This window comes from Ohtaekwangia koreensis, from assembly GCF_900167975.1.
GTDB classification, from domain to species: domain Bacteria; phylum Bacteroidota; class Bacteroidia; order Cytophagales; family Cyclobacteriaceae; genus Ohtaekwangia; species Ohtaekwangia koreensis.
In genome coordinates this window covers 1,679,041-1,736,711 of sequence record NZ_FUZU01000001.1, presented here as the reverse complement: position 1 = coordinate 1,736,711, position 57,671 = coordinate 1,679,041, and the positions used below count along the sequence as shown (strand labels likewise).

Below are 57,671 nucleotides of genomic sequence, written 5' to 3'. Positions count from 1 at the left end.
CGCGCTTTTGATCCTGTCAAAAATATACTGGATAAACCGTTTCTGTTTGAAAACATATTCCGGTATTCTAACTGGATCTTCAATGCTTTACAGAAAATAGACACGTTTAATTGAAGAGTATTCCAAAATCAGTTTAGGCGTTTATATTTTTGTATATCATTTGCAACCAGTTATGAATAGTACGATCATGGATTCCGGCATGGAGCTCCTGGCAAAAACCGGGCAAGCGTTACTGTTGGCGCGTGATCTAAGCAGTGCAACCTGCATTATAAGTTCTGTCGCGCGAAAAATTACGGAGGCCGATGGTGCTACATTTATTCTGCGTGAAGGAAACTATAGTTTCTATGCAGATGAAGATGCCATGAGCCCTTTGTGGAAAGGAAGTCGCTTCCCTATAGACACTTGTCTGGGTGGCTGGTCTATGACGCATGGAAAGGTGGCTATCATTGAAGATGTTTATGCAGATGACCGGGTGTCACCGGATATATACCATCCTACATTTGTAAAAAGCATCGCGATCGTACCCATTGGTACGGACCATGCAACAGGAGCGTTAGGTGTATATTGGGCAGAACATCGTGTTATTTCACACGAAGAGATAGCACTATTACAATCACTGGCGGACCTCGCAGCAAGCGCGCTCGAAACCATCAAAGTATATACTGACCTGGAGCAACGCGCTAAAGACGCTGCAGCGCAACATGAACTGGTAAGTAAGGAGCTTGCACTGATTACGAAAGAGTTTGAGTCCTTTTCTTATTCTATATCGCACGATCTTCGTGCTCCGCTTCGTGCGATCATTGGTTTTTCGAAGATGTTAGAGGAAGACTATAGCAAGACGCTTGACATGGAGGGACAGCGTGTACTCGGTGTCATTCAGCGGAACGCAGGAAAAATGGATACGCTGATCAATGACTTACTGAAATTCTCACGCCTTGCGCGAAAGGAATTACAAAGAAATACCATTGATACCTATAAACTCCTGCAGAGCACGATCAATGAAATTAACCAATCCACTGTACATAAAAGTACGATCCAGATAGGTACGTTATTTCCATCTTATGCAGACTATTCTTTGCTTAGCCAGGTATGGGCAAATCTGATATCGAATGCAATTAAATTTTCCTCCAGGAAAGAAAGACCCTTTATTGAAATAGGCTCGTATAGGAAGGACAATGAAATTATTTACTTCATCAAAGACAACGGTGCAGGCTTTAACATGGCGTATGCGGACAAGTTGTTTGGTGTTTTCCAAAGATTACACAAGCCAACGGAATTTGAAGGAACCGGAGTAGGGCTCGCCATTGTGCACCGGATTGTTACCAAGCATGGTGGTACGGTGTGGGCTGATGCGGTGTTATCCGAAGGTGCAACGTTTTACTTTTCATTACCGGATCATGAAAATCAGGTCGTCAACAATCCTTGAACAGTATATATAGTTATTCCGTCTGTGCTCTTTCTGTTCGGGATTTTCCAGTGTATTGATCATCCTTTTTTGCAATGAGTGCTGTGATCAAGGTATAGTAATCTTCTTTCGAAGAAATTGAAGTATTCGTTTCCAGCAAATCTTTTGTTTCTTCATCCAGAAGTTTAGTGATGGTTTTAATTACATCGTCAAGCTCTGTAGCACAAACATCCATCATATTTATATGCTCTACCAGTTCATGATCGTAATTATCCTGTGACGAAACGGTTGCACGTTTCATCAGGTATACCAGCCCGAGAATACGGGCCAGCGGTCCCCTCACCTTATGCGAATTAAAGAACGCGTATTCGATTAGTTTCCTGTTCAAAATCTGGATATCCTTCGTCCGCTCCTCAACCAGCACCTCAAGCCTCTTATTATAGGTTGCAATCACTTCATTCTGGGCCGAAATTTCGATGCTGGTTTGCTCCAATTGCTCATTGACATCAAAAACCCGAACCCGCTCCCGTTCAAATTCGCATTTATAGAGGTAATTAATATATACCGTATTGCCGATGCGCGCGATTATCTCAAAGATATTCATGAGAACAGTGTCGTCTTTACCGTCATCTGTTATCCATTCGAAACGGTACAGCTGAACGAAAATCATCATCCCAAGTACCAGAAAATATATCACTACAAATACATTTCGGTCCCAGCCAGAAAAAATGATAAGGAGAACGATAATGAGCCCGAACATGTCCAGGGAGTTTATACCAAACATCCCTCCCTGAAAAAAGAATCCACCTATAATTGAAAGTATAAATATACACATCACAAACCGGGTGCTCCCACGTGAACCACGGGTATAGATGATCAATCCATAACATGCACCATATACTACTATGCTTACCGCTGCTTTTAGGGCGGCATCATAACTAGATTTGTATAAATCAAAAGTTAGATAAAGGAGAATAATGAGAATCGTACTCACTATAAAACGGAGTAAGATGTTAATCTCCAATGTTCGCTGATGCGCAGGATATCGGTTGATCATCTCATTTAGTTGTTACCTTTCACTCTGGCGTTGGAAAGTTTGCAACTCAAATACGCGGTATACTTCCTCCATATCCCGCAGAACAATTGTTTCCACCCTTGACTCGGACAGTCGTAAGAAGTATCCACCGGGCTGATCTTCAGCTTCCGGAAGTACTACATCACCGGGGGCTACGATAACACGCTTGAATCGCTGCCGTGAAATGGTTCTGACGAAATATTTCTTTACATACTCGAGCGTGGCGGCTGCTGCATAGCGTTGTGACTCTTTGCTGATGCTTTTATGATCCAGTATATTAAATATTATCCCTGCAGGATGATGCTTAATCATCAGGTCCGCGATAGTATCAATACCAGCTTTGAATATAAGTTCTGGAGTAAAACCTTGCCATATTATTTCCATAATCTCGTCATCCACCATATTGACGATCAAATATGTTCGTCCGGTAGTAGTCGTGAGCCTGAGCAATTCTATTGTATTCATAGACGTTGATTCATAAGCGGTGTTACAGTACGATGCTTGCATCATATTTGCTGTACACCGATAAACAACCTTGTTAATTGATACTATATATACTTACTGTTGTTTGATCCAGACAATGGCTGCATCCATACCTTCGAAGTAGGAAAATCGTAAAATCTCCGTTACCTGACCCATCGTTTCTTCTACAGACATCTTGGTAAAGACTTCCGTTGGTAGAACAATCGCGAGATGCGAATACCCCGCGCTAATAGCTTTTAGTGTCCATTCTGTAACAGACCACGCTTGATCATCCGGATGGATTGTGCCTAGATGCGTTGTATCCGCAATGACCTTACCAGTCTTAAAGTGTTCTATCGCAGCAAGCAATACATTCAAAGCGGCCCTGTATTCTTCTGAAGTAGAAGCGGCTTTCCAGCGCATAACCACAGCATTGGCTTCTGCACTATAATAGACTACCACATAATCTTGGTCGTAATATATTTCCATGGTTCAGTATATATAGTCTTAAATAGATAAGAATTTAATCACAACGCGCAATTGATTTTTGAAGCCATTCTTTAGCTGACGCAATACTCGATACCGCTTTCATTTCAAAAGCCGCTTCAGGTTTATTTTCTGCATGCAAGGCTTCATATTCTTCAAGTGCAAACTGTCCAAACGTATCAAAATCTATAGTTTCGCTTTCTAGTGTGTGTAATATCGTGACCATTCTATATTTCTTATTCTTAACAATGAGATATTACTAATTATAGTATATCGTATAGCGCTACTGCTTTATCATCCAATTGAAGGCATCTTCCCTGCTATCAAAATAGCAGTCTATGAAAGTTTTACTTGCATCTCCTTTAAGTGACTCGATACTCATTTGAGCAAAAATATCGGCAGGCATAATAATGGCGGAGTGAGTCAGACCTGCCTTCTCTGCTGCGGGAAACCAACTGGCTATAGCCCACTCGCTATCGTCCGGATGGAGAGCTCCAACATTTCGAATATCGAAAATAACTTTTCCCGTTCTGAATTTATCGATGGCAACAAGAAGCGTACTCAAGCCTTCCCTATATTCGTCTGACATCGGAGACATTATCCATTTCATGATCAGCATACCATTATCTTTATCGAAGTGGATGCTGGCGTACTCTTTTTCAAAATAAAGCTCCATGTCTATAATTCAATCTATTCTATATGTGTATTACTTATCCGTACGTTCGCTTTTCAAAACTTCATCACCATGAATGAAACCTTCGTTTATCCAGTCGTATGCTTCTTGTTCAGTACCAAAGTAACCTGTAGGTATTCTCTTCTTTACCATCGTTGTTGCTCCAGTTACACTGAATTGAGCAAATGTTCCTTCAGGAATTATGAAAGCAACTTTTTCATACCCTGCACTTATAGCCAGTTCATACCAATATTCAGCAATCCATAACTGGTCTTCCAGAAACAGAGCGCCAAGACCGCTGGTATCGAAAATAACCCTACCGGTTTTAAAATGTTGCATGGCACCAATGAGAACAAGCATTCCTTCGCGGAATTCCTTGGATAACGATGGTTTTATAAACGTAGTAACCAACGTACAATTCGTTTCATTGTACTGAATTGTAATATAGTCCTCCTCAAAAAAAATTCGCATATATATACTTGTTTAACTTACCTAGCGACCAATTAACCACTCCAGTGCCAAATCAATATTACTAAAGTATGCAAACGGTACTAAGTCGGCACCCTGGCTGATCGTATCTTCTACCGAGAGTTGTGTGAAAATTTCCTGCGGTATAATAAAGGCTGAATATGAGCCACCAGCGCTTTTTAACTCCAGCGCATATTCTGTAGATGCCCATTGCTGATCGTCCGGATGTATGGTACCCAGGTGTGTCGTATCCCATACAATTTTACCGGTTCCATACTCTTTAACCGCATCAATAACCTTATACGATCCTGCACGCAATTCTTCTGACGTTGGAGATACGAGCCATTGTGCAATTATGACTCTCCGCATCACATCGAAGCTGATCAACATATAGTCTACTTGAAAGTATGTTTCCATCGTATCCTTAATTTTAGATATTCTTTACTCGTTGTTCACTGACATGAGGCTACACGCTGCATTGTCATATATATACTGCAGTTACGCCATTTTTAATTTTCGGAGCTCTTCTTCGGTAGCCTTAAGCTTTTCAATGATCTTGTTGGTTGCCTGTCTGTTACTTTCAGAAGTAATTCGCGCACGCTCTGCGTCTGCTGCCTGTACACGGTCAAGCTCATGTTGTTTGCGAACCATTTCTTCTTGTGTCGCCTGCAGCTCTTCAAGATTTTGCCGCATCTCTTCTTCTGTCGAGCGCATCTCCTCTGCCTGGCGCTGTGATGACTCTAACAAGCTTTGCATTTTCTCCGTAGTTCGTACGCTTTGCAGCGCAGACGCAACAAACTCTCCAGCTTTCTCGAGGAAGGCTACTTGATAATCTTCAAATTCCTCAAGGCTTGCGAGTTCAATGATCGCTTCCGTTTTATCATTGTATTTCATTGGCACGATCACAACAGAGCGGGGTGTAGCTTCACCCATTCCGGAAGTTATATAGGTATATCCTTGTGGTACCCTTGTAAGAAATGTAGTTTGACCTTCCAGGTATGCCTGGCCAATCAGCCCTACACCAATTTCAATTCTCCGTTCAACAAATTTCTTTCTATCGAAAGCGTAACATGCGGTAAGTTCAAGGTAAGGTTCTGTTTCGTCTTCTTTTAATACGAAAAGTCCGCCCTGCTGAGCGCCCATATATTTCGTTAGGAATCGTACGACTTCATTCGACAAATCCAAAAAATTATTTTGATAATTGCGAACCGTCTCTGAAAATTTGGTCAATCCTTCATTGGTCCACAACCTGCGCTCTTCTTCTTTTTTCATTTGCTTCAGCTGATCGCGCATGTTGACAAGTCTTCCCGCCAGGTTAACTTCGTTGAGGCTTCTGTTTGCATCGTTCAGCGAAGTCCATTCGGTATCATATTTACCGACAGAGATATCTTCAATAAATCCACTTGCCTGCTGAAGGTTACTGATGGATCGCTCGATCATTTCTTTAGGATTATCGAAATATACTTCCGCCCCAGGATTGAATACATATTTACGATTGTTCTCTTCCAACGAAGCCAACAGAGAGAGACGTGAACGATCATCGCTCTTAATTTTATACACTATAAAACCTAACGTAGGAAGGCTTACGACCAGAATAAAAATCTGCAAGTATATATTACCATCGATCGCAGCCTGGTAGCTATCCTCTGCCTTCCACAGCATCGTATCTTCAAAAATCTGAGCTTTTACCCCTACATCATTCCAATGCATGAATACCTTTAATCCACGATCTTCTTCCAACATCTTTTGAAATGTATGCATACTGTCCATATCTACCATATGTTCCATCTGCGTTACAAATTCACCATACTCTACAAATGTTTTTTTAAGATCTTTCAGCCCAGATATATCATAGGATTGCGCCACAAGTCTTGTTTCAAGCTCGCTAAACATTGCATCAACGCCTTTGATCGCTGACGTTGTAGGACCTAGCATCTCTCTATTCTTTGTAACGCCATACGCCCGTATACCAAGATCCATGTTATGGAGTGTATAGCTTATCAATTGTTCAACTTTAAAGCTAATGGCCTTTGCCTCCTGCTTAATGTTATTATTCTTTACGATGGTTTTCTTATATTGAAAAATAAGAGCAACATTCATGATCAGGAGTCCTGCGATCAGTACAACAGCCATGAGAATTATATTCCTTGCAAAAAAATTCTTAATCCGTTTTTTCATTCTGGTGTATTCGATGAAGAGTTAAGTATATAATTGAATACTCCTGGTGTCTTAAATCGATTCTGCCCGCTTATATTCAGTATTCATCCAGTCATGCGCTGCCTGGTGATTATCGAAAGTGGCAAAGAGGAGAATACCAACTTCTTTGCTGACTACATCTTCTGCTGGTAGTTTTGAAAAATCGTCTGCAGATACAATGGTAGCTTGATGAGAATAACCTGATCGCACTGCCATGTTAGTCCAGGTCGTGGCAGACCATTGCCGGTCTTCAGATGTAACTTCACCCAGCTGTACTGTGTCTATAATAACTCTACCGGTTTTAAATTGCTGCATTGCAAAAAGCAAAGTATTAAGTCCCAATCTATATTCCTCCGATGTGGGATTACTCTTCCATTTCATCACAACGATTGCATTACGCTTGTCATGCTCGATACTCACAAATTCCTTTTCAAAGTAGGGCTGCATACTTAATTATCTGTTATATAGGTATATACTTTTCAATGTCATCGTCACCGCTCCGTCACACATGGACCGTCTATACATGAAGTGTATTCAAATTCTATACTTACAGAATCTATACGCTCTTCTGTATCCCCTTTACTTCTTGGCTTCGGGTGACGTTCCCAATTCTTCCATCATTTGTCGAAGCACTTGTTCCTGTGCAAGAAGCTGTTCTTCTTTTTGTTTGATCTGTTCTGATTGAGCACGCGTTTCATTTTCCTTTTCCTTCAATTTCTCAATCGTCTTTAACATCATTTGCTTTTGTGCCTCCATTTGTGAAGCACTGCGTTCGAGTTCCTTGTTACGCCTGGATTCCGATTCCATGGTAGCTTGCAATTCTTCCATTGCCTGGCGTAGCTCTTCCTCCTGTGCGAGTGATTCCTTTTCTTTTTCCTTTAGCTTCTCGATTGTGCGGAACATCATCTGTTTCTGAGCATCGAGTTGCCCGGAAGTTCGTTCGAGTTCTCTTGCACGTTTCGCTTCGCTCTCCGATGTTGCTTGCAACTCTTCCATAGTCTGACGCAACTCTTCTTCTTGTGCCTGACTCTCAGCAAGCAATCGATCAACTTCGAGTTTGGCTTTTTTTATAATAGTTATGTCCTTCGCAAAAATGGCAACGGCAAATACTTCACCGCGGTCATTGCGCATAGGCACGTGCTGAATCGAGTAGTGCATCCCGCTATATTCAGTTTCCAGATGAACAATTTCCCCGGCCAATGCACGATCATATATAGGCTTAATCTCTCTGCCTGCGGAGGAAGCCAACTTTAGCAAGTCTGCGTTAACCTCCAGTTTACTACCGCCAGCCTGAAAAGATTTTTGCGCTACAGTATTATAGTTTAATACTTTATATTCAGTATTGAATGTCAGAATGGAATCTGTTGAAGCATTCATCATGTCACGGAGATAACGTTCTTTATTCTGCGTTTCTACCAACACGCGCTGCATCTCTTCCTGTGTAGCCGCCAGTTCTTCCATATTCTGACGCATCTCTTCCTCCTGTGCGTGCAGATTTTCCGTCTGTTGTCTGCTCAATGATAACAACCGATTAGTTTGCTCAGAGTTTCGTGCAGAAGATATAGCGGATGCTATATTTTCACAGACTTTAACTATAAACTCCATTTTATACTTTTGATATGGCTCAAAAGATGCAAGCTCTAATACTCCGTAAACTGAATCATTTACTTTCAGTGGAACGATGAAAATTGAACGTGGTGTAGCATATCCCAAGCCCGAAGTTATATTCACATAGTTATCGGGAACTTGCTTCATAAAAATCGGCTCGCGTTCTTCCCAACACTGACCAATCAGACCCTGACCTCTATATATAATCTTCTCTTCAAACTTCTTTTTATCCCATGCATAGCAGGCCTGAAGCTTCAGGTATACTTCACTTTCCTCACCATCATCACTGATAATAAAAAGGCTTCCCTGATTGGAACTGGTATATTTTACGATGTTGCGGATAATCGCATCGCCCAACATTTGAAGATCGTTCTGGTTCCGAATAATATCAGCAAATTCGGCAAGACCTGTAACGGCCCAGTTTCGTTGACGCTCTATTTCTGTGTTATGTTTTAGATTGTCGCGCATCTCCAGCAACGCCTTTCCCATAGCATCACGCTCGCTCAGCAATTGAAAATCAGCAGTGTACTCACCTTTACCAATTTGTTCTGCAAAAATCAATTTTCCGTTTATACCATCCATCAGGTTGGTAAGCGCTTGCGTGATTTGACCGATCTCGTCTTTTCGCTTCTCAAAAGTCGCTTTCACCATACTTCCCTCTCCGATCTCACGAATCACATCTTTCAATTGTATAATGGGCTTTACTAAACGAGTGACCGATAGAAAATAAGCTATAGCGGAAGTGCCTATAAATAGTACCAACATAATCACCAGCACAAACGTTATGACGTTGTTCGAATGCTGCTTTTCACTTCGCGCGGTTTCAATTTTAGTATATAACAGTTTTACCTGCGCATCCAATTTGATTTTAAAATCTTTGGCTTGGGGCACCACGACACGATCCCATCTCCGAATCGCATTGTTGAGCAATTCACTGTCTGCATAAGACGAATCATTCTTCAACGTATTCATCAACTTTGCTTCTTCCATCAGAATTAACTGAAACTCCTCCAGCATATTCAGTAAACTCTTCTTTTCGTCTTGCTGAGGCAAATTATCCAGTACCTCAGTCAGCTCCTGCTTTAGTTCCTGATAGCGCGTCCTATAGATCACTTCCTGATCTTTTTTCTCTTGCCGCTCCGTTGGATTGTGTATCCAACGATTTGTTAACCGTATAGAATTATTCTGTAGCGTACTCAGCTCCTTTAATGAAGAAAAGAGTGGCATATATACCTGATCGATCTGATTATCCAGCTCTGCATTTTTCTTCAGCGTCAGAAAACAAGAGAGTACAGCAGCTATAGCTACCACCAGTATAACCAGGTATCCAATGGATATCTGATGCGAAAGATTAAATTTCAATTTCATAAAAAATGCGCTTTTCTTCGTTTAAATGATACATGAACTGGCTTGGGGCGGATGTATTAAATTGTATTTACTTTGAATTTTCGTTTCGATAAGGCAAAAAACTATAGATGGCAAAAACCATTTCAACTTCAATGCAAACATGAAATTTTATAGCCGTTATACTTACCATATACTTATGCAGGAGTAAGCCCCCTGCCTGGTAACAAAAGTATATTCTTCGCAAAGGAATTGATGTCTGTTTTAATGCTTACCAAACGATCTTTATTTACTGAAAATGACCTCAGTATTTTTACTGACATAACTATAGATCTTGCGTATCAATCGATCGCTGCTCATTCAGTTTTTCCGGAAAGAAACTTCCTGAGGATTTTCTCTATCGGATATACCAGTAGGGCAATGACAGCCTGAACAAAAAAGTTAATAACAGGCGATGTATTGGTGGTCCAATAGCTTTCTGCCAGATTCTGTATTAGTTCAATGATCAAAATCAATGTTAAAAATGTGAGTATACGGGTCACAAATTCATAGCGGCTTTCCTTCCGGTTGAGCCTGAATGTTATACCTAGCAATGCGCCGAAGAAGATGATCTCAAGCAAATAAAACCATGAAGTTTTCCAATACGGAGGCACGACATTAAAATGAATAAGCTGTTCTTCGGAGACTGATCCCAAAGCATCGCGAATGCGGACGTGAAGATCATACGAGCCTGCGGGAAGAAGTTGATACGAGAGCGAGGCATTGGGAGTCCATGCTGTCCATTGATCGGAGAGACCATTTAGTTTATACTGATATTGTGTTCCCAACAACCCGCGATAATCAGGGTGTACAAATTCAAAGGCAAGCGAACTATTATCCTGGTCAACTTGTAAATCACGCACAGGCAAAAGCTCTCCGCCTTTACTCCGTACTTCTTTCAAAAGTACTTTATGCGATACAGGTGCTTCGCTATACTTCGAAGAGGATATTCGATAGAGTTCATTCGTGCCGGTTGTCACCCAGAACTCTCCTGCATGTTGCACATATAGCGACTGAATCTGTTTGAAAAACCCAAGTACATTCAGGCCTTCATGCTGTACTGCATCATCGGAAAGGCACATCCAATGGTCACCATTAAAGACCCAGATATTTTCATTGCTTAGTATAACACGTTCAATTTTACCAAGCTGTTTTACAATCTCACGGTCGTGCAAAAGCACTTTACGTCCAGCATCATAGTAAAAACAGTCATGCGAGGCTATAAAATATACTTTACCATTGCGAACGAACGAATAGACCTCATCATTAAAAGGGTTTTCGATACGCAATGTCTGAGTTATACTATACTGATTATCAGAACCGCACTTCAATTGATAGACTGCGCTTCTCCCGGTGAGCCATACTTCCTTCTCATTTGTGCGATTGATATGTACTATATCATCTTCAATCTTTAGCGAAGACGTTATTCCCCACTGCCCTTTAGCACCTTGCCGGGAGAACACTTTCAATACATGACCATCTGTAAATGAAAATATAGTAGCTGACGAAACATCACATGTGAATACAAGTGTATTATCGCCATCAAGTTGAGAAGCCTTACCTTCCTTTATTTCAAACAGGCCTCCGGTTCCACCGGAAAGCAAACTACCTTTAAGTTGTTTGATGCTTATGCTCTTTCCTGAAAAACCGACAACAGGTTTATAGGTATAGCGAATCGACTTCAGTTCACGGTGACGCTCAAATACCTTTTTGGGCTTCCTTAAAAAAATCCTTCGTAGAAATCCTTCCTTTTGTTTTTTTTCTTCAATCGGCTTCTTCACTTCAACAGGTTCCTTAACTTCTGTAGACTGTTGTAATGCTTCTTCTTTTTTCTTTCTTGATCGCAGAAAAGAAAAAGGCTTCCGTTTACTCTTCGCATTCTTGTCTTCTACCGATTGGTTCACAGCTGCGGTTGTAGCTGACTTTTTTTCTTTAACCGCTGGTTTATTTACTTTCGGATATCCCTTAATCACTACCTGCTTCAATGTAGTTTGATAGTCCTTTACCTCGTTGAGAAAATACATTCCTGTACTCGTGCCTACATATAGTGTATTTTCAAAAGGCATCACCGCCAGAAGATTTCCTTCCATACCAGGGAAGTTAGAATAACAGCGAAACGGCAGATCGGGTGCAATGCGTGTGAAACCATATGCATGCGCTACCCACACACCCAAGTCGCGATCATTTCCCAGCGCATATACTTCATTATCGGGTAAGCCCGTACGATAATTGACAATTTTATCAATTGCCCCTGTGGTGGCGTTCAGAAAAACAACGCCTCCACGAAGCGTCCCTATAGCAATCAGGTTATTGCTGATCCAGCGGCATGATGTTAATTCGGACTGTTCTATATAGCCATCATCTTTTGTATTTACTTTCGTGGCCTTTCCGTTGCGCATCCAGTACAATTCATTCTGGTCTGTTCCAATCAGCGAGACGGATTTATTCGTGGGATGCCTGGCTGTAAAAAGAATCCAGGTGTCTTTGGGAATACCTGCATGAACAGGCCTTAACTTTCCTTTGCGATAGGTATATATAGTTTTGTCTTGTGTTTGAAGTAGTAGCGAACCCGACAAAAAAAACATATTGGTAAACTCATTGCTCTCCGGTGCACGTATAGACCGAATAGTTTTGGTCGACTCCAGGTATAGGTATAGTGTTTGATTGCTTATAAAAAAAATACTATCGTTACGTTGTTCTGCCTTCAGAATACCATCGGGACCAACTTTACTGAACAATGGAATATAGGAGGCATTGGCCAGGCCGGTTGTATACTGCAAATATCCAAAGCCCATTTTACCGGCAACATATACCTGGTTCTTTGGTGTGATCAGGACATCATAAACGGAACCTGGGCATCGAACGAGATCCCAGCTTCTTCCGTCATAGCGCAGTACGCCCCCCTTGTTAGCTATATAGATCAGTCCATTGCTATCTTGCTCTACATCGAAATTTTCGGGATCATACCGGTTATCATCGTATGCATGATGTGTTAAAAAATAATCGCCTTCCTGCGCAGAGCACATGAAAGTATAAATCATTAATACGAAAAATGCGCTAGCGTACTTCATTTCAGTCTCTTTTCTCTCCGTATGGTTTTTTACCGAATCACGTTATACCACTACCAATACTTATCGACTAATAGGTGGTGGATGTCAGCAAAATGCCATGAAGTCAAAAGTAGTGTTTGTCGAAAAAAGAGCTTGCCCGAAAACTTCGCTAGGAATGTGCACATTTAATGCTGAATTCAGCGTCCGTATTTATACTTACCCTCTGTCTGTTGCAAATCGGTTTATATTGTTCGTTACGCCATAAAGAATCTGTAATTACAGCTTCTTAACATTTGGATTAGTTAACGCAGACTGTTAATTTAATTGTAGATTCCCCCTCCCTCCTGATCTCGTTTGATCACAACGCCCATCGGGAATCAAATAGTTGCTTTTAATTATCTGCACTGTGCAGCTGGAATTTTCCTGATACTAATCGCTTGTTCTAATAATGAACCCGTTCGCTACCAAACAACCCGAAGATTACGAAGCATTGTTGGCTTCTATTGTTGACTGTACAGATGATGCCATTTATAGCAGTTCACTTGACGGAACAATTACAAGTTGGAACAGAGGAGCTGAGAAACTCTTCGGCTTCACAAAGCAAGAAACTTTAGGAAAACATACTTCGCTATTTCTTCCTCCGGATCGACACAATGAAGAATCTCAATTATTCGAGCGATTGAAAAAAGGAGAATATATAGAGCACTTCGAAACTGAAAGACTACGAAAAGACCACAAGCTTATCTATATATCATTAACCATATCGCCTCTTAAAAATCCACAAGGTAGTATTGTAGGCTACGCTAAAATTGCTCGCGACTATAGCAAACAACGCAAATCGCGCGAAACGTTTAAAGCGTTACTGGAATCTGCTCCGGACGCTATGGTGATTGTGCGCAACGATGGAAAAATCCATATGGTAAACGCGCAAACTGAAAGACTCTTCCTCTATAATCGAGAAGAAATTCTGGATCAGAGTGTCGAGATGCTCATACCACAACGGTATCATGGACATCATCCGCATCATCGCTCAAACTTTTTTGCTGACCCGCGCGTGCGCAGCATGGGTATAGGCCTCGAGTTGTATGGCAAACGTAAAGATGAAACGGAGTTTCCGCTAGAGATCAGTCTGAGTCCTTTGGAAACAGAAGAAGGAACACTGGCACTCGCAGCTATACGCGATATAACAGAACGAAAAAAATCTGAAGAAAAATTCAAGGGCTTATTGGAATCCGCTCCCGATGCGATGGTAATTGTAGGACAAGACGGAAAAATTCAAATGGTGAATGCGCAGATCCATAACATTTTTCAGTTTGAAAGAAATGAGATTGAAGGTATGCCCATCGAAAAACTTATACCGGAACGTTTTCATCATGCACATCCGAAACATCGGCAGAATTTTTTCCAGGATCCGCGTGTACGCGGTATGGGTATAGGACTCGAGTTGTTCGGCAAACGAAAAGACGGAACCGAATTTCCGATAGAAATAAGTTTAAGTCCCCTCGAAACAGAAGGAGGCACACTGGCACTTGCGGCCATCCGCGATATCACTGCGCGCAAAAAATCAGAGCAGCAGATTCAGCAACTGAACCGCGAACTGGAAGAACATATAGTTGAGCTCGAATCATTTTCATATTCAGTATCACATGATCTGCGCGCACCGTTGCGGGCGGTAGATGGATTTATAGCGATCTTCCTGGATAAATATCACACCACTGTTGATGCCGAAGGGAAACGCTTACTCGACAACATCCGGAGAAATGTTATCAAGATGGGCAACCTCATCGACGATCTTCTTATGCTCTCACGCATTGGCATGAAAGATATAGAGCTCACTCCTATTGACATGAATGCACTTGTGAATTCTGTACTGGAAGAACTCAAGGAAGCCAAGACGACTGCCCAGGTACATGTGCAGGTTGGCATGCTGCCCGAAACGAACGGAGATCTTGCACTTATAAAGCAAGTATTTCTCAATCTTATTTCTAATGCTGTTAAATACTCTGCAAAAAAAGAACAACCGGTCATTGAAATCGGAGCAACAAAACAAGATTCTGAAATTCATTATTTCGTTAAAGATAATGGTGTGGGCTTCGACATGGAATACTATAACAAATTGTTTGGAGTTTTTCAACGACTGCACAATCCACATGAATATAGCGGCACCGGTGTGGGGTTAGCTATAGTCAAGCGAATTATAGCACGGCACGGTGGTCGTGTATGGGCTGAAGGAGAAGAAAACATAGGTGCCGTTTTTTATTTTTCATTAACTATAAATTCACAAACGAATGGAACAAGCTGATCGTGTAGAGATATTGCTAGTAGAAGACAATCCGGATGATGCGGAGTTGACGATACACGCCTTAAAGCAAGGCAACAGCAACGTAAACTTCCTGCATATAAACGATGGCGTAGAGGCGCTCAACTTTGTATTCGAGAAGAAGAGTTACGAGAACAAGCGAATACAAAAAGATCTGAGACTTGTGTTGCTGGATTTAAAGCTTCCTAAAATCGATGGGCTCGAAATCCTTAAAAAGATTCGTGAAAATGATAGCACCAAATCTTTACCTGTTGTTATCCTTACATCTTCGAGAGAAAAGAAAGATATCATTACAGCGTATGGCCTTGGCGTGAATAGTTATGTAGTGAAGCCGGTAGAGTTCGAGTTTTATGTTCATGTAGTAAAGACGATAACATTGTATTGGAATACAATAAATGAAAAGCCTGTATAGGCAGATCTGAAAATGAATACTACACCCAGCCGGGATACTGACATTATTCTTGTAGAGAACAATGATCAGGATTCAGAATTGATTACCAGGACACTTGCTAAAAATAGTATCCTGAACAATACCATACGTCTCAAAAATGCTGGGGAACTACTGGATTTTCTTTTTGAAAAAGGGAGTTACGAAACGATAACATTGAAACACCTTCCCAAAGTAATTTTAATGGATGTAAGTCTTCCGGATAATATCAGTGGGTTGGAAGCACTAAAACAACTGCGAAGTAACAAGGCGACCCGAAATATACCGGTGATGATCTTTACCTCCGGTGAAGGTGACCATAAACTCTTTGAGCAATACAAACTTGGTGTCACCACCTATATTCATAAGAAACTTGATTTCGAAAAATTCGAAGAAGCACTGCTACAGGTACAGCTATATTTAAAAACGTATCGCATTTTGATACTGGAAGACAACCCTGACGATGCTGAATTACTCCTCTACGAAATCGCATCCTTTAATATTCAGCTCGTTTCTAAAATTGCCAGTAACAAAGAAGAATATATACTGGCGCTGGAGAGCTTTGACCCCGATGTTGTTATCGCAGATTTCAATATACCTCCCAACTTCGATGCCATACAAGCCATTCGACTTCTCCGCAAGAAAAATCCCCGTGTTCCATTCATTTTGATCTCAGGAGGACTAACGGAAGAATTTGCAGCCGGCTGCCTGAGTGAAGGTATAGATGATTACCTTTTAAAGTCAAACCTGAAACGCTTTCCGATCAGCTTGACGAACATGCTTCGCAAAAAGAAAACTGAGGATGAAAAGGACCTTGCGTTACAAATGCTGAAGGAAAGCGAAGAACGTTATCGTAAGATCATTGAAACCGCCCAGGAAGGTATATGGGTACTGGATGCACAAAACCAGACTATATTTGTTAACAAGCGGTTGGCCGAGATGCTTGAGTTTACAGAAGAAGAAATGATGACGAGGTCTTTTTTCGCGTTTATGGATGAAGAAGACCGCGCGCGTTCGATCGAGCATTTCAAAAAACTTGAGAAGGGGAAAAAAATATCCCTCGGAATAAAATTAAATTCAAAGACAGGCAAAAAGGTATGGACGTCTATATCCGGAAATCCTTTATATAACAAAGAAGGGCACTATACCGGAGCCTTTGGTATGATTACCGATATTACTGCGTTGAAAACCGTGCAGTTCAACCTGGAGTCGAAGATTACCGAACTGAATGCTTTTCTATATCACACTTCGCATGTACTGCGTGGACCGGTATCTTCCTCCCGCGGGTTGATCAATGTGTTAAAAATGGTTTCACAAGACAGCGAGGAGCAGGATTTTTTAAAAATGCTGGATGATTGCAATGTGGAAATGATAACGATGCTGGAAGAGCTCACGCGAATTTCTACTCTATACTATAAACCTTTCATTCACGACCGGATTGATTTTGAAGAACTCGTTCGCGATGTGATTCATGATCTGCGTGAATATCCGAAAAGCGAAAAGGCAACGTTTACCATATACGCTGACAAGGATATATCTTTTTACAGCGATCCTTTCATAATCAAGCCTATATTTCTATGTCTCTTCAAGAATTCCATTACCTACTCAGATGACTCCAGGGAATGTGAAATCACTGTAAACGTGCAGCAAGAAAACAAAACGGTTAAAATAGAAGTGATCGACAATGGTGATGGTATTCCCCTGGAATTTCAATCACGTGTATTTGATATGTTTTACCGCGCACATAAAAAAGCCCGCGGTCCCGGGTTAGGTCTATATATAGTACGACATATCATTGAAAGGCTGAATGGCAAAATAAGTCTTCAGAGCGAAAAAGACATTGGAACTACAATAACGCTAATGATTCCTATTCCCACAGTGCTGCCAGCCATAGTGAGACACGATTGATTCCGTATGCCGTATACTATATTTAAGCACTCAGTTTCACGGAAGTAAATTTGGCAACTTTCAGACGGAGTTCTTCCGGATCGAATGGTTTACTGATGAAGTCGTTCATGCCCATCTCCATTACTTTATCACGCATGCCACTCATGGCAGCAGCCGTAAGCGCAATGATGGGTATATCTTTGAAGTAAGGGTCTTCCATTGAGCGGATCTTGCGCGAAGCCTCATAGCCATCCATACCTGGCATCTGAAGATCCATGAATACCATATTATAGGATTTACTGCCAATCATGGTTAACGCTTCAAGACCGTCATTGGCTATATCTACAGCCACGCCCCATTGCTCCATAAAGTTAGACGCCACCAACTGGTTGATACGATTATCTTCTACGAGCAGCACACTAATCGTTTTATCATTTACAAACTTACCGGACGCAACACGTTTTTCTAAAACACGCACACCTTTACTTTTCTCCATGAGCAACACAAACGAGAATGTAGAGCCATATCCGGGAACACTTTCTAATTCAATCTTGCTACCCATTAAGTGAAGTAATCCCTTTGTGATGGTCAAGCCAAGCCCTGTACCACCAAACCTGCGGGTGATATCATTATCAGCTTGTGAAAAGTGATCAAATATAGTATCGAGCTTGTCGGCATCTATACCGATGCCGGTATCTTTCACCGCGAAAAGCACTTTGCATTTACCGTTCTCTTCACCCAGCGATGTAACCGAAAATTCAACATAGCCGCGCTCGGTAAATTTGATAGCGTTACTCAACAGGTTTGTAACAACCTGAGAAATACGCACCGTGTCGCCCTTTACAAATTCAGGCAAATGCCCATCGTATTTCATATATAGGGCGATGTTTTTTTCTTTCGCACGCTGCTCCAGCATTTGCTTCGTGTCTGATAACAGCGAATTCAAATTGATATCAATGGATTCGAGTACGATCTTACCGGCTTCAATTTTACTGAAATCAAGGATGTCGTTAATGATGGTTAACAGGTTGTGGCCTGAGAACTTTAATAAATGAAGACGCTCGCGTTGATCTTCACGCGGATCATTCTGCAACATTAGATTGGTAAGCCCTATAATAGCGTTCATCGGTGTACGTATCTCGTGACTCATCATCGAGAGGAACAAACTCTTGGCACGCGTGGCTTCTTCTGCTTTCTCTTTTGCAATTTGAAGAGATGCCTCAAACTCTTTCCGCTTGGATATATCGCGGGCAGAAGTCTGAAAGCCGATCATATCACCTTTATCATCGAAAAACGGATGAGCATTCGATTCGAACCAAATATAGGAGCCATCTTTCCTGCGCATCCTGTATTCGATGGTAGCTGATTTTCCTTCGAAGATTACAGACTGCATGATCTCCCGCACATACGCTTCATCGTCTGCATGTATATTGTCGTACGGAGAACTGCCTATAAGTTCATCAGGAGTATATCCCAAGATCTCTTCCACCGAAGGTGATACAAAGGTGCGAGTAGTGTTCGCATCGGTCTTATATAACGTAATAAGATCTTTCGAATTGCTGGACAGAAGTCTATAGAGTTCTTCACTATCCCTTAATTTTTGATGAACTTCTTTTACTTCGGTGATATCGTGTGTAGTACCTATGTACCCGGTAACTTCTCCATTGGCATTCATCATCCGCGTGCCTTCGCTGACAATCCATCGAACACCACGGGCTGCATTCATAAAACGGAATGCCAGTTTAAGTTCACGTTTACTTTCAACTGCTTTATACCATTCTCTTAATACACGATGGCGATCTTCTATATAGATTGCGTGTAACCATCCTTCATGGAGTGCCTGCTCCTCGGTTAAGCCGGCAATTTCGCACCAGCGCTTATTCACATAGGTACATGCACCAGTTGCATCAGTTTGAAAAATACCAACCGGCGCATTTCCGGCAAGCAACCGAAATCGCTGCTCGCTTTCGGTACGTTCGATCTCTATATTCTTTAATGCAGTTATATCGCGTGATATAACACTTACCTTCAATACTTGACCGTCATTTGAAAATTGCATATTCACGCTTTGGCCAAGCCAACGCTCTTCGCCACTCTTGGTAAGCATGACGAGCTGAAAGTATGTATTACTTTCCTTTGACTTTCGTTGCGCTTTGTAGAACTCGACTACCTCCCGTTGATAATCCGGGTGTACAAGTTCCCAATACTGTTTGGATAATAATTCCTCACGGGTATATCCACAGGCACATTCCATTACCGGATTCACAAAACAGAAGTAACCATTAATATCCAGTTCATAGATCAGGTCGGTTGCGTTCTCCACCATTTCTCTATACTGGCGTTCGCGAGCTTCAAGTTGATCTTGCAGCGTTTGAATCTGCTCGATATTACTGCGTATTTCCTCTTCTGAAGCTTGTAATTCATTATTGAGTACGCTGAGCTGTAGATTAGAATCATGCAAGGTCTTTGCCTTGTCATTCATCTGGCTTGCTATATATTTTAGCTCGATCTGCTTAACAACATTGTTTGCCAGTGTACGCAAACTTGAATATTGAATTTCGGTTAGTGCTTTTGGTGAAGTATCCATTACACACAGCGTACCGATCTTATATCCATCGGATGTAATCAACGGCATGCCTGCATAAAACTGAATTCCCAGTTCACCTGTAACCAAAGGACTGTTTGCAAAACGATTGTCCTTTCGTGCATCTGGCACGATCATCATATCATCTTGTTGAATGGCATGTGCGCAAAACGCATGCTCACGGGGAGTCTCCTGTATATCTAGTCCTACCTTTGCCTTGAACCATTGCCTGCGTGCATCTACTAAACTGATCACGGATATCGAGGCATCACAAATAGCAGCAGTAAGCTTTACGATATCGTTCAGGTCCTCTTCATCTTTTGTATCAAGAACCTGAAGTTTACGAAGCGTTTCCAGTCGGTCTTCTTCTGAAGCGTTCGGAAGGGGGCAGTTCATAGGTTAGGATATCTAGAAATATAAGTGCACTTAAGATGAAAGGATTTTTTGCATAGCTCTTGCTTCGTCCATCAATACCTCATGTGAAGCAATGAGCTTAACGATCCGGTCTTTATACTCGGAACCATGTATAGTATTAGAAGTTTCTTCCAAATGAATAATCTCAGCATATAGCACGTTGGTACACAACAGCGATGTAGAAGATTTTAATTTATGCAGTATGCGTGCAGCATCACTGGCATTGTTCGAAGACACTATATATTTGAGTTCTTCCAATAACACGGGTGTAAATTCCAGGAAAGCACCGAGTAGTTCTTCTTGTATTTTATCATAGCCCCCGGTGAGCTTATTAAATTTATCAACATCAAAAAAACGCTCAGCAGGTTTATTCTTAGCCGCTACATCACGTTCCTGAACAGATACTTCCACAAAGGTCTGGTTCTTCAAAAGAATTTGATTCATTGATCTGTTCGTATTCATACTTTTAAAATTTAAGATTTCAGCCTGAGAATTCATGTACAAAAATGCATTGAAAAGCCACTTTAAAAATCAGCATAAGGCTGATTTTTAGTAAAATCAGGAAGTGTAGAATGATCTAAGTTTTTCACTTAAACAATCCGTAAAATGCGCACAAGAGAGGATGATTTTTAAGCCTTTAAGTTCGGAATCCACACAAAGAAGCTGGACCCGCAACCTTCCTCCGAATTAACCGTTATACTGCCACTCATTTTGCGCAACACTTCATTTACAATATAGAGGCCGATACCCGCACCTTGCGACTGCTGTGAACCTCTATAAAAAAGCTGGAATATATTCTTTTGAATATCGGCAGATATACCGATACCGTTGTCCAATACTTTGATGTGACAACCATTACTGTTTACGCGCACGAATATATCTACATAGCGATCCTCTTTAGAGGAATCATTAAAAACAAGAGCGTTTAATATCAACTGCGAGAATACCATCACAAGTCGCTCCTGATCAGTATAGAATGGAACCGTCTGCACTACATTTTTGGACAGCCTGATGTTCTTATCTTCTGCTTCCTTTTTATGGTCTTCCAATATAGTGTCCAGAACTTCATTCATGGAAACTGATTCGATCACCAGTTCCTTTCTGGAGTTCGCGAGAAATTGCTCAAGCTCGCTCAGAATGGTTTCCATTTTATTTACCGTCTTTTGAATCAGTTCAAGGTGTTGTGGCAACTGAATAGTATCAGCCGGTTGATTTTTTAATATCGTCACCAATCCTGTAATGGATTTAAGTGGACCACGCATTGAGTGAGAACAATTATATAGGAACTTGTCGATAACGTTCTTCGCTTTTGCAAGTTCTTTACCAATAGATTGTTCTTCCCGCTCTTTTTCTTCCATTACAATAACTTTACTGGATAGCATACTAACTGTGAATTGATGATAACAAAATTGGTAAATAGAGATCTATATCGAATGCGCCACCCACTGATTTTGAAAAAATCAGGGCGCAGAAATCATCAGGAAATCACCTGAGTAAAACACTTAACTCAAAATTATTTACTCATTTCCAGGTGCGTGGAAATGATTCGGCTAAGAATGCCTAATGATTGAATTTGTTCGCCCGAAAATTTACGAGGCTTGTTGTCTGCCAATCCTATAGTACCCAGCACAATGCCATCCGCTGTAACAATTGGCATACCGGCAAGGAAACGAATAACAGGTTGATCAAACACACGTGAATCGAATTTAAATATAGCTTCCTTTAGCGTGTCTTCTATTTCGGTATAATGATGATCACGTATGATAGACTCCCACAACTGAACACGCTCATCTGTAACAGCATTTCCTGCTGAAGCAAAAGCTTGTAACGTATTATCGACAAAAAAACAGATGGACACGGAAGTGGTTCTGCTGATGATGATGGCGAGTTGTGCGAGTTCTTTCCAAAAACGTTCATTGGCCACGTTGTCAACAAAATCCGGCAACAAGCTTTTCAGCTTTTCTTCTGGAATTTGTTCAGCATCCGCCTTTGTTGTCATGTCCTTTCGTTAGTAGCACAAAGATGTTGCTACCCCGGCTATATTTAGACAGGGAGAAAATGATTTTGTAAAATCAGGGTATGACTTAGGAGCTCTAAGTAAAACACTTAGGACCGCGGTATTTTCCTTTCCAACGCATATCGTACAAGCTGTGCTGTACCCGAAAGACCGAGCTTATCCTGTATATGTAGCTTATGCGTCTCTACCGTTTTTACGCTGATGAATAACTCTTCTCCAATTTGCTTCAGGCTTTTACCCTCCGCTATGAGCATGAGTACTTCTTCTTCGCGTTTTGAAAGGATGCTACTCTTCAGTTGATCGCCTTTATTTGAATCACGTTGTCCGGATTTCACAGGCGATGAAAAATCATCGAGCACCAGGGACGTAACGTCAGCACTAAAATACTTCTCTCCTTTTACAACGCTTCGTATAGCTTTGACCAAAACCTCAGGTGTACTGTTCTTATTCAGGTATCCATCCATTCCGCTGCGAAGTCCGGCCCGTATAAAATCTTTATTCACTTCACTGGATACAAGTATAACTTTCGTTTGAGGATTTTGCTCTTTGATCCAGCGCGTAGCTTCTATACCCGTCATACCTTTCATGACTATATCCATGATCACAACATCCGGAGCAAGCTCGGTTGCACTATTCACGGCTTCCTCACCGCTTTCAAGACTCCTTAGAATTTCAACTTCGCCTGTTTCGCGCAGTAACGAAACTATACCTTGGCGTACCAATCCATGATCATCAACAACTATAACTTTTACTGTATCCATACGGTCTTTTTATTTATCCAGTATACTTTTTATCACTTCGTGCAAATCATCCAGCGAGCAAGGTTTTTTTATAAATGCCTTTACATTCAAGCTTAATGCTCTTGCCTCATTTTCATGCGGTGGCTTGGCCGAAAAAATAGCAATCGGTATATTCCGCATCATTTTGTCTTGTGCGATCTTTTCGATCAAAGCAAATCCATCGAGCTTCGGCATTAGCAGATCCGTAATAATCAGGTCAGGTATACTATAGACAAGTCTTTTATACGCTTCATGGCCGTTGGCACAAGGCTCAACATCATACCCCTCCATCGTTAGGAAGTCCGTTACATGCTGAAGTAAATCAGGTGTATCTTCTACTACCATTATCTTTTTAGTCATGCGCTAACGGAATTACAATGGTGATCTCTGTACCCTTTCCAAGGGTACTCTTTATATCAATATAGCCTCTCAGCAAATCAAGTGCTTTGCGTATAATCGATAAGCCTAACCCGGTGCCCTCTACATCATTCGCATTGCTCGCCCTATAAAAAGGTTCAAAGAGATTTTTGATATCTTCTTCAGGTATACCAATGCCATTGTCCTTTACACGAATGGTTAGCTTATTGGGCGCAGCGGCAACGAACAGATCAACGTACCCGCTACCGGGCGAAAACTTGATTGCATTCGTCAACACATTTATCACCATGGTTCTGATCAGTTTCTCATCCGTACTGATTGTACCTGTAACTCCACTGACATGAAGTTTTACAGTGTGTGTATTGCCTGTACTCTGCTCGATCTCATTTTTTAATTTCTCAAATGTTTCAAAAACATCAACCTGGGATACATGCACCACCAGTTTACCAGCTTCTGTTTTGCCGATCAGCAACACATCATCCAGCAAGTGCGTCATGTGCCCTACTTGCTTTTCTATATTGTCCAATCGCTTGTCTACCTCTTCAGGCGTTATCTTCTGTTTATACTTCTTTATAAAACCGGACGCCAGTGAAATGGATGACAACGGTGTCCTGAATTCATGCGAGGCTATAGATACAAACCTGCTCTTCATCTCCACCAATTCTTTTTCCTTTTGCAACGCCTCGTTCAATTCGCGCGTGCGATCATATACCATGCGCTCGAGGTTCTGCTTATATTCGATCAACTCCGTTATGTTCTGACCAACGATGGTTGCTCCCACGATTTTATTTTCGGCATCTCTGCGAGGAGAAATGCTGAGCAGTAAGGATAGCTTCTGTTTTTTCTTGGAGAGCAATGGCAATTCAAAGTTGCTTACGGGGACACCATTCAGTGCATCCTTCATAATTGCCGTAACCACTTCGTGATACTCTGGTTCCAGCAGATTGCTTACCCAATTTCTGCCGATCATTTCGGTTCTCGAAAAACCGGTGAGTTCAAATGAAACTCTGTTCCATTCGTTGATCTTGCCATGCTGATCAATACCAAATATAGGTACATTTGCATTTTCGATTAAGCTTGACAACTCCCGGGCTATTGCTGTTAACGTACCTTCAAATTCTTTTTGCTCGGTTATATCATGTGCCTCGATGCAATACCCTATAAACTTACCTTCCTCTGATTTAACAGAGCTGATCGTTGTCTTGAACCACGCAGCTTCCAACCCTCCGTTTTGAAGATTGGCATCGTACGAAATCATTTCTCCATTCTCCACACGTTCCAGTAAATTGACAAACGCACTTTTTCGATCATCACTTATATAGTCCAATAAGTTTACACCTGTTTTAAGTTCTTGGTTGGTTCGCAGCAATACATTTCTATAGTTGGACTTGTTGAAGGCTATAATTTTATAATCCGGTGATACCAGGGTAAAGGAGTCACGTGTATTGTCGAAAATAGCCTTCAGGTTAGCTTCCGATTCACGAACTATATATTCCTGTTCTTTTTGTTGTGTGATATCAAATGCGACAATAGCCACATGGGTAGTTTTTCCTTCAGACAATACAGGTTCGTAGCGCAATGAATGATATACCGTTCCTGACTTTACATGAAAAGCCGCTGTGGTTTTAATGAACTTACCTTCGAGGGCCTCCTGGAACAATCGCTGTGAAGTTTCCTGGCGCTCTTTTACAGTAATATCCCATATATACTTCCCGATAGCAGGTTTTACACCCGATGCATCCTCCATGAAGTTTTCAAAGGCCTTGTTAAAGAGCAGTACCTTTCCATCGACATCGAGCAAAGCGATCATCTCCTGGGTATTTGAAAATATAATATCAAGTTGCTGTTGATACCGTAGTATTATTTCTTCTGCTTTTTTCTGATTGGTAATATCAACGATCAAACCCTCCTGCCGGAGAGGCCGCTCCTGCTCATCGTATATAATCCTGATTTTTTCAAAGAGCCAGTGATAATTTTCACCACTTGTTTTAATGCGATAAGTACATTCCGCATAGCCCTCCCGTAGTACGGTGTGCAACGCTTCATCTTTCAAAGCCCAATCATCTTCAGGTATATGCTCGCGCCAGTAATGCGCATCGTTCATCATTTCGCTTTTTACCTGTCCACCTAACAACCGCATAGCAGAACGACTGAGGTAGTTCTTTCCGGTACCTGAAAGATCAACGGACCAGATTATATCATTGGAAGAATCGAGCACCCGATTCAGTTGCTCATCTTTTTGCCGGAGGATTGTTTGTGTCTGCTCGGAAATCTTTCGATGAGCGTCTTCCAATTTATTGTTGGTGGATTTTAGCTGTTCATTGATGGTAAGAATCTCTTCATTGCGAACGGCAAGCGCCTGATACGCATCACGTTTCTTTCGCCAGGATATAATGGCAATCACACTTGTCCACAACATTACCGCAAGGCTTGCCAGCAAAATATAGATATATAATTGCTGTTGATCAAAACGCTGCCCTTGTGAATTTACATTCTGCTGAAGGCGCACAATATCATTTCGCTGCGCCTCCATTTTCATTTGCTGCAATTGCATTACTTTTACATTCCGGCTGTCAATGGGAGTTGTTTCAAGTATATTATCTTTTATATAGGGTTGGCCGTGTAAAATATCGCTGGCTGTGCGGATAGCCTCTTCGCCTCCTGTAGGATATAAGAATGTTGCTGTCAGTATTCTATCTTTCACCAACTGCAGGCCACCACCGGGACCGGAAAGCCCATCAACCCCAATAAATTTAATGCTATCGGCACGCCCTTGTTTCTGGCACAAGGTATATACGGAGTACGCCATCACATCATTGTGTGCATATACTATATTAAAAGAAGGAAGAATACTTGCGCTTTCGCGGAACCTGTGTGCTGCAGTGTCCTGCTCCCATTGCCCATCTAACGAAGCAACAATTTTCAAATTCGGATACGGTGCAATGGCATCGCTAAAACCACGATGTCTTTCAAGGGCTGGCGAGGATTCGCGTAAGCCCCATACTTCGAGTATAGCTCCATTGCCTTTGGATATCTCTGCAGCGAGCGCTCCTGCCAGCTTCCCGATCTCATAATTATCAGCTCCAATATATGCAGTATATTTTTCAGAATTGATCTTTCGATCTACCATTACTACCGGTATACCTTTATTATAGGCAAGCTCTACGGATGGTGTGATGGCATCAGCTTCGTTCGGTGTAACGATAAGCAAATCGATCTTATCATCGATAAAGTTCTCTATGTCTCTTCGTTGTTTTTCAGTATTGTTTTGTGCATCGCGATACTCTAATTCGATGTCGGGGTGGAATAACAGTTCTGCATACATCGAAGCCAGCATCTGCTTCCTCCATAGGTCGCTGCCTGTACATTGCGCAAATCCAATCCTGAATTTTTTACTGCTGTTCTTCGGAGCGCAGGAAATCAGAAGTCCAAAACATACTACTAATAAATAAATCCAATGGTGTATCCGCATCTTATATAAATTCAGATCAACATCAACGTATTTCCTATAACTGATCAAAACATTAATAGAATTATATAATCAGGATTGAATAGTGGATAGCTACTACTCATTTTCGTTCGATCAAATTATTCTAGAAAGTAGTGATTTATCAGAGATAAAAAAAATTATATCAGCAGACACTCTATCAAAAGGTATAAAAAAACTGTAGCCAAGTGGTTGGGAGTATAAAAGCGTACCAGACGCGTTCGATAAGTGTCACGTTATCACTTGTAAATTGCTGATCAATGTTTAACCTCTCATTTGAAAATAGGAGGTCGCGCTCAAAGATTTGCATAGTGCATGCGCAACAAAAATGTATAACGCTTGCCAGTGCTTGAGTCAATATATACTTGGACATGAGTTGAATCGATACTTCTGGCGTAATGTGGTTCTACTTCTCTCCTCTTACACGGAGTTCGTCTTCTTCTTCCATTCTATCGATCTTCTCTTCGTGAAGTTCTTCCGCTTCTTCTATGGAATGCGTCTGTTGCATATTTATTTCCTGTTTACTCATAGTCGCGAGCTTTGCATAAAATTTCTGTAATACCTTTAACTCTTCTTCGGTAAGATCTTCCACGGACACAAGCCTGTTACTGGCTTTACTATGTGCCGCTACGAGTTCATTTAGTTTTAAATGAATGGCTATCGATTCTTTATTCTGACTTCGCTGAATGAGAAAGACCATCAGAAAAGTTATTATCGTTGTGCCCGTGTTAATAACCAGTTGCCATGTATCAGAATAGTGAAATATGGGGCCGGTAATCAGCCACACCATTATCAATGAGACTGCTACAAGAAAAGCTGTGGAACTTCCTGCCGCATACGTTACTACAGAGGAAAATCTTTCGAGTGGGGTAATTTTTTTACATGTTGTGTTCATGGCGGTTCTGTTTACTTCATTTTTCTGTGATAAGAAGTACTTAAAATTCTGTTCCCATTTTTATATACACTTCCACAAGCAACCGCGGCACCATTTTTTTATTTGTTTCATTCAGATAACTGAACATCCATATGAAACAGCAAACAAAATCGGATTCTCAGAATGCGAAGAAATCCACCGATAAAAAAGATCAGCCAAATGCAAAAGGAACGGGAGCTGAAATCTCTACGAACTCTTCCAAAGAAGACAAGAACAAACCAAAGCGTTTGGGCGAATCGGAAACCGAAATTACGGACGAGACAACGATCTAAGAACTCGTAATCTAATATATATAGTACCTAAAAATACTATACAACTATATTCATGACATCGAAGAAGAAAAAAATTATTTGGTTTTTTATTATTGTCCTCGGACTACTGGTGATTGTTCGCGTAATATTGCCGTATGTGGTGCTGCACTATTTAAATAAGACGCTGGCAACCATGGAAGGCTATTACGGTCATGCCGATGATATTGATATAGCTTTAATACGGGGTGCCTATACCATTGATAGTATATACCTGAATAAACTCGACAGCACTACCGATAAGCAGACACCATTTTTTGGAGCTTCGGAGATTGACCTTTCGGTAGAATGGAAAGCGTTGTTCCATGGTTCAATTGTCGGAGAGCTTGTTTTCGAAGATGCAATGTTGCGTTTTACGAAATATAAAGTTGAGCCAAAAGAAGTACGAAGTGATTCGAGTAGTTTCAAGAACTTGCTGGATGATTTTATGCCGCTTCAGGTAAACCGTGTTGAAATAAACAACGGCAGCATTCAGTATAAAGATGAAACATCAAAACCTCCGGTAGATATTCAACTTAGCAATGCATACTTGTTGGCGCAAAATCTCAGGAACAGTTATGACTCTTCGGTTGTGTTGCCTGCATCACTAACGGCTCATGCAAATATATATGAAGGTGAACTTGCGTTGAACGTAAAGTTAAATCCGCTGGCGGACGATCCTACATTTGATATGAATGCGGAAGTAAAAAATACAAACCTGGTAAAGCTTAATGACTTTTTTAAAGCTTATGCTAAAATAGATGTAAACAAAGGAAGGTTTGGTCTCTATACAGAAGTAGCGGCAAAAGAGGGAAAATTTGCGGGGTATGTTAAACCGTTGATACAAGATCTTGATGTGTTAGGTAAAGAAGATCGAAAGGATAATATTCTTCGAAAAATGTGGGAAGGATTGGCGGGTACGGTCGGAGAAGTTTTTGAAAATCAGCGCAAAGATCAAGTAGCAACCAAAGTTCCCTTCGAGGGTAATCTGAAAAATCCCGATACAAATGTATGGTATGCACTGAGCAGCATTCTTCAAAATGCATTTATACGTGCTATTCAACCCTCCATTGACCAGGAGATAAACATCGCTACGGTAGACACTCAGAAAGAGGAAAAGAAAAATATCCTGCAAAAAATCTTCGGCAAGAAGGACGATAAGGATAAGGATAAGGACAAGAACAAGGAAGAAGAAAAAGAGAAAGAAAAGAAAAAAGATAGTGACAAAAAAGACGATGATAAAGACAAGAAAAACTAACCCTTGCTTTTACTCTACTCCCACTCCCACCAGATAAATATGCATAGTCTTCTATATATTAATCTATATCGTTTTATATACCAGAACCTGTAAGGATTCTACTTGCATATTTTGACCAGCATTGATCTGCGCTGCGGACGTAGCATTTGAACTCCCATCAACACTCCACTCCGCTTCTCTTGAATCAAGTATTCTTTCCCAACGCTCACCATATGCTGGCATAGTATATAAAAAACCTTGTTCTGAAAAATTAAACAAGCATAGTATATTCTCATGTTCACGCTTTCGATGAAGTGCTATCGCTTTCTCTCCCACAACGTGCGCCAGCGTATCTTTCTTATCCATGTTCTGCAATGCTTCATAGCTGGTTCGCATAGAAATCAGTTTTTTATGCCAACGCAGAATGACACCATGCTTCCCTTCGTTTCGTTTTTGCCATTTTAACTTGGAATCATAAAACGTCTCTGGCGCATAGGCATCGGGTGGTTCCCCTTCTGATTTAAAGGGAGCAAACTCTTTCTTTCTGCCTTCGCGTACAGCCTCGATCAACTTGGAATCCTCATGACTGATAAAATAAAAAAAAGGAGACTCATCTGCATACTCCTCTCCCATAAACAACATCGGTATATAGGGAGAAAAAAGGAATGCTGCTGCCGCTAATTTCAATCTTTCAAAATCCAGTAAAGAACACAATCGTTCGCCACGCACGCGGTTTCCTACCTGATCGTGATTCATTGTAAAAACTACAAACCGATTGCCAGATACTCCCACGGAAGATGACCCGTATCTTCTCTTTCTGAATTTTACAAATTCACCGCTCAATACGAAACCTTCATTGTAAGCTTTTTGTAATTGTTCGATCGAACCAAAATCTTCATATCGCTTCTTACCGTTTTTATCCAGCAATACATATAGGGCATGGTGAAAATCATCCAGCCATTGGGCATCGAATCCATACCCTCCGTCTTCCGGTGACTTGATTACTTTCGTACTATTCAAATCGCTTTCGGCAATCATATATATCGGTCGTGCTATCTTTTTCTCAAGAGACTTCACTTTAGTATTTACCTGTTCCCAGAAATGCACAGCACTCGTATCAAATACAGTATGGATGGCATCGACACGCAGTGCATCAAAATGGAATTGTGAAAACCAGTATATAGGATTGCTGGAAAAATAATCGCGAACTCCATCCGACCATTCACCATCATAGTTTATAGCCTGACCCCACGGAGTTCTATAGGTGTCTGTAAAGTAATTTGCGTACTCACTGAAGCAGTTTCCTTCGGGGCCTATATGGTTATATACAACATCCAGTATCACGGCCATGCCTTTTTTATGACATGCGTTTACGAGCTTCTTTAATCCATCCGGTCCACCGTATGAATTCTGTACGGCATACGGGAACACGCCATCATATCCCCAATTACGCTCCCCGGAAAATTGCGACACGGGCATGATCTGTATAGCATTGACTCCAATATCCAGAAGATCATCGAGTTGTTGTATAGCGGCTTCAAACGTACCGGCCTGGGTAAATGTACCGATATGCATTTCGTAAATAATATAGTCTTGCAACGGTATACCGCGCCACGCCTGGTCTTCCCACTCAAACGCATAGTGATCCACTATTTCAGAAGGGCCTTTAACACCCAGGGGTTGATAATGTGAAGCAGGATCCGGAACATCTTTTTTTCCATCTGGCATAAAAAAATAGCGTGTGCCAGGATCTATATTTTTCAACGTAGTATAAAAATATCCAGAGGCATCCTTCTCCATTTCAACGGTACGCTCCTCCGGTGAAACGATGTGCAACAACATGGTTTTCTTTTCCGGAGCCCAAACCGAAAAAGCACATTTATGAGCCGAAAACTCAGAACCGAAAATTCTCATATTCTAAATATATACCAAGACCGTTCAAACGCGTGTATATTAATTATCAAGTTTAACCACTATGCCTTCGTCTCCACTGAGACTGATTGTATTTTCAACGACTATATTTTCCAGTTCCGGAGAGGTTGACACAACGATGACGCCCTTCATAGGTTCGCTACTCTGTCTGAAGTAGCATGGACGGTGGCTGAGGTTTAACAGTATGAGCAATCGCGGTGATCCCTCACGATGGCGAATATAGGCGATCATCTGGTGATCGGAATATACCGGTATGTAGCTTCCATCGATAAGCGATGGTTCTTCATCGCGCAGGCGAATCAATTTCCGATACAATGAAAGCATAGAGTATATATCCTCGCGTTGCGACTGAACATTTACTGTCAGGAAATTCCGATCGAGTCGCAACCAGGGTTTGCCGGTGGTAAACCCACCCTGCTCACTGTTGTTCCACTGCATCGGTGTTCGGGCAGGATCACGACTTAAATTTTTATCGGGCATGTTCAATCCCTGTGGATCTTGTATTTCATCAACCGGAATGGGCACATCCCGCATCCCGATTTCATCGCCATAGTATATAGTGGGTGTACCGCGCAAGGTCAATAATAACATCGCGGCTACACGTGCCTGTTGCGAGCCTATACGGCTTGCAATACGTGGTTGATCGTGATTACCCAATACCCAGTTTGGCCAACCTTGTGAAGGTAAGGCTCCTTCATATTCGCCTATAGCAGCAGAAATTTTTCGTGCTTCCCACGGGAGTGTTAACAATTGAAAATTGAACGGCAGATGTGCACCCTGATTATCTTTACCATAATACGTTACCAGTTTATGTATAGGCAAGTATATTTCACCAATCAACATACGCTCATGATACTTGTCGAGCAACGCACGCATGTCCCGCACAATGTCATGTACTTCCGGTTGATCGGTTGAATATACCGGCAACAACTGATCATACGTTGCCATATAGGGCTGGTAATCCTGATTAACAGGATTGTCGCGTAACTTTTCATCTTTGATCATGTGCCACATGACATCCACCCGAAAGCCATCCACTCCCTTGTCGAGCCAGAAGCGCATCGCATCAAGCATTGCTTTTTGTACTTCCGGATTACGCCAGTTCAAATCGGGTTGTTCTTTGAGAAAAGCATGATAGTAATATTGTTGAGTCGATTCATCCCACTCCCATGCTGTGCCACCAAAAGCGGCAAGCCAGTTATTAGGAGGGCCTCCATCGGCACGAGCATCTTTCCATATATACCAGTCTCGCTTGGGATTATTGCGTGAAGAGCGTGATTCTATAAACCACGGATGCTGATCGGAAGTATGATTGGGCACGAAGTCTAAAATAAGTTTCATGCCACGTGCATGAATTTCTTTTAGCAATTGGTCGAAATCCTGAAGCGTGCCAAAGAGCGGATGTATATTCGTGTAATCGGAAATATCATATCCGAAGTCTGCCATCGGTGACGGGTATATTGGGGAAATCCACACAGCGCGTATTCCCAGCCACTTGAGATAGTCAAGCCGGGCAATTATACCTTGCAGATCGCCAACACCATCGCCATTACCGTCCTGAAATGAACGCGGATATATCTGGTAAACTACGCCGCTCTGCCACCATAACTTTTTAGACTGATCATTTTCCATTGTCATCCGATCATTCAGCAAAAAGCTGTGCCGTGTCAGATTGATTAATTTCTGTGGAGTTTTATAAACGGAAAAAAATTGGAGCGGAAAAAATTGTGTCTGCAGTAGCGCTGGTATAAGAAGTCAATAAAAAATGTGAGTCAATAAAAAAGCTTTGACGAGTTGCCACGCCAAAGCTTTCAAATAATCATAGTGACGGATTTGACTAGGACATAGGAGATATATTGTTCAACTCTTGTATATCCTGATCCGTGAGATCAATAGAGATTGCTTTCATGTTTTCTTCGAGATGGCTTACGCGCGATGTACCGGGTATTAACAGAATGTTATCAGCGTGATGCAGTAACCAACTCAATGCTACTTGATGTACAGTTGCTTTGTGCAAGTCTGCAATAGTTTTCAAAGTTTCTTGTGCCGCTACATTTCCGGCATTCAGCGGATACCAGGGTATAAATGCAATATTATGCTGACGGGTATATTCCAACACAGGTTCCCATTTACGATTGTCAACACTATACATGTTTTGCACGGAGACAACCTTAAAGAATTCCTGCGCATGTTTTATATTCTCAACACTTACTTCCGATAAACCTATATGCTTGATCTTTCCTTCCTCCTGCGCTTTGCTTAAAAACTCAAATGTTTTTTCAGCAGGAACTTTGGGGTCAATTCTGTGCAACTGGTAAAGATCAATACGATCCAACTTCAAACGTTTCAGACTTCCTTCAAGCGCTTTTTTTAAGTGATCCGGGTGTGCATCTACCGGCCAGGCATTCGGTCCTGTTCTCAATAATCCACCTTTCGTGCCGATCACGAGATCTTTTGGATATGGATATAGCGCTTCAGCAATTAGCTCTTCCGATATATTCGGGCCATAGCTATCGGCAGTGTCAATAAAATTTACACCGAGCTCGATGGCACGTTTCAACACATGTAACGCTTCTGCCTTATTTGCAGGAGGTCCCCAGATTCCATCACCCGTAATACGCATGGCTCCATAGCCTAATCGTTTAACAATCAATTCATCACCTATGGGAAAAGTCTCGCTAATAGTTTTAGTACTCATAATATTTTTGGTTAATCTTTATTTTGTGGATTTCGGTACAACACTACAGAAACCAAAAACATTTCAACGCCTGTCCGTTTTTTTATACTAATCATCTAAAATTGCATTATTCCCTCAGGGATTTTTGCAGAAGTATACCGATGATGTACAATAAACGATACTATACCTATGGGATACGCCGCAAAAATAACAAACGCGCTAAATGCATTTATACGCGGAATACTATTGGTCAATAAAGGTGAGAATCTATTGATCCACTATCTCCCCAGCCATCAAGGATGAAACCAGATTCTTCCGCCTCCGTAGTATATATAGTTTTGACAGTCTTATTCGTCACGAAGGCACTTTGCAGGATTAACATAGGCTGCTTTGATAGCCTGTACTCCTACGGTTAACCACGAGATCAACAAGGCTATACATCCGCCACTCACAAAATACCACCATGACAATGGAATTTTGTATGCAAAGTTATTTAGCCAGAAAGTCGAGAGAATATAGCTTGTTGGTAAGGCTATAACAATGGCAATGAGCACAATCTTGGTAAAGTCAACAGACAAGAGATATACTATATTCAGTGCGCTGGATCCTAAAACTTTACGGATGCCAATTTCTTTGATTCTACGCTCTGCGGTGAAGGCAGCCAGACCAAACAATCCAAGACACGATATGAGGATGGCGAGCACTGCAAAGTAGCGGGATAGTGTACCGACACGTTCTTCGGATGCATATTGTGCATGGTAGTCTTCATCTATAAATCTATAGTCGAGGTCAAACCCGGGATTATAGGCCTTATAGAATTTCTGAAGCTTCGCGATTGTTTCACGTTCCGTGCCGGAAGCAAGTTTGGCAATCACTCTCTGCGTATGGACGGGAGCTAATATAAAAAACATAGGGCTAACCGAAGTATGAAGGGACTCAAAATGAAAATCTTTTGCTATACCAACAATTTCAGCTTCAAACTTTCCATCCCCTAGTTTTACGATTTTACCAATGGGGTCTTCCAGTCCCATAACATCAATGGCCTTTTCATTAAATATAGCTTTGAAACCGGTTACATCGTTATGCGAGAAAGAGCGCCCAGCTTTGATGTCTATATTTAGCATTTCGATGACATCATAATTCACCGGACGTATGGCAAATGGGACAACCGTGCCTTCAGGTTTTCCCTCCCATTCCAGGTTCGTCGTGTTTCCACCGCCTACCATACTTTGTCCGATGCTGGAAGCATTTACAATTCCGGGGATCCGTTTCATCTCCGTTAGAAAAGTCTCCAGGTTCTCCTTTACTCGCCCCTCCATTGGGAAGTATATAACATTCTCTTTGTTATAGCCAACGTTTCGCGATTGCAGAAAATCAATTTGCTTGTAGATTATAAGAACCGTTACTATAAATACAACTGACAGCGTAAATTGAAATATAACTAATCCCTTACGTGCCCAAAGTTCACCTATAGATGTATTCAGTTTACCTTTTAGAACGGTAGCCGGACTAAAACCGGAAAGATATAGGGCTGGATAACTTCCTGCAATCACACCGGTAACAATTGTAATGACGAACGATGTCAACAGTATATTTGCATCAAACGTAAGGGTGATCTGTTTTCCCGTTATGATATTGAATGTTGGCAGAAAAATATCGACAATAAGAATGGAAAGAAATAACGAAAGGAAGCTCATGAACATCGACTCACCCAGGTATTGTACGATCAACGCTTTGCGTCCTGCTCCAACCGCTTTCTTTATCCCAACTTCTTTTATGCGCCTTGAAGCTTTCGCAGTGGAGAGGTTCATAAAGTTTATGCAGGCAATCATCAGTATGAAAAGTGCAATCACAGAAAACAGGATCACATACTCAATTCTTCCGCCTGCCTGAACACCATTTTCATAGCGACCGTGAAGATAGCACTGTGAATATTGCTGAAGAATCAATGTGCGATGCGTGTCATCTGTTTTTGTCTTAATGATACCAGCAATCTTCCTTTCAAAAAGTGAAGCATCGGTTCCGTCTTTCAAGACTATAAATGTCATCGGACCGGAATTGCTCCAATTCAAAACACCTTCATTTATATCCTTCATTATATCGAAGGATAACACGAAATCGAAATGCTCTGATGAATGGGAAGGTATATCTTTAAAGATACCGCTGATAAAATATTGTTGCTGGTGTTGAAACTCAATAGGCTTTCCGATCAGGTTATCGGTTGTATTAAACAAGTTTTTCGCTATGCTCTCCGAAATCACAATGGAGTTTTTATCGGTGAGCACACGGCTCGCATCACCTTGCAGGAGATCATAAGAGAATACATTGAAATAATCTTTGCCTGCATATATACCGGACGCTTTGATATTTTTTTCCTTTATTGAAAGCGTAAATTTATCATACCAATGAGAAGGCGTTGCCACTACAGCATACTCCACTTCCGCCATTTCCTCCGCAAGCGTTTCGGCCAGTAGCCCAGGCGTTGATTCTGTAACACCAATGTTCGCGGAGCGCTGCTGTTTCTCCAGCACCCTGAAAAGACGTTCATCTTTTATGTGGAATGCATCTATTTGCAATTCGTCATTTACCCAGAGGTAAATCAAAAGTGTACACGCAAGGCCGGCTGACAGACCAACCAGGTTGATCAGGAAAGAGCTCTTGAATCGCCTGATGTTTCTGTAGAGGAGTATAAAATTATGTCTAAGCATACTACATGTTCTTTGACTTTGCTTTTGCCAATGGAATGCCACAAACAATATGTTTGTTTTTTCGCAAAATACAGCACCTCGGCTGTCACTAAAATATCGAGTGACCATCCATAGAAATAAAACTGTCCATTATTGGGCACTTTTCATTGATTTCAATTCAGTGATCTATACCTTTAACCATCTATACAATCTCTTACACCTCTATAGATAATGACAAAGGCTCCCGGAAATATACTACTCGTTGATGATGACGAATTCGTTCTCCTATCTATCAAGCTCCTGTTGGAGCCACATTTTGCATCTGTAAAAACAATCAATAACCCGGAGCGGATACAGGCGCTGCTTGATCGGGAGCAATTCGATGTAATTGTGCTCGACATGAACTTCAGGCATGGCGATACAACTGGCAACCAGGGACGCTTTTGGTTGAAGAAGATCAAAAGTATTTCACCGGATACGCAAGTTATACTGGTGACTGCGTATGGAGATATACAGGTCGCTGTAGAATCGATGAAGGAAGGTGCACTTGATTTTATTGTGAAACCCTGGCAGAATGAAAAACTATTGGCCACGGTAAAAACTGCAAACCTGTTAAGTCTTGAAAAAAGGAAAGTAAAGCAGTTGAAGTCGCAGCAAAAATCTATTGTGTCTTCATTGCATCGGTATGAACTACTGATCGGAATATCCGAAGGTATATCTTCCATTCGCAAGACGATCGAGAAGGTGGCTCCTACAGAAGCAGAGGTCCTGATCCTCGGACAAAACGGAACGGGCAAAGAAGTTATCGCACGCGAAATTCACAGGCTTTCAAAACGTGCTGAAGATATATTCATGACCGTGGATGTAGGAGCACTGAGTGAAAACTTATTTGAGAGTGAATTATTCGGACATCGTAAGGGTGCATTTACGGATGCGAAAGAAGATCGCATCGGAAGATTTGAAGCTGCTGCCGGGGGTACACTGTTTTTAGATGAGATCGCAAACCTGTCGCTTCCTTTACAGGCAAAACTGCTCACTGTATTGCAGCATAAAAAAGTGGTGCGCCTGGGTACTAACGAACCCATTGATCTTGACGTACGCATTGTCTGCGCTACTAACGGCAACCTCAGGGCTATGGTACAGGAAGGAAAATTCAGGGAAGATTTATTTTACCGTATCAATACGGTAGAGATCACCGTAGCGCCTTTGCACGACAGGCCTGAAGATATACCTTTGCTTGCAGATCATTTTCTCAGCCGATTCAGTCATAAATATCAAAAGTCATATTTGAAATTGTCAGACACGGTAATGACGCATCTTCAGAAATATAGATGGCCTGGCAACATCCGTGAATTGCAGCATGCCATAGAGAGAGCTGTGATTATGTGCGAAGGACAGGAAATTCAAATGCAGGATCTCGGGGCTTTGCAAAAACAATTATCCAGTGAATTCTCCTTTGACTCTTTTAACCTCGAAAAGTTGGAGGCATGGGCGATTCGTAAAGCTATAGCAAAGCACCAGGGGAATATCAGTCATGCAGCAGACGAGCTGGGTTTATCGCGAGGCGCTTTATACAGGAGAATGCAATTGTATGGTATTTAAAAATTTCAGACTGCAGGTTATCCTTCGGATAATCATACTTACGGCCAGTATAGCTTTGTTAGCATGGTGTCTGCTGCACGGTTTTTACTTGCGAAGTGTATACCTTGGCGCAGGACTCATTATTTTATTAATTGAACTGATCTGGTATATAGATCGGTTTAACCGGGATTTGAAAACGTTGATGATCAGTTTGCTGCAAAGTGATTTTACGACACACTTCAATACTTCCGGCAATGGTAAGCATATCGATGAACTCTACGCAGTTCTCAACCGGATCTCGGCAGCTTTCCGGGAAATAAGCGTTCAGAAAGAAGTTCAATACCGGTACCTGGAAATGCTCTTCGAACATGTACGCGTAGGAATACTAAGCATAGATGCTACTGGAAAAGTACAGCATGCAAACCAGGCATTGAAAGATATGTTCCATAGAAATATACTCTCTGACCTAAATTCTTTCAAGGCTATAGATGCCTCGCTGGTTACAGCGATTAGCGAAATTCGTACAGGAGAAACGCGACTTGTAAAGCTCCGGGTTAACAACGACCTACTGCAACTGTCCATTCATGCCTCTGAGTTTAAGCTCGAGAATATGTACTATAAATTGATCTCCATGCAAAACATACGACAGGAGCTTGATATACACGAAATGGACGCTTGGCAGAAACTGATACACGTGATGAGCCATGAGATCATGAATTCCGTTGCTCCGATTATTTCTTTGAGTGGTACGTTGCACGGATTGGTAGCACAGGAAAACAAGACAGCGCAACCTTCTGAAAATAGTATATATGATCCGCTGGAAAGAGGCTTGGATGCTATTCGCATCAGAAGCGAAGGATTGTATAATTTCACCAAAACATATCGCAAACTGGCTACGATTCCGAATCATACACCTATCCAAACCAATCTCAAAGATATAATCAGCCGTGTAGAGATTTTGATGGCAACAAAACTAGCGGAGCAAAATATAGCATTACAGATCTCCAACGTTGATCAGAATATTATAGTTGACCCTGCGCTGATCGAACATGTCATCATTAATATACTACTGAATGCGATCGATGCCCTGGCAGGGAAAGAGCAGCCGGTCATTCAGATTCATGCGCAAAGAATCCAGAAAGGAAATGTAAGTATTCATATCCGAGACAATGGCGAAGGGATGGATGAGAGTACGCTTGAAAAAATCTTTATTCCGTTTTATACAACTAAAAAGAATGGATCCGGTATTGGCCTGGCAATTACCAAACAGATTCTTCAACTTCATCACGCTGATATCCAGGTGATCAGTGCACCGCAGCAGGGCGCTGAATTTGTTATTACATTATAGCGTGTAGTCAGAGGTACCCTATACATGCTGCTTTATATAAAGCTTAATCGATCACCGCTAACCTTGAAAGCTTCACGAGGTTAAAATAAAAAGTGAGTTTCCCAAATGAGAAACTCACTTCCTCTATACTATATTCTTGGGCAAGTATTAATCTGGAAACTACTCATGTTTCAGTGAATCAACCGGGTTTGTTCTGGCTGTTCGCAGGGAGTGAAAGGCCACGGTCATGAATGTAAAGAGCAACGCTACCAATGCTACCAGTGCAAACAGCATATAATTAATATTGGCTTTGTAAGCAAAGTTACCCAGCCATTGTGTAATACTATAGTATGCCACAGGAACGATAATGATCGCGGCAATGATCACCAGGTACATTACATCTTTATAGAGCAGGTAAATGATGCTCGGAATTGAAGCACCGTGTACTTTACGAATTCCGATTTCCTTGGTGCGCTGTGCTGCTGTGAAAGCAGAGAGTCCTAATAAACCAAGTAATGAAATAAAGATACAGATATAGGAGAGTCCTGAAAGAAGCTTGTATTGAATTTCATCGGCACGATATTGTTCATTAAAGCGTTGATCGAGGAAGAAGTATTCATAAGGATGATTCGGATCAAGGGATGTCCATTTTTCCTGTATATATTTCATCGTCTCGGGCAATCGGTCGCCCTTTATTTTGAGATGTAAAAATCCTCCCTCATTACCAGCGCGCACCATGAGCAACGGTTCTACTTTATTATGCAGCGAGTTGAAATTAAAATCTTTCACAACGCCTAATATTTGTTTATCATCTTTATCATGAAAGAATTTTACTTTCTTACCGATAGGATCTTTGTCCCATCCCATCAACTTTACCGCTGCTTCATTTGCAATAAAGCCTTTTTGTGCATCGCCATTGCCTGCCACAAAATCGCGACCGGCAATAAGTTTCATGCCCATCGATTCAATATAGTCATCACCCACAAACATCAATGAGAAGGCTTGCTGCTTCATGCCGGTTTCGCTTTCAACCATCATCACGGTGCTGCCACCAACATTCATTCCCAAAACGTTATACGATGTTGTAGCCTCCAGTATATTTGGGTTCTGCAAAAAATCACTTTTTATACTTCCGATCTGTTTTTCAATAATAGTGTCCTGGATCGGTAACAATAACATGTTCTCCTTATTAAACCCCAGTTCAGTGCTTCGTACATAATCAATCTGGTGCTGCATAAAAAGTGTACAGACCACCACGAATATAGATATAGCGAATTGTGTCGTGATCAATACTTTGCGTAATACCAGACTTGACTTTTGATTTTTAAAAGCACCTTTCAATGCCTGGATTGTAGGAATGCCCGGCAGGTAAAAGGCAGGGTATAAACCCGACACTATGCCGATGCCCAACGTAAGGCCTATAGCACCAAACAGCAATAACGGATTGTGCACAAAGTCGAGCGTAAGCTTCTTATCGATGAGGCTATTGAAAGAAGTAGCTTCCAGAACAGTATATACCATACCTACAGCGAGGACCAACGCTATACAGGAGAGGAATATAGATTCTCCGAGGAATGAAAAGACAAGATCGCGCTTGCTGGAGCCCAAAGTTTTCTTCATGGCAATCTCCGCTGCACGGTTTACTGATTTAGCGGTGGAGAGATTCATATAGTTAATGCATGCCAGCAGAATGATAAAGAAGCCTATACCTGTAAATGCATAGAGGTATGAAAGATTACCATGTGGTTCATCGGCTTCCAAAGTAGAATGCAAATGAATTTTATCGAGACGTTCCAGTACTGGTTCATACTTCCCTCCTACCTGGTCGCCAAATGATTTAAAATATTTAGTAAAGATTGAAGTGAACTTGGCGTTAAAATCCTCGGGATTATAATTTTCCGGCATCAACAGGTAGGTATATACATCGGGGTTCCAGAAGGCCTCTGATTTCAGTTGTCCATTTTCGATTACCCATTCGCGATCGACTAGTTGCGACAGAAGAATATCAAATTTGAGATGCGTATTCTCCGGTACATCCTTAATAACACCTGTTACTTTATACTGCTGGTCGCCTACGATAACACTTTTATCGAGGGCATTTTCATTTCCGAAATATCGTTTCGCGGTTGACTCCGACATTACCATTGTATTCAAATCCACAAGACAAGTCTTTGGATTACCCGCTATAAATTCGTGTGTAAAAATCTGGAAATAATTAGAGTCCGTGCGGACTATATTCTCTTCGTAGAAAGCCTTCTCTTCGCCCCCTGCTTCATACTTCACCAAGGTCCTGTCCCAACTGTTCGCCCTGACACACGATTCTACTTCCGGTAACTCATCCTGTAAAATCTTACCAAGCTCACGCGCAGAACGTGCTACCCGTATATCTATACCCGTTGCTGAAAGATGTCCACCCAAGCGATAAATGCGTGCATGCTTTTCATGATACTGATCGTAGGTAAGATCATTTTGCAAGATGAGCAACAAAATTATACTCACCGCTATACCCAATGCAAGGCCAAGAATATTGAGGGTAGAAAAAAACTTGTCCTTGAGAAAGACGCGTGTGGAAAACTTTAAATGAGTTTTTAACATAGCTGGTTTGGGATTTGATAACCTTGCCAACCATTCAAGAACAATGCCGTTGTTATGAAATCACTCGTCCTGAACAAGAGACACGTTTTTCATCATGCCCGTTGCCAGCAAAGTGAGCGGATGTGAACAGTAGTTGTACATATATGCCCACCAGATACCTATCCATTAACAGTTCGTTAACATAAAAAAGCCTCCCTGCATGAGCAAGGAGGCTTTCGGAACTATATATACCTATAGCATTATAGCGTTGCCATATCGATCACGAAACGATATCGCACATCGCCTTTCACCATACGGTCGAAGGCTTGCTTGATGTTCTTTATATCGATCATTTCAATATCCGATACTATATTATGTTCAGCACAGAAATCCAGCATCTCCTGTGTTTCCGGTAAACCACCAATCATGGATCCTGCCAGACTCTTACGTCCTCCGAGGAGACTAAAGGCATGCACGGCCGAAGCCTCTGGCGGAACGCCGACACAAATGTGTGTGCCATTCGTTCTCAGCAGCGACAAGTATTGATTGAAATCATGTGGTGCAGACACTGTGTCGAGTATGAAATCGAAATAGCCCGTTACACTTTTGAATTGCTTCTCGTCTGATGTTACAACAAATTTATGTGCACCCAATTTCTTAGCGTCTGCTTCTTTAGAAGCTGATGTGCTTAACACGGTAACTTCAGCACCCAGAGCAACTCCGAATTTAACACCCATGTGTCCTAATCCGCCAAGACCCAGCACAGCAAGTTTATGTCCTTTTCCTACTTTCCAGTATTTCAGTGGAGAGTATGTTGTAATACCAGCACACAGTAACGGAGCAACAGCAGCAAGTGAAAGTTTTTCAGAAATTTGCAATACAAAATCTTCATGTACTACAATCGTGTTTGAGTAACCTCCGTATGTCGGTGTCTTCTTATCTTGCTCATAGCCGTTGTAGGTATATGAGCTTCCTGTGAGACAATACTGCTCCAGTCCCTCTTTACAGTTGTCGCATGTTCTACAAGAGTCTACAAGACAACCTACACCAGCCAGATCGCCTACTTTAAACTTCTTTACGTGCGCGCCTACCTTTACTACTTTACCAACAATCTCATGACCGGGTACCATGGGGTAAATCGCACCGCCCCACTCATCTTTAATCTGGTGTAAATCAGAATGGCAAATACCACAATATAAAATATCAAATTGTACATCGTGTGGTCCTACTTCACGTCTCTCAAAATTCCAGGGTGCTAAATCTGTTTTAGCATTTTGTGCTGCATATCCTTTAACTTGTATCATAGATCCTTTAAATTTAAAAATCAAAAGTCGGAAGAAACCGTTTACCTCAATAGCAATATTCAAACATATAATTATAAAATTCAAAGAATTTTATTGACTCCATTGTTCATATTGATTTAAAGTAAGGTATAGTTTTTTAACACACACTAAAAATAATCCCCCATGACAACTCAAGAGATCGCTAATCGTCTTGCCGCCTTATGTCGCGAAGAGAAATACGAACAAGCACAAAAAGAACTTTTTGCCGATGATGCCATCAGCATAGAACCCGAGGCTTCAAACGGATTTGAAAAAGAAACAAAAGGTCTTCCTGCTATAATCGAAAAAGGAAAGAAGTTCGAATCCATGGTTGAAAAGTCACACCAAATAACTATATCAGAGCCGATCGTAGTCGGCAATGCAATCGCATTCATCCTTACCATGGATATAACCATGAAAGGGCAGAAACGCATGACAATGAGTGAGCTCTGTGTATACCAGGTAAAGAATGGAAAAATCGTCTCCGAACAATTCTTCATGTAGTATAGTATATTTTCCGGAGTGACATGCTCTCCGGAAAATCCCACTACTGTTTACAATTTATTATTATATATATCCAGGGCATGTGTGATTTATTTCAGAGTAAGCTCCATCTGAATGTTGCATCGTTCATAAGGTGTAGCGTGCCCCACTACCTTCTGAAAACCAAGCTTGTGATACAGGTTGATTGCGGGCACCAGGATTGTATTGCTTTCCAGATAAAGTTTGGAAGCTCCCAGCGACTTTGCTTTTTTGATAACGGCTTGACCTAGCAGGTAGCCTATATTTTTGCCCTGTGCCCGTGGAGACACGGCCATCTTAGCCAATTCGAAATCATATACCGGGTCATCCATTTTAATCAATGCACACACGCCTACCGGAACATCATCGTATAGCGCCACATAAATATGACCGCCATTCTTTAATATATATCCTTTCGGATTATCAAGTGCTTTGTAATCCGCTTCCTCCATTTTAAAATATTTGGAGATCCACTCTTCATTCAAGTCACGGAAAGCTTTTTGATATTTAGGTTGATAGTCAACAATCTTCACCTTGCGACTTTCCCGTTTCTTCTTTTGCTCGTGTACTCTGCGTAACAAGTTTTTCTGCTCAAGCAAAAATTCCCATTCTTCAATAGCCTGCCAGAGATCATGCCGGGTCTGTGCCAGAATTTCTTCAATAGCGTTATTCACATCGGTATACTGAACTGCTATCTTTTCGGTTATCGTTTTACCTTTCGGTGATAGCGACACTATATTTGTCCGTCCATCTGCTTTATCCTTCCGTTCGGTTACGTACCCTTTATCCGACATTTCTGTAATGATCTTGCTAACAGAAGGATGTGAGTGACCGATCTCTTTAGCGATAGCGGTAATCGTTTTATTCTCTCCCTGTGATAGTACATAGAACACGGGGAACCACTTGGGCTGCAACTCTATATTATATAGCTTATAGATCTGTGCGGCATCATCTGTGATTCGCTCCGTAAGCATTCGAAGCCGGCTTCCCAACGCCAGCTTGCCAACGCGATTGAAAAATTCCATACGTCATTAATTATGTAACTAATTACGTAAATAGTTAATAAAAACACAAAACCAGAATTAAATTAATTTTATAAGTATTGATTATGCTGTGATTCCCCTATGAAACCCCTGATCACAGATCAGTCTTCATTTTCAAGATAACGTTTTGCCTGCATGGTAAACAGCGCTTCATATTGGCCGCGCAAAAGCATCAGTTCTTTATGTGATCCTTGTTCGATGATCCTGCCGTGTTCCAGCATCAGAATCTTGTCCGCATTTTTTACGGTACTGAAACGGTGCGTTATAAGTATAACCGTTTTACCCTCCATGTGCTTTTCAAGAGAGTTAAAAATCTTTTCTTCCGTTACAGCATCTATAGAGGCTGTGGGTTCATCGAGAATTGTGACCAGTGCATTTCTATAGAACATGCGCGCTACTGCGAGTCGCTGATGCTGTCCCTTGGAAAGATCAACGCCATCTTTGAATTCTTTCCAGATGAGTTGATCATAGCTAGTGATAAATTCATCGGCTCCTGAAAAATGTGCTGCCTGACGAAGCCGTTCTTCTTGTGTAGCATCTGGAGTTTCGCTAATCCGCCCCACTCCAATCGATTCACGGACGGTGAGGTTATAAACAGGAAAATCCTGAAATAGAATACCGATAGCACTCTGCCAGTCTTCAAGGTATATATCACGCAGATCGGTTCCGTTAATGTATATATTGCCTTCGGTAGGATCATATATTCTGCAGAGCAATTTTATCAACGTAGTCTTTCCGGAACCGTTAATACCAACGATGGCGATCTTTTCGCCAGGCCGTATAGTGAAAGAAAGACTTTGCAATACCAGCGGAGTTTCGCCTTCTTCATTGGGATATCGAAATGAAACATTCTTAAATTCAATGAGTGGCGCTGTGGTAAACGAGATGCGTACAGCATCCTTGCGAGAACGAATCTTCGGCTCGGTTTCGAATAGTTCAAACCAACGGGCGGCATACCGGGCAGCCTCTTCCGTAAATGAAATCGATTCTATATACCCGTTGATTGTTTGATAAAACCGTGTGTATGTATTGAACGCTAACAGCAATCCACCAACAGCAATACTTCCGGCAAGTGCCTCTTTCGTCATCAGTGCGATCGCTGCAAAAAGAAAAAGTAAATACCACAAACTCAACACAGCATAGGAAAGTGATTTCTTTTGTTCGGCCGCTATAATTTTCTCATTGAAAGAAACTTTACGATCTCTGATCTGTTCTTTGAACCAGTCCTTTAATTTCAGAAGTATAACATCGACTGCCTTTTGAAGTTCTTCAAAATGTGAAATGCGATTACCAATGACCCGGTGGTCATCCAGGGAGAGATAGCGAATTCTAAAAACTTCCATACTATATTTCTTGTAAAAGAAATATACCGGTGCCGCTGCCAGTGCAGCAAATAAAACCAACCAGCGATTGAGTGCCCAGAGAATACCAATGGATGTTATAATACCAGCAAAACTTGTAGCGGATGTAAAGATGAAATCCTGGAGGTTCAATACACTTCCACTCCCCCACTCTTTTGCACCGCGCAATAAATTCTGATACGAACTGCTTTCAATTGTGCCTATATCCAGGGCACTTTGCTTTTCAATCTTATAAAGCTCAAGTTGTACACCTTGCTGAAGACGAAATTTATTTCTGTAAAACGATACAATGTTCCCTACAATGGTTGGAACAAGAAAAGATAATCCTAATATAACTGCCGACTGGATCAATTCACGTGTACTGCTGACTCCCTGCTTGATGCGGATGATTTCATCTACAATCGCAGAGAAGCTGGTAAATTGGAGATATACTACCGATCCCTGAAAAAGGTTAAGAAAGATCAACAGTAATAATATTTTCCGGTTTGTTTGCCAGGCGAAAGCAATGGATCTGATTGAAACTGTAAATATATTCCGATTGCTTTTCATATAGTCCGCCCCACAAAAAAATATATAGAATTTAGAAGTTGCAATACACTTCTTTAAATCTATAAAATTTTACACATACTAGCAGGGAGACTATGAATCAAAGGAACACAATCGTAAAAATCTCTCAGCTTTATATTTTACGCCAAGGACACGGCTATGGCTATAATCCCTGTTTACCTTCAACCCAATACGCTTGTGCGCGTATCTTATCGGGTGCCACCCCTTTTGTGAGTAAAACCTTACGAACTTTTTTTATAGCATTGGCATTACCCGTCAGGTAAAATGTACCCTTCCTCCATACGTCCCATAACTTACCCTGAAGGCCGTCTAAATATAGTACGGAATTATCATACGGCTCAGCGGAGTCTGTCGACACGACATCCAACATCAGGTCTAGCTTGTCGGGCAGCGCAGGGAGTTCTTCATTGAACGCTAATAATCCAAGATACTCCTGCTGGCGGGTATGGATAATTTCCCTGAGACTATTGAACACTCCGATGGAGGTTTCATCACCATAAAAAAAGTGATACTTACTTTCCGGTTCATATAGGCTTTTGCCTCGCGGGCCAATCATCTTGAGTTTGTCTCCGATCTGCAACCGTGAAGCAAAACGACTTCCTGGGCCGTTGCCGTGCAAATAAAAATATATAGTACAGAGGCCTTGATCACCATCAAAAAAAGCGGGCGTATAGTTTCGATAATGTACATCATCCACACGAAAAGCAACGGCCTGGGTAAGCCTGAATGATACATCTGTAAAGTCTCCGTGAAAGGTTATCTTTTTTAAATTCGGGTGGATATAGTCTACTTCTGTTACTATCACGTCATGAATAAATCTTTTGAAGACTGTCTCGACAGCGTTTCCGATCCATTTTGGCATGTGTGGCATAAATTAAATATTATGTTATTAGTTTAGTCGCAAAGATCCCGGTGTACGTTAAGGGTCTTGTACGATAAAGGGATTTTGTTTTACGCTTAAAGGATTATTGACCATGGTTTTTCGAATAACGGACTCAGACCTTAACGAGATTATCTGCGAACGGAATCTTCCTCCTGATTTCAAGTGTGATCATGGGATTGTTGAAAGCACCTCCGAGATCAATCACCGGTTTGGGAAAGCTACATTAAATGAAGTCTGGTTCGAAGGTATACATCTGAACTATGGCGCAGGAATACTCCACAATGGAGTCTCCCTCAAGCTTGAAAGCGATACCCCGGTCATTGAAATGCATTTTAATCTTGTCGGCAGTCAGGAAGCATATTTAAAGGGAAGTAGTCAAAGATTTTCCTTTGATAGTCGTCAGCATAATCTTTTTTACATGCCTGAGTTTGAAGGCTACTTTGAGGCAACACCACAGGAGCAAATCTCCCAAATGATAGAAGTACATTTCACAGAAACATACTTTCAACGGCTTGCGGGTGCAGAATCAACCTCTCTTGATACGTTCATGAAAAAGATACAACGTAAAGAGCTTTCGGCTATGAGCAAGCATAACATGTCCATTACACCCTATATGGAAATATTGATTCAGCAAATTACAAATTGTAACAAACAAGGTGTACTCAAGCGGCTTTTCCTGGAATCTAAGGTCATGGAATTATTCATGCTGCAGATGGAACAGTTTGAAAGCGTTACAACGGAACAAGCTACATCACTGAAAGCAAATGATATTGAAAAGATCCATCATGCACGGTTTCTCCTGGAGCAGAATATAAGCAGTCCTTATTCACTCGTAGAACTGGCGCGGGCCGTGGGTATAAATGACTTCAAACTAAAGAAAGGATTCAAGGAAGTCTTCGGCAATACTGTATTCGGCTACCTTCACGAGATCCGAATGCAGGAAGCAAAAAAACTTCTATTGAACGATCACAAATCCATTCACGAAGTAGCAGAGTATTGTGGCTATCAATATGTGCAGCATTTCTCTACTGCGTTTAAGAAAAAATTTGGTATCACCCCCGGAGGTATGAGAACCGTCTAGGCCATACAGATATACTGTACGGCCTAGACGGTATATACATGACTGATATTACTTGCCTGACTTTTGGTCAACCTGCAGAATGACACTCGTTCTGCGATTATTTACCTGGGGATTAAACCCAACTTTCATCAGAAAATCGCCTGAGTATACTTTCGCAGCATCAATGCGACTTTCCGCTCCCGGATATATATTAAGTTCTTTCACCGTATATAGTTTGGATGGATCCAATCCCTTGAGTTTCACCGGAAATTTACTGCCCTCACCATACCGGTTGTTCACCAGGTAATTAAAGATGATGGCGGAAGCCTGATCCTTTCCCACATACATCAGCGATGCTATACTTTCTTTCTTCGGATCGGCAAGTCTATAGAGTTCTCCCTGCCATACAATGGGTTTTATGCGGTTATAGTTTTCAATAGCGAGTTTACAAAATGCAAGATCTTTCTCTGCCAGATCATGAACAACGATATCGAACCCAAGCTTTCCCATCATCGCTACATCTACCCGAAACTTTAAAGGTTGTTTGCCCCACTCCGTAACATGGTTCGAAACACTGATCGCAGGATAGAAGTGAGAATACTCCCATTGCATATATATCCTTTCCAGCGGATCAGTATTATCGCTTGGCCAGAATTCTGTAAAGTATGCGAGCGCGGCATAGTCTACACGTCCACCACCACCGGAGCATAACATCATCGGCACTTTCGGATAACGTGCGCGAATTCTTTGAAGCACTGAATAAAGTCCCTTTACATAGTCAATATAAAAATGTGATTGATCTTTCAAGTACGAGGAGTGTGCATTATAGATTACTGCATTACAATCCCACTTTATATAGGCCAGCGATGGATTCTCCTTGAATAAATCATCGACTACCTTAAAAACAAAATCCTGTACACTCGGATTCGTAAGATCAAGTACGAGTTGATTTCTGAAATAATGTTCATCTCGCTTCGGTTGTTTTACAACCCATTCCGGATGTTTTTCATACAGTTCACTCTTTGGATTTACCATTTCAGGTTCAATCCAGATTCCAAACTTCACATTATTTTTATCAGCTTCTTTTACCAGCGAAGATATACCGTTGGGAAGCTTCGTTCGATTCACTTCCCAATCTCCTAAACCAGCAGTGTCACCGTTGCGCGGATACTTATTGGCAAACCATCCATCGTCCAGCAAAAACAAATCTACACCCAGGTTCTTTGTATCCTTCAATAATTGAAACAGTTTACTTTCATTGAAGTCAAAATAGGTAGCCTCCCAGTTGTTGAGCAACGTTAACCTGTTTCCGTTACCATCGAGTATCTTATAGTTGCGAGCCCATTGGTGCATTTTTCTGCTGGCATCACCTTTACCATGCTGCGACAACAGGAATACAAATGCAGGGGTAACAAATTCTTCTTTCGGTTTGAGCGTATAGGCCGATGCATAATTATTCATGCCTGCCAGAATGCGCAGATTGTCCTGGTAATCGAGCTCGAGGTCAATTCTAAAATTTCCACTCCACTCCATTGCACCGTATAGCACTGTACCCGCTTCCTCTTCTGCAGGCTTATCCAGCGACACCATGAATACAGAAGGTTGAAAAAGATTGGCACGCGTTCCTAATTTTGAATCCAGTGTTTTAATACCGTGTGTGATCCGCGATTCTTCCGGCTGCATTTCCTTTGCCCAGTCTCCATGATATTGTGTTAACCAGAATGCTTTTGACTTCAAGTGTAAATTTGCAGAAGCAAACTTATGCAGCGTTACATTCCCTTTCTCCTGGTGACTGATCACGCTCCATTGCTCGATCACATCTTCCTGTTGATATACTTTGTAAAACAACTGCACCGTAAAGGGATATACCGGGTCTTTTAACAGAACGGTATATAGCACTATATTTTCTTGCAACGTCTTCACGGTATGGCTCACATAGCGCAAGTCCAGCGAATTATTCCCATCTGCATGCGTTACAGCAATGGCAGGCTCAACCAGATTTTGTGAACCGGAAGAAGTATAGGCTGCATTCAGTACTTCCGTATAGTCTTCCGTTTGGCGGTATATACCAGGCACGGCTTCATATTCTCTTCTATCCGCAAGTTTCTCCCCTGCATAAATAATATTAACACTCTTCTCTGCATTGACTTCCAACACAAAGGCATTGCTTGCTGTCTCAATCGGGATAATGGTATTCTGAGCATATACCGATGATACAAACAACATTAAAATAAAAGCAAACCGTATACGTGAGTGTGACTTCATTGTTAAATCAGTTTTTGTGACATTTATAAAAGTAGCATGTATCCTGAATGGATGGCTATATTTTTTCATTTTTTATTCCGAACAACTACAATACCCCGAATGGTGATAGGTTGTACTCCATACTATTTCTTTTTTAAAGGTTGTGTTTTCAAGTCCATAGAACTTACTACACTATTATAGATGATTTTTTAATAATTTCTACGGCCGAAAACAGGAGGTTGTGCAAATGAAAAAGAGGACATAATTACCCACTTTACCTGTTCATCACCACTTAACGAAAAAACGAGATTGGTCTGCTGTTAAAGAACCAATTATCATGGTTAATAGATTTATTCCAACAGCAATAGTTTGTATATTAGGAACAGTATAGGGTATTGGGTAGCGATGCCAAAATACTTCATACGGGCATGAGAAAAAAGATTCATCATGCCTGACAACTCAGGGTTGCTCAGTGTTTTAAATATTCTTCCGCTAAACAAGCGTGTTTATGAGTTATCGTTATTTTGTATGGATATGTCTTTTGTTGATTTACAAAGTTGGATTCTCTCAAAACCAGAAACTCACGTTTACACACCTGAATACATCGCATGGTCTCTCACAAGATCACGTCAACGCAATCCTGAAAGATCATAAGGGATTTATGTGGTTTGCTACCGATGAAGGTATTAACAAATATGATGGTTATACTTTTTCAACCTATCGGCATGATCCTTCGATTGCTACTACGATCAGCAATAATTATGTATTTGATATCATCGAAGATGAAAATAATACAATGTGGGTCGCCACAGGAAGCGGGCTTGACAAATTTGATCGCAGCAAAGATATATTTACGCGCTTTAGTCCTTCTACTGCAACGCTCTCGGTGCGGGATATACTATTGGATAAAAATAAAATCATTTGGCTTGGTACAACGGAAGGGCTATATCGTTTTGACAAAAGCAACGGAAATTTCAAACTCTATCAGCATGATGAGCAGGATCCGCACAGCCTGAGCAACAACTATATCTACCGCATCACGCAAGACTTAAAAGGTAACCTTTGGATCGCCACAAAAGAAGGACTTAACCGGTTTGATCCCGATCAGGCAAAATTCGAACGCTATATGCATAATCCAAAGGATATGAACAGTATTGGCGCAAACTGGATAAAAAGTGTATACACGGACTCGAAGGGAGATGTATGGGCAGGATCACAAGGGGGTGGTATATCTTTGTTTAATCCGGGGTTTAATTACTTCACAAACTTCAAGCATGACCCTGCAGACGCTACTACCATCGGCTATAATGATATACTCTCCTTTGCCGAAGACAACTCGGGGAGGTTATGGATCGGCACCGAAAATGGTGGCATCAGTATTTTAGATAAAAAAAACTTTACGTTTACAACGTACCGCTATGATCTTTTCGATGAAACCAGCCTGAGTAACAATTCGATCTATAGCTTGTATAAAGATGACATCGGAAACATGTGGGTGGGTACATGGTCCGGTGGTATAAATTTCATTGCACGATATGGAAAGAAGTTTGATCTGTACAAACAACTACCGAACCAAAAGAACAGTCTCAGCAATAACATTGTATTATCTGTTACGTGTGACATCAAAGGCAACCTGTGGATTGGCACCGATGGTGGCGGACTTAATCGTATAAACCGGAAAACAAAGGCCGTTTCACATTATCGTCATGATCCACAGAATACCAATAGTCCGGCCAGCGATTATATACTATCAGTGGTTGAAGCCATGCCCGGTATATTAGCCCTCAGCTATCACCGGGGAGGCTTCGATCTCTTCAATACTCACACCGGAAAATTTACACATCATATGCCCGAAGAAGGCAATCCCAATAGTCTTTCGGCAACTTCTAACACCATCGTATATAAAGACCGTGATTCAACCTTATGGATTGGCAGTTGGGGTGGCGGTGTTGGTATATATCATCCGGATAAAAAAGAGTTTACATGGTATCAGCAAAAGGCGCATAACCAGGACGGTCTCACGGATAATTTTATTCATTGTATCGGGGAAGACAAGGATGGCAATTTGTGGGTTGGCACAAACTCTGGATTGAACCGGCTTAACAAGGCAACCAGAAAGATCACACATTTTACGAATAACAAATCGGACTCCACGAGTCTGGCGCATGATGTTGTAGAGACAATCCTAAAAGATCATTCAGGAAATTTATGGTTCGGCACTGCAGGAGGTTTAAGCCTATATCATCCGGAGACACAAAGTTTCACATCCTATACGGAACGCGATGGTCTCCCGAATGATATGATACGAAGTCTGCTGGAAGATCAGCATGGAAATCTATGGATCAGTTCTAACAAAGGAATTTCCAAATTCGACCCCAAGACCAGATATATACGAAACTATAGCAGTGCTGATGGCCTGCAAGGAAGCGAGTTCAAATCACATGCATGCTATAAAGCAAGCGATGGAGAAATGTTCTTCGGTGGACCGAATGGCCTTAACGCATTTTATCCCGACAGTCTCAAAGACAATACCTTTGTTCCGCCTATATACTTTACAGGTTTTCAAATCTTTAACAAGTCGATTTCCATTCACAATAATGACTCTATTCTTCACGAGCATATCCATGTGGCAAAGGAGATTACACTGTCGCACGATCAATCCGTTTTCACCCTGGAATTTGCCGCACTCAATTATACATTACCGGAAAAAAATCAATACGCTTATAAGCTCGATGGCTTCGATAAAGAATGGAACTACGTTGGCAATAAACGAACTGCCACCTATACTAACCTCGATCCGGGTAGGTATATATTTCATGTAAAGGGATCAAACAATGATGGGCTTTGGAATGAACAAGGTACGAGCATTGCAATCATTATTACACCACCATTCTGGCTTACGTGGTGGTTCAAGCTATTGGGTGTACTTCTTATTGCTGGTGCTATATTTCTTTTTATCAGAATCCGAATCCGCGCTATTGACAATAAAAAGATAGAGCTTGAAAGATTAGTAAAATGGCACACGGCTGAAGCGATCGAACAAAAAGAAGCGTTGGAAGCGCAAGCTGAAAATATGCAGACACTGAACGAGCAGCTTCAGTCACAAACGGATTTTCTACAATCCATCAATGATGAAATCCAGCAGCAACGTGAAGAAGCCGAAGCCGCGCGTCTCGAAGCAGAGCGTGCGAACCAGGCGAAGAGTATATTTTTGGCTACGATGAGCCATGAGATCCGAACGCCTATGAACGGTGTAATTGGTATGGCTTCTTTATTGGGAGAAACTCCGCTTACGCCCGAGCAACGGGAGTATATTGAAATCATCCGGACTTCTGGAGAAAGTTTGTTAGGTGTGATCAATGATATACTTGATTTCTCAAAGATCGAATCCGGAAAGATGGAGCTGGAAGAAAAAGATTTTAACCTGCGAAGCTGCGTTGAAGATGTACTTGACCTGTTTGCCGGTAAAGCTGCAGACCTTGGCCTGGACTTGATCTATCAATTGGACAATGATGTTCCGAATCAGATTGTTGGTGATAGCTTGCGCCTGCGACAAATATTATTAAACCTTGTGGGTAATGCTATCAAGTTTACACAACACGGAGAAATATTTGTAAGCGTTCACTTGCTGAACAAGGTAGACGACAAATATGAATTGCAAATAGACGTGCGCGACAGTGGTATTGGTATACCCGAAGATAAATTGAATCGTCTCTTTAAAGCATTCTCACAAGTAGATGCTTCCACTACCCGTAAATATGGAGGTACCGGGCTGGGTCTTGCTATATCTGAGAAACTTGTTGAATTAATGGGAGGCCGTATCTGGATCGAGAGCACCGTGGGAAAAGGCACCACTTTTTTCTTTACCATTAAAACAAGGTTAAGCGACAAACCGGAAGAGACCTATATACATTATGATATAGCCTCGCTTGGCCAGAAAAAAATATTGGTCATAGATGATAACGCTACCAATCGTCTCATTCTTAAAAATCAACTGGAGCTGTGGAAGGCAGAACCTTCACTTGCTCATTCTGCTAAACATGCATTGGAAATATTATCACGGAATCCGCGATTCGACCTGGTGGTAACGGATATGCAAATGCAAGAGATGGACGGCTTGCAACTGGGCAGACTGATCCATCAACATTACCCGGATATACCGATCATGTTACTGAGCTCGATCGGCGTTGATCGTAATGAAGAATTCTCGTCTATATTTTCGTCAATACTAACAAAGCCAGTAAAGCAAGCTATGCTCTGCAAACATATACTCATGGATCTTCGTAAGCATTCAGCATCATCTGTTCGCGAAGAGCCCGTGAAACAAAAGCTTAGTGAAGACTTTGCAGTATTGCACCCGCTTCATATCCTGATCGCGGAAGATAATCCTGTCAATCAAAAATTGGCCACACGCGTATTGAACAAGCTGGGATATAAACCCGATGTAGCTGCGAACGGACGCGAAGCATTACATGCTTTCATCAACGCGCAGCACACGCTGATCCTGATGGATGTACAGATGCCGGAAATGGATGGTTTGGAAACTACACAGAAAATTCGCTCACTTTCCGGAAAGCAACCTATTATTATTGCCATGACGGCTAATGCTATGCAGGGCGACCGCGAACAGTGTATACAAGCCGGCATGAATGACTATATCAGTAAACCTGTAAACCTGGACGAACTTATGAAGACTATTGAAAAATGGGCTTCTATTATGGAAGAAACGAAACGAGTATAGATCCTGCTAAAGCTTGTCGGGTATATATCGATATTCCTTGCCTTAGCATCAGTTTAAATATATATCACTCGATCATTACCGTCTGCTGAAATGTAGCCTGCCCATTGACCGCACGGAGCAAATATACTCCTGTGGTTGGATTCGCAGATAAATTCACTTCATGTTTGCTTACTCCAGGTTGCACGATGTGTGAATAAATTATCTTGCCGGTACGATCATAAAGCGAAATAAAGGTTAGGCTTTCAAGCCGCGTGTGAAAGTCAAGTGTAAAGGCATTATCTGTAACGGGATTAGGAGATGCAATCAACTTCAACTTTCCATCAACCTCTACTGTTCGGATATCCGAGAGTTTATAAACACCATCAAAATCAGTTTGCTTCAGTCTATAGTATGAACGGCCTACTAACGGATCTGTATCGACATGTCTATATTTCACTATACTTTGACTGTTACCGGCTCCATCAATTCTTGCAATCTCAGAGAATGTATTTCCATCCTCGCTTCGGAGTATAGCAAAATAATCGTTGTTAATTTCCGATGCCGTTTCCCAGTAAAGGTCAACATTATCATCCTCGTTAACCTTTGCTGTGAAGGTTAGCAACTCCACGGGCAACGGAGCGTTGTTGCCTGATAAGGTCCAGGGAGAAAATGAAGTAACACCAGATACTGTTGCACTTGTTGCTGTACTGGTTTGTCCTGCAATTGGCGCCTCCCATACATTCGTCGCAGAGTTCCACCGCTGCGCCCGCAATTGTGTTATTGTACCCGCCTCAGCAGCCGATACCTCGAAGCGTACAGTGGCGGTTCCACTAACACCGTCTTTATCAATTTGCCAGAAGCGGTCCACCACGTTGGCACTATTATCAGCTCCATTACGATTCATATCTGTAACAGCAACGGGTGTTGTAGGATACGGTGTATTATTTGCCGCTGTAGTATAAGTGGAAATGGTTACGTTGCCTATGTCCCCTGCCGTATTTGTTAAGGTAAGTGGTATATATACTCCTGATGCTGTACCGAAAGGAAAAACATGTGCACTGGTATTGGCGCCTATATTCCATCTTAATTTACTGGAGTTATTCACCTGTTCACTCACTATATATCCGGAGGTTCGGGATACTGCAGTCGATGCACTATTGCTTATGGTAAGCGTAGTCGAGCTTAGATGTAAAGGACCACTGGTAAGAATCAGCGCATTCTCCACGATAGCATTTTGCTGCATGGTTACGCCGGCTGCATTATTTCCGGTAAGGTTATAAAATGTTGTAATAGATGTTCCGGATATAGCCTGGCTGGCTGAGCCTTTAAAGGTGACGCCTCCATCATCGGTAAAGACTCCGTTATTAACAAAGTTACCAAAAAATGTTATCGAGGAAGTTGAGAACACATGTATACTACCGGAGTTGGTAAATTGATCTTGTGCGTGCACAAAGAAAAAATTCAAAAGCAACACACTATATACTGCTAACTTTTTCATGATGCTATAGGGTTTATATCGCTCAATTTTCGCTAAGGGTAATTCGTTACGAAAACATTACTTTGTTTCTGTAAACCACTGTAGATCGCGAAATGTTGTCGTTTCACCGCTGTTTG

At 41.5% G+C, this 57,671-nt stretch carries 42 protein-coding genes (1 of these 42 running past the window's edge); 11 read left to right on the top strand and 31 right to left on the bottom strand.

The features are described 5' to 3' along the window. Positions 1–172: 172 nt before the first annotated feature. Positions 173–1,426 (top strand): sensor histidine kinase, encoded by a 1,254-nt coding sequence (locus B5Y40_RS07320; RefSeq protein WP_079686023.1) that lies wholly within the window; start codon positions 173–175, stop codon positions 1,424–1,426. A gap of 13 nt (positions 1,427–1,439) precedes the next feature. Here the strand turns inward: B5Y40_RS07320 and B5Y40_RS07315 are convergent, their stop codons facing one another. The 11 genes from B5Y40_RS07315 to B5Y40_RS07265 all read right to left on the bottom strand — a co-directional run bounded on the left by B5Y40_RS07315 (position 1,440) and on the right by B5Y40_RS07265 (position 12,827). Continuing rightward, positions 1,440–2,462, bottom strand: a complete 1,023-nt coding sequence (locus B5Y40_RS07315; protein ID WP_079686022.1) for a hypothetical protein — start codon at positions 2,460–2,462, stop codon at positions 1,440–1,442. 12 nt (positions 2,463–2,474) lie between these two features. Next, positions 2,475–2,945, bottom strand: coding sequence for a hypothetical protein (locus B5Y40_RS07310; RefSeq protein ID WP_143785647.1), 471 nt, complete (start codon positions 2,943–2,945; stop codon positions 2,475–2,477). A 93-nt stretch (positions 2,946–3,038) separates the two neighbouring features. Continuing rightward, positions 3,039–3,431: a hypothetical protein gene (locus tag B5Y40_RS07305; protein WP_079686020.1), complete on the bottom strand. Its 393-nt coding sequence runs from the start codon at positions 3,429–3,431 to the stop codon at positions 3,039–3,041. Positions 3,432–3,465: 34 nt separating this feature from the next. Beyond that, entirely contained in the window at positions 3,466–3,654 is a 189-nt protein-coding gene (locus B5Y40_RS07300) for a hypothetical protein (protein ID WP_079686019.1), read from the bottom strand. A 57-nt stretch (positions 3,655–3,711) separates the two neighbouring features. Beyond that, complete coding sequence (locus B5Y40_RS07295; protein ID WP_079686018.1) at positions 3,712–4,104, bottom strand: hypothetical protein; 393 nt, start codon at positions 4,102–4,104, stop codon at positions 3,712–3,714. 30 nt (positions 4,105–4,134) lie between these two features. Then, complete coding sequence (locus tag B5Y40_RS07290; RefSeq protein ID WP_079686017.1) at positions 4,135–4,572, bottom strand: hypothetical protein; 438 nt, start codon at positions 4,570–4,572, stop codon at positions 4,135–4,137. Positions 4,573–4,593: 21 nt separating this feature from the next. Then, the gene (locus tag B5Y40_RS07285) at positions 4,594–4,986 is read right to left on the bottom strand and encodes a hypothetical protein (protein ID WP_079686016.1); all 393 of its coding nucleotides are present in this window, start codon (positions 4,984–4,986) and stop codon (positions 4,594–4,596) included. An 81-nt stretch (positions 4,987–5,067) separates the two neighbouring features. Further along, positions 5,068–6,747 (bottom strand): GAF domain-containing protein, encoded by a 1,680-nt coding sequence (locus tag B5Y40_RS07280; protein WP_079686015.1) that lies wholly within the window; start codon positions 6,745–6,747, stop codon positions 5,068–5,070. Positions 6,748–6,798: 51 nt separating this feature from the next. Next, positions 6,799–7,212 carry a hypothetical protein gene (locus B5Y40_RS07275; RefSeq protein WP_079686014.1) on the bottom strand — a complete coding sequence of 138 codons (414 nt, stop codon included), beginning with the start codon at positions 7,210–7,212 and terminating at the stop codon, positions 6,799–6,801. Positions 7,213–7,344: 132 nt separating this feature from the next. Then, positions 7,345–9,741 carry a GAF domain-containing protein gene (locus B5Y40_RS07270; protein ID WP_079686013.1) on the bottom strand — a complete coding sequence of 799 codons (2,397 nt, stop codon included), beginning with the start codon at positions 9,739–9,741 and terminating at the stop codon, positions 7,345–7,347. 332 nt (positions 9,742–10,073) lie between these two features. Continuing rightward, positions 10,074–12,827, bottom strand: a complete 2,754-nt coding sequence (locus B5Y40_RS07265) for a triple tyrosine motif-containing protein (RefSeq protein ID WP_079686012.1) — start codon at positions 12,825–12,827, stop codon at positions 10,074–10,076. A gap of 427 nt (positions 12,828–13,254) precedes the next feature. Here B5Y40_RS07265 and B5Y40_RS07260 point away from each other — a divergent pair, with 427 nt between their 5' ends. From B5Y40_RS07260 to B5Y40_RS07250, 3 genes are read left to right on the top strand one after another with little or no spacing between them, the layout of a single operon-like run. Further along, complete coding sequence (locus B5Y40_RS07260) at positions 13,255–15,108, top strand: PAS domain-containing sensor histidine kinase (RefSeq protein WP_079686011.1); 1,854 nt, start codon at positions 13,255–13,257, stop codon at positions 15,106–15,108. Next, positions 15,095–15,538: a response regulator gene (locus B5Y40_RS07255; RefSeq protein ID WP_079686010.1), complete on the top strand. Its 444-nt coding sequence runs from the start codon at positions 15,095–15,097 to the stop codon at positions 15,536–15,538. The genes B5Y40_RS07260 and B5Y40_RS07255 overlap by 14 nt, the downstream gene beginning before the upstream one ends. A gap of 12 nt (positions 15,539–15,550) precedes the next feature. After that, the gene (locus B5Y40_RS07250; RefSeq protein WP_079686009.1) at positions 15,551–17,461 is read left to right on the top strand and encodes a hybrid sensor histidine kinase/response regulator; all 1,911 of its coding nucleotides are present in this window, start codon (positions 15,551–15,553) and stop codon (positions 17,459–17,461) included. 22 nt (positions 17,462–17,483) lie between these two features. Here the strand turns inward: B5Y40_RS07250 and B5Y40_RS07245 are convergent, their stop codons facing one another. The 8 genes from B5Y40_RS07245 to B5Y40_RS07210 form a co-directional block, all read right to left on the bottom strand. After that, positions 17,484–20,420: a PAS domain S-box protein gene (locus B5Y40_RS07245; RefSeq protein WP_079686008.1), complete on the bottom strand. Its 2,937-nt coding sequence runs from the start codon at positions 20,418–20,420 to the stop codon at positions 17,484–17,486. Positions 20,421–20,450: 30 nt separating this feature from the next. After that, positions 20,451–20,900, bottom strand: a complete 450-nt coding sequence (locus tag B5Y40_RS07240) for a hypothetical protein (protein WP_143785646.1) — start codon at positions 20,898–20,900, stop codon at positions 20,451–20,453. Positions 20,901–21,067: 167 nt separating this feature from the next. Further along, positions 21,068–21,820: a sensor histidine kinase gene (locus tag B5Y40_RS07235; RefSeq protein ID WP_079686006.1), complete on the bottom strand. Its 753-nt coding sequence runs from the start codon at positions 21,818–21,820 to the stop codon at positions 21,068–21,070. 131 nt (positions 21,821–21,951) lie between these two features. Further along, positions 21,952–22,437, bottom strand: a complete 486-nt coding sequence (locus tag B5Y40_RS07230) for a GAF domain-containing protein (RefSeq protein ID WP_079686005.1) — start codon at positions 22,435–22,437, stop codon at positions 21,952–21,954. Between the two features lie 107 nt (positions 22,438–22,544). Next, a complete protein-coding gene (locus B5Y40_RS07225; protein ID WP_079686004.1) occupies positions 22,545–23,216 on the bottom strand; it encodes a response regulator transcription factor in 672 nt (223 codons plus the stop codon). A gap of 9 nt (positions 23,217–23,225) precedes the next feature. Further along, on the bottom strand, positions 23,226–23,594 hold the full coding sequence (locus B5Y40_RS07220) for a response regulator (RefSeq protein WP_079686003.1): 369 nt from the start codon (positions 23,592–23,594) through the stop codon (positions 23,226–23,228). Then, the gene (locus tag B5Y40_RS07215) at positions 23,587–27,084 is read right to left on the bottom strand and encodes a PAS domain S-box protein (RefSeq protein WP_079686002.1); all 3,498 of its coding nucleotides are present in this window, start codon (positions 27,082–27,084) and stop codon (positions 23,587–23,589) included. The genes B5Y40_RS07220 and B5Y40_RS07215 overlap by 8 nt, the downstream gene beginning before the upstream one ends. Positions 27,085–27,505: 421 nt before the next feature. After that, complete coding sequence (locus B5Y40_RS07210) at positions 27,506–27,994, bottom strand: low affinity iron permease family protein (RefSeq protein ID WP_079686001.1); 489 nt, start codon at positions 27,992–27,994, stop codon at positions 27,506–27,508. 131 nt (positions 27,995–28,125) lie between these two features. Between B5Y40_RS07210 and B5Y40_RS07205 the strand changes: the two genes are divergently transcribed. Together B5Y40_RS07205 and B5Y40_RS07200 are read left to right on the top strand one after the other, a co-directional pair. Then, the gene (locus B5Y40_RS07205) at positions 28,126–28,305 is read left to right on the top strand and encodes a hypothetical protein (protein WP_079686000.1); all 180 of its coding nucleotides are present in this window, start codon (positions 28,126–28,128) and stop codon (positions 28,303–28,305) included. A 52-nt stretch (positions 28,306–28,357) separates the two neighbouring features. Beyond that, positions 28,358–29,578: a DUF748 domain-containing protein gene (locus B5Y40_RS07200; protein WP_079685999.1), complete on the top strand. Its 1,221-nt coding sequence runs from the start codon at positions 28,358–28,360 to the stop codon at positions 29,576–29,578. A 63-nt stretch (positions 29,579–29,641) separates the two neighbouring features. Here the strand turns inward: B5Y40_RS07200 and treZ are convergent, their stop codons facing one another. From treZ to B5Y40_RS07180, 4 genes are all read right to left on the bottom strand, one after another. Next, positions 29,642–31,471, bottom strand: coding sequence for a malto-oligosyltrehalose trehalohydrolase (gene treZ, locus B5Y40_RS07195; RefSeq protein ID WP_079685998.1), 1,830 nt, complete (start codon positions 31,469–31,471; stop codon positions 29,642–29,644). A 39-nt stretch (positions 31,472–31,510) separates the two neighbouring features. Further along, a complete protein-coding gene (locus B5Y40_RS07190; RefSeq protein ID WP_079685997.1) occupies positions 31,511–33,121 on the bottom strand; it encodes an alpha-amylase family glycosyl hydrolase in 1,611 nt (536 codons plus the stop codon). Between the two features lie 205 nt (positions 33,122–33,326). After that, the gene (locus B5Y40_RS07185; protein ID WP_079685996.1) at positions 33,327–34,187 is read right to left on the bottom strand and encodes an aldo/keto reductase; all 861 of its coding nucleotides are present in this window, start codon (positions 34,185–34,187) and stop codon (positions 33,327–33,329) included. A gap of 326 nt (positions 34,188–34,513) precedes the next feature. Further along, the gene (locus tag B5Y40_RS07180) at positions 34,514–36,874 is read right to left on the bottom strand and encodes an ABC transporter permease (RefSeq protein WP_079687112.1); all 2,361 of its coding nucleotides are present in this window, start codon (positions 36,872–36,874) and stop codon (positions 34,514–34,516) included. Positions 36,875–37,084: 210 nt separating this feature from the next. On the opposite strand from B5Y40_RS07180, the gene B5Y40_RS07175 reads away from it, so the two are divergent. Both B5Y40_RS07175 and B5Y40_RS07170 read left to right on the top strand, forming a co-directional pair. Beyond that, entirely contained in the window at positions 37,085–38,455 is a 1,371-nt protein-coding gene (locus B5Y40_RS07175; RefSeq protein ID WP_079685995.1) for a sigma-54-dependent transcriptional regulator, read from the top strand. Then, positions 38,445–39,782 carry a sensor histidine kinase gene (locus B5Y40_RS07170; RefSeq protein ID WP_159453624.1) on the top strand — a complete coding sequence of 446 codons (1,338 nt, stop codon included), beginning with the start codon at positions 38,445–38,447 and terminating at the stop codon, positions 39,780–39,782. The genes B5Y40_RS07175 and B5Y40_RS07170 overlap by 11 nt, the downstream gene beginning before the upstream one ends. Before the next feature lie 159 nt (positions 39,783–39,941). Here B5Y40_RS07170 and B5Y40_RS07165 read toward each other — a convergent pair whose 3' ends face one another. Next, on the bottom strand, positions 39,942–42,356 hold the full coding sequence (locus B5Y40_RS07165; RefSeq protein ID WP_079685993.1) for an ABC transporter permease: 2,415 nt from the start codon (positions 42,354–42,356) through the stop codon (positions 39,942–39,944). 239 nt (positions 42,357–42,595) lie between these two features. Beyond that, positions 42,596–43,639, bottom strand: coding sequence for an NAD(P)-dependent alcohol dehydrogenase (locus tag B5Y40_RS07160; protein WP_079687111.1), 1,044 nt, complete (start codon positions 43,637–43,639; stop codon positions 42,596–42,598). Positions 43,640–43,801: 162 nt separating this feature from the next. On the opposite strand from B5Y40_RS07160, the gene B5Y40_RS07155 reads away from it, so the two are divergent. After that, on the top strand, positions 43,802–44,161 hold the full coding sequence (locus tag B5Y40_RS07155; RefSeq protein ID WP_079685992.1) for a nuclear transport factor 2 family protein: 360 nt from the start codon (positions 43,802–43,804) through the stop codon (positions 44,159–44,161). 89 nt (positions 44,162–44,250) lie between these two features. On the opposite strand, the gene B5Y40_RS07150 is transcribed toward B5Y40_RS07155, so the two are convergent. The 3 genes from B5Y40_RS07150 to B5Y40_RS07140 form a co-directional block, all read right to left on the bottom strand. Continuing rightward, on the bottom strand, positions 44,251–45,204 hold the full coding sequence (locus tag B5Y40_RS07150) for a bifunctional helix-turn-helix transcriptional regulator/GNAT family N-acetyltransferase (protein WP_079685991.1): 954 nt from the start codon (positions 45,202–45,204) through the stop codon (positions 44,251–44,253). Between the two features lie 119 nt (positions 45,205–45,323). Next, a complete protein-coding gene (locus B5Y40_RS07145) occupies positions 45,324–47,132 on the bottom strand; it encodes an ABC transporter ATP-binding protein (RefSeq protein ID WP_079685990.1) in 1,809 nt (602 codons plus the stop codon). Between the two features lie 160 nt (positions 47,133–47,292). Further along, the gene (locus B5Y40_RS07140) at positions 47,293–48,012 is read right to left on the bottom strand and encodes a siderophore-interacting protein (protein WP_159453623.1); all 720 of its coding nucleotides are present in this window, start codon (positions 48,010–48,012) and stop codon (positions 47,293–47,295) included. 112 nt (positions 48,013–48,124) lie between these two features. On the opposite strand from B5Y40_RS07140, the gene B5Y40_RS07135 reads away from it, so the two are divergent. Further along, positions 48,125–49,114 carry a helix-turn-helix transcriptional regulator gene (locus B5Y40_RS07135; protein WP_079685988.1) on the top strand — a complete coding sequence of 330 codons (990 nt, stop codon included), beginning with the start codon at positions 48,125–48,127 and terminating at the stop codon, positions 49,112–49,114. A 48-nt stretch (positions 49,115–49,162) separates the two neighbouring features. Here the strand turns inward: B5Y40_RS07135 and B5Y40_RS07130 are convergent, their stop codons facing one another. Beyond that, entirely contained in the window at positions 49,163–51,358 is a 2,196-nt protein-coding gene (locus B5Y40_RS07130; protein ID WP_079685987.1) for an alpha-galactosidase, read from the bottom strand. A 487-nt stretch (positions 51,359–51,845) separates the two neighbouring features. Between B5Y40_RS07130 and B5Y40_RS07125 the strand changes: the two genes are divergently transcribed. Next, complete coding sequence (locus B5Y40_RS07125; protein ID WP_079685986.1) at positions 51,846–56,078, top strand: hybrid sensor histidine kinase/response regulator; 4,233 nt, start codon at positions 51,846–51,848, stop codon at positions 56,076–56,078. 64 nt (positions 56,079–56,142) lie between these two features. On the opposite strand, the gene B5Y40_RS07120 is transcribed toward B5Y40_RS07125, so the two are convergent. Together B5Y40_RS07120 and B5Y40_RS07115 are read right to left on the bottom strand one after the other, a co-directional pair. Continuing rightward, positions 56,143–57,555: a T9SS type A sorting domain-containing protein gene (locus tag B5Y40_RS07120; protein WP_079685985.1), complete on the bottom strand. Its 1,413-nt coding sequence runs from the start codon at positions 57,553–57,555 to the stop codon at positions 56,143–56,145. Between the two features lie 57 nt (positions 57,556–57,612). Beyond that, positions 57,613–57,671, bottom strand: the final stretch of a protein-coding gene (locus B5Y40_RS07115; protein WP_079685984.1) for a hypothetical protein. The gene runs 1,735 nt beyond the window's last position; the window shows 59 of its 1,794 coding nt (coding positions 1,736–1,794); its start codon lies beyond the right edge, outside the window; the stop codon is at positions 57,613–57,615.

Excerpts from the sequence above, each read along its gene's own strand:
- B5Y40_RS07320 (WP_079686023.1), top strand. The coding sequence starts at position 173 with ATGAATAGTACGATCATGGATTCCGGCATGGAGCTCCTGGCAAAAACC.
- B5Y40_RS07315 (WP_079686022.1), bottom strand. The coding sequence starts at position 2,462 with ATGATCAACCGATATCCTGCGCATCAGCGAACATTGGAGATTAACATC.
- B5Y40_RS07310 (WP_143785647.1), bottom strand. The coding sequence starts at position 2,945 with ATGAATACAATAGAATTGCTCAGGCTCACGACTACTACCGGACGAACA.
- B5Y40_RS07305 (WP_079686020.1), bottom strand. The coding sequence starts at position 3,431 with ATGGAAATATATTACGACCAAGATTATGTGGTAGTCTATTATAGTGCA.
- B5Y40_RS07300 (WP_079686019.1), bottom strand. The coding sequence starts at position 3,654 with ATGGTCACGATATTACACACACTAGAAAGCGAAACTATAGATTTTGAT.
- B5Y40_RS07295 (WP_079686018.1), bottom strand. The coding sequence starts at position 4,104 with ATGGAGCTTTATTTTGAAAAAGAGTACGCCAGCATCCACTTCGATAAA.
- B5Y40_RS07290 (WP_079686017.1), bottom strand. The coding sequence starts at position 4,572 with ATGCGAATTTTTTTTGAGGAGGACTATATTACAATTCAGTACAATGAA.
- B5Y40_RS07285 (WP_079686016.1), bottom strand. The coding sequence starts at position 4,986 with ATGGAAACATACTTTCAAGTAGACTATATGTTGATCAGCTTCGATGTG.
- B5Y40_RS07280 (WP_079686015.1), bottom strand. The coding sequence starts at position 6,747 with ATGAAAAAACGGATTAAGAATTTTTTTGCAAGGAATATAATTCTCATG.
- B5Y40_RS07275 (WP_079686014.1), bottom strand. The coding sequence starts at position 7,212 with ATGCAGCCCTACTTTGAAAAGGAATTTGTGAGTATCGAGCATGACAAG.
- B5Y40_RS07270 (WP_079686013.1), bottom strand. The coding sequence starts at position 9,741 with ATGAAATTGAAATTTAATCTTTCGCATCAGATATCCATTGGATACCTG.
- B5Y40_RS07265 (WP_079686012.1), bottom strand. The coding sequence starts at position 12,827 with ATGAAGTACGCTAGCGCATTTTTCGTATTAATGATTTATACTTTCATG.
- B5Y40_RS07260 (WP_079686011.1), top strand. The coding sequence starts at position 13,255 with ATGAACCCGTTCGCTACCAAACAACCCGAAGATTACGAAGCATTGTTG.
- B5Y40_RS07255 (WP_079686010.1), top strand. The coding sequence starts at position 15,095 with ATGGAACAAGCTGATCGTGTAGAGATATTGCTAGTAGAAGACAATCCG.
- B5Y40_RS07250 (WP_079686009.1), top strand. The coding sequence starts at position 15,551 with ATGAATACTACACCCAGCCGGGATACTGACATTATTCTTGTAGAGAAC.
- B5Y40_RS07245 (WP_079686008.1), bottom strand. The coding sequence starts at position 20,420 with ATGAACTGCCCCCTTCCGAACGCTTCAGAAGAAGACCGACTGGAAACG.
- B5Y40_RS07240 (WP_143785646.1), bottom strand. The coding sequence starts at position 20,900 with ATGAATACGAACAGATCAATGAATCAAATTCTTTTGAAGAACCAGACC.
- B5Y40_RS07235 (WP_079686006.1), bottom strand. The coding sequence starts at position 21,820 with ATGCTATCCAGTAAAGTTATTGTAATGGAAGAAAAAGAGCGGGAAGAA.
- B5Y40_RS07230 (WP_079686005.1), bottom strand. The coding sequence starts at position 22,437 with ATGACAACAAAGGCGGATGCTGAACAAATTCCAGAAGAAAAGCTGAAA.
- B5Y40_RS07225 (WP_079686004.1), bottom strand. The coding sequence starts at position 23,216 with ATGGATACAGTAAAAGTTATAGTTGTTGATGATCATGGATTGGTACGC.
- B5Y40_RS07220 (WP_079686003.1), bottom strand. The coding sequence starts at position 23,594 with ATGACTAAAAAGATAATGGTAGTAGAAGATACACCTGATTTACTTCAG.
- B5Y40_RS07215 (WP_079686002.1), bottom strand. The coding sequence starts at position 27,084 with ATGCGGATACACCATTGGATTTATTTATTAGTAGTATGTTTTGGACTT.
- B5Y40_RS07210 (WP_079686001.1), bottom strand. The coding sequence starts at position 27,994 with ATGAACACAACATGTAAAAAAATTACCCCACTCGAAAGATTTTCCTCT.
- B5Y40_RS07205 (WP_079686000.1), top strand. The coding sequence starts at position 28,126 with ATGAAACAGCAAACAAAATCGGATTCTCAGAATGCGAAGAAATCCACC.
- B5Y40_RS07200 (WP_079685999.1), top strand. The coding sequence starts at position 28,358 with ATGACATCGAAGAAGAAAAAAATTATTTGGTTTTTTATTATTGTCCTC.
- treZ (WP_079685998.1), bottom strand. The coding sequence starts at position 31,471 with ATGAGAATTTTCGGTTCTGAGTTTTCGGCTCATAAATGTGCTTTTTCG.
- B5Y40_RS07190 (WP_079685997.1), bottom strand. The coding sequence starts at position 33,121 with ATGGAAAATGATCAGTCTAAAAAGTTATGGTGGCAGAGCGGCGTAGTT.
- B5Y40_RS07185 (WP_079685996.1), bottom strand. The coding sequence starts at position 34,187 with ATGAGTACTAAAACTATTAGCGAGACTTTTCCCATAGGTGATGAATTG.
- B5Y40_RS07180 (WP_079687112.1), bottom strand. The coding sequence starts at position 36,874 with ATGCTTAGACATAATTTTATACTCCTCTACAGAAACATCAGGCGATTC.
- B5Y40_RS07175 (WP_079685995.1), top strand. The coding sequence starts at position 37,085 with ATGACAAAGGCTCCCGGAAATATACTACTCGTTGATGATGACGAATTC.
- B5Y40_RS07170 (WP_159453624.1), top strand. The coding sequence starts at position 38,445 with ATGGTATTTAAAAATTTCAGACTGCAGGTTATCCTTCGGATAATCATA.
- B5Y40_RS07165 (WP_079685993.1), bottom strand. The coding sequence starts at position 42,356 with ATGTTAAAAACTCATTTAAAGTTTTCCACACGCGTCTTTCTCAAGGAC.
- B5Y40_RS07160 (WP_079687111.1), bottom strand. The coding sequence starts at position 43,639 with ATGATACAAGTTAAAGGATATGCAGCACAAAATGCTAAAACAGATTTA.
- B5Y40_RS07155 (WP_079685992.1), top strand. The coding sequence starts at position 43,802 with ATGACAACTCAAGAGATCGCTAATCGTCTTGCCGCCTTATGTCGCGAA.
- B5Y40_RS07150 (WP_079685991.1), bottom strand. The coding sequence starts at position 45,204 with ATGGAATTTTTCAATCGCGTTGGCAAGCTGGCGTTGGGAAGCCGGCTT.
- B5Y40_RS07145 (WP_079685990.1), bottom strand. The coding sequence starts at position 47,132 with ATGAAAAGCAATCGGAATATATTTACAGTTTCAATCAGATCCATTGCT.
- B5Y40_RS07140 (WP_159453623.1), bottom strand. The coding sequence starts at position 48,012 with ATGCCAAAATGGATCGGAAACGCTGTCGAGACAGTCTTCAAAAGATTT.
- B5Y40_RS07135 (WP_079685988.1), top strand. The coding sequence starts at position 48,125 with ATGGTTTTTCGAATAACGGACTCAGACCTTAACGAGATTATCTGCGAA.
- B5Y40_RS07130 (WP_079685987.1), bottom strand. The coding sequence starts at position 51,358 with ATGAAGTCACACTCACGTATACGGTTTGCTTTTATTTTAATGTTGTTT.
- B5Y40_RS07125 (WP_079685986.1), top strand. The coding sequence starts at position 51,846 with ATGAGTTATCGTTATTTTGTATGGATATGTCTTTTGTTGATTTACAAA.
- B5Y40_RS07120 (WP_079685985.1), bottom strand. The coding sequence starts at position 57,555 with ATGAAAAAGTTAGCAGTATATAGTGTGTTGCTTTTGAATTTTTTCTTT.